The sequence below is a fragment of the Paraburkholderia phenoliruptrix genome (assembly GCF_019511605.1).
GTDB lineage: Bacteria > Pseudomonadota > Gammaproteobacteria > Burkholderiales > Burkholderiaceae > Paraburkholderia > Paraburkholderia phenoliruptrix_A.
The window spans coordinates 1-57,671 of the sequence record NZ_JAEUAV010000030.1 but is presented as its reverse complement, the minus strand read 5'-3'; the positions used below and the strand labels follow the sequence as shown (position 1 = coordinate 57,671).

Annotated in this window: 46 protein-coding genes (1 of these 46 running past the window's edge); 14 read left to right on the top strand and 32 right to left on the bottom strand. The window is 60.3% G+C overall.

The window, feature by feature from the left end; translation table 11 throughout:
- The 9 genes from JNB89_RS27160 to JNB89_RS27120 all read right to left on the bottom strand — a co-directional run.
- Window positions 1-602: the 5' portion of an SDR family oxidoreductase gene (locus tag JNB89_RS27160; protein WP_220364278.1), read on the bottom strand. 307 nt of this gene lie to the left of the window's left edge; the window shows 602 of its 909 coding nt (coding positions 1-602); the start codon lies at window positions 600-602; its stop codon lies off the left edge, out of view.
- 404 nt (window positions 603-1,006) lie between these two features.
- Entirely contained in the window at window positions 1,007-1,501 is a 495-nt protein-coding gene (locus JNB89_RS27155) for a flavin reductase family protein (protein ID WP_220364252.1), read from the bottom strand.
- A gap of 1 nt (window position 1,502) precedes the next feature.
- Window positions 1,503-2,744: a styrene monooxygenase/indole monooxygenase family protein gene (locus JNB89_RS27150; protein WP_220364251.1), complete on the bottom strand. Its 1,242-nt coding sequence runs from the start codon at window positions 2,742-2,744 to the stop codon at window positions 1,503-1,505.
- A gap of 48 nt (window positions 2,745-2,792) precedes the next feature.
- Window positions 2,793-3,569 carry an SDR family oxidoreductase gene (locus JNB89_RS27145; protein WP_220364250.1) on the bottom strand — a complete coding sequence of 259 codons (777 nt, stop codon included), beginning with the start codon at window positions 3,567-3,569 and terminating at the stop codon, window positions 2,793-2,795.
- A gap of 63 nt (window positions 3,570-3,632) precedes the next feature.
- Window positions 3,633-4,862 (bottom strand): dienelactone hydrolase family protein, encoded by a 1,230-nt coding sequence (locus JNB89_RS27140; RefSeq protein WP_220364249.1) that lies wholly within the window; start codon window positions 4,860-4,862, stop codon window positions 3,633-3,635.
- 344 nt (window positions 4,863-5,206) lie between these two features.
- Window positions 5,207-6,169 carry a PDR/VanB family oxidoreductase gene (locus tag JNB89_RS27135; RefSeq protein WP_220364248.1) on the bottom strand — a complete coding sequence of 321 codons (963 nt, stop codon included), beginning with the start codon at window positions 6,167-6,169 and terminating at the stop codon, window positions 5,207-5,209.
- Window positions 6,170-6,189: 20 nt separating this feature from the next.
- Window positions 6,190-7,302 carry an alcohol dehydrogenase catalytic domain-containing protein gene (locus tag JNB89_RS27130; protein ID WP_220364247.1) on the bottom strand — a complete coding sequence of 371 codons (1,113 nt, stop codon included), beginning with the start codon at window positions 7,300-7,302 and terminating at the stop codon, window positions 6,190-6,192.
- Window positions 7,299-8,720: an aldehyde dehydrogenase family protein gene (locus JNB89_RS27125; RefSeq protein WP_220364246.1), complete on the bottom strand. Its 1,422-nt coding sequence runs from the start codon at window positions 8,718-8,720 to the stop codon at window positions 7,299-7,301. The genes JNB89_RS27130 and JNB89_RS27125 overlap by 4 nt, the downstream gene beginning before the upstream one ends.
- Window positions 8,721-8,722: 2 nt before the next feature.
- The gene (locus JNB89_RS27120; protein WP_220364245.1) at window positions 8,723-9,991 is read right to left on the bottom strand and encodes a cytochrome P450 family protein; all 1,269 of its coding nucleotides are present in this window, start codon (window positions 9,989-9,991) and stop codon (window positions 8,723-8,725) included.
- A 773-nt stretch (window positions 9,992-10,764) separates the two neighbouring features.
- On the opposite strand from JNB89_RS27120, the gene JNB89_RS27115 reads away from it, so the two are divergent.
- The gene (locus JNB89_RS27115) at window positions 10,765-11,424 is read left to right on the top strand and encodes a TetR/AcrR family transcriptional regulator (RefSeq protein WP_220364244.1); all 660 of its coding nucleotides are present in this window, start codon (window positions 10,765-10,767) and stop codon (window positions 11,422-11,424) included.
- 544 nt (window positions 11,425-11,968) lie between these two features.
- Here JNB89_RS27115 and JNB89_RS27110 read toward each other — a convergent pair.
- Both JNB89_RS27110 and JNB89_RS27105 read right to left on the bottom strand, forming a co-directional pair.
- The gene (locus JNB89_RS27110) at window positions 11,969-13,273 is read right to left on the bottom strand and encodes a tyrosine-type recombinase/integrase (RefSeq protein ID WP_220364243.1); all 1,305 of its coding nucleotides are present in this window, start codon (window positions 13,271-13,273) and stop codon (window positions 11,969-11,971) included.
- A gap of 780 nt (window positions 13,274-14,053) precedes the next feature.
- Complete coding sequence (locus tag JNB89_RS27105) at window positions 14,054-14,488, bottom strand: YybH family protein (protein ID WP_220364242.1); 435 nt, start codon at window positions 14,486-14,488, stop codon at window positions 14,054-14,056.
- A gap of 244 nt (window positions 14,489-14,732) precedes the next feature.
- Between JNB89_RS27105 and JNB89_RS27100 the strand changes: the two genes are divergently transcribed.
- On the top strand, window positions 14,733-15,095 hold the full coding sequence (locus tag JNB89_RS27100; RefSeq protein ID WP_220364241.1) for a hypothetical protein: 363 nt from the start codon (window positions 14,733-14,735) through the stop codon (window positions 15,093-15,095).
- A gap of 684 nt (window positions 15,096-15,779) precedes the next feature.
- Here the strand turns inward: JNB89_RS27100 and JNB89_RS27095 are convergent.
- The 6 genes from JNB89_RS27095 to JNB89_RS27070 form a co-directional block, all read right to left on the bottom strand.
- The gene (locus JNB89_RS27095; protein WP_220364240.1) at window positions 15,780-16,859 is read right to left on the bottom strand and encodes a porin; all 1,080 of its coding nucleotides are present in this window, start codon (window positions 16,857-16,859) and stop codon (window positions 15,780-15,782) included.
- A gap of 71 nt (window positions 16,860-16,930) precedes the next feature.
- Window positions 16,931-18,304: an MFS transporter gene (locus tag JNB89_RS27090; protein WP_220364239.1), complete on the bottom strand. Its 1,374-nt coding sequence runs from the start codon at window positions 18,302-18,304 to the stop codon at window positions 16,931-16,933.
- A 64-nt stretch (window positions 18,305-18,368) separates the two neighbouring features.
- A complete protein-coding gene (locus JNB89_RS27085; RefSeq protein ID WP_220364238.1) occupies window positions 18,369-19,169 on the bottom strand; it encodes a polysaccharide deacetylase family protein in 801 nt (266 codons plus the stop codon).
- Window positions 19,170-19,234: 65 nt separating this feature from the next.
- On the bottom strand, window positions 19,235-20,158 hold the full coding sequence (locus JNB89_RS27080; protein WP_220364237.1) for a fumarylacetoacetate hydrolase family protein: 924 nt from the start codon (window positions 20,156-20,158) through the stop codon (window positions 19,235-19,237).
- Between the two features lie 7 nt (window positions 20,159-20,165).
- The gene (locus JNB89_RS27075) at window positions 20,166-21,167 is read right to left on the bottom strand and encodes a fumarylacetoacetate hydrolase family protein (protein ID WP_220364236.1); all 1,002 of its coding nucleotides are present in this window, start codon (window positions 21,165-21,167) and stop codon (window positions 20,166-20,168) included.
- Between the two features lie 30 nt (window positions 21,168-21,197).
- Window positions 21,198-22,112 (bottom strand): VOC family protein, encoded by a 915-nt coding sequence (locus JNB89_RS27070; protein WP_220364235.1) that lies wholly within the window; start codon window positions 22,110-22,112, stop codon window positions 21,198-21,200.
- Window positions 22,113-22,428: 316 nt separating this feature from the next.
- Here JNB89_RS27070 and JNB89_RS27065 point away from each other — a divergent pair, with 316 nt between their 5' ends.
- From JNB89_RS27065 to JNB89_RS27055, 3 genes are all read left to right on the top strand, one after another.
- Window positions 22,429-23,169 (top strand): TetR/AcrR family transcriptional regulator, encoded by a 741-nt coding sequence (locus JNB89_RS27065; RefSeq protein WP_220364234.1) that lies wholly within the window; start codon window positions 22,429-22,431, stop codon window positions 23,167-23,169.
- A gap of 113 nt (window positions 23,170-23,282) precedes the next feature.
- A complete protein-coding gene (locus JNB89_RS27060; RefSeq protein WP_220364233.1) occupies window positions 23,283-24,449 on the top strand; it encodes an FAD-dependent monooxygenase in 1,167 nt (388 codons plus the stop codon).
- A 15-nt stretch (window positions 24,450-24,464) separates the two neighbouring features.
- Window positions 24,465-25,382, top strand: a complete 918-nt coding sequence (locus tag JNB89_RS27055) for an ABC transporter substrate-binding protein (RefSeq protein WP_220364232.1) — start codon at window positions 24,465-24,467, stop codon at window positions 25,380-25,382.
- A 9-nt stretch (window positions 25,383-25,391) separates the two neighbouring features.
- On the opposite strand, the gene JNB89_RS27050 is transcribed toward JNB89_RS27055, so the two are convergent.
- Both JNB89_RS27050 and JNB89_RS27045 read right to left on the bottom strand, forming a co-directional pair.
- Complete coding sequence (locus JNB89_RS27050) at window positions 25,392-25,595, bottom strand: hypothetical protein (protein ID WP_223216866.1); 204 nt, start codon at window positions 25,593-25,595, stop codon at window positions 25,392-25,394.
- Between the two features lie 732 nt (window positions 25,596-26,327).
- A complete protein-coding gene (locus JNB89_RS27045; protein WP_220364231.1) occupies window positions 26,328-26,954 on the bottom strand; it encodes a TetR/AcrR family transcriptional regulator C-terminal domain-containing protein in 627 nt (208 codons plus the stop codon).
- 94 nt (window positions 26,955-27,048) lie between these two features.
- Between JNB89_RS27045 and JNB89_RS27040 the strand changes: the two genes are divergently transcribed.
- Complete coding sequence (locus JNB89_RS27040; protein ID WP_218741882.1) at window positions 27,049-27,189, top strand: hypothetical protein; 141 nt, start codon at window positions 27,049-27,051, stop codon at window positions 27,187-27,189.
- A gap of 477 nt (window positions 27,190-27,666) precedes the next feature.
- Here the strand turns inward: JNB89_RS27040 and JNB89_RS27035 are convergent, their stop codons facing one another.
- From JNB89_RS27035 to JNB89_RS27025, 3 genes are all read right to left on the bottom strand, one after another.
- A complete protein-coding gene (locus JNB89_RS27035) occupies window positions 27,667-28,893 on the bottom strand; it encodes a porin (RefSeq protein ID WP_220364230.1) in 1,227 nt (408 codons plus the stop codon).
- Window positions 28,894-28,985: 92 nt separating this feature from the next.
- A complete protein-coding gene (locus JNB89_RS27030; RefSeq protein WP_220364229.1) occupies window positions 28,986-30,320 on the bottom strand; it encodes an MFS transporter in 1,335 nt (444 codons plus the stop codon).
- 55 nt (window positions 30,321-30,375) lie between these two features.
- Entirely contained in the window at window positions 30,376-31,437 is a 1,062-nt protein-coding gene (locus tag JNB89_RS27025) for a lactonase family protein (protein ID WP_218741879.1), read from the bottom strand.
- A gap of 259 nt (window positions 31,438-31,696) precedes the next feature.
- On the opposite strand from JNB89_RS27025, the gene acnA reads away from it, so the two are divergent.
- From acnA to JNB89_RS27005, 4 genes are all read left to right on the top strand, one after another.
- Window positions 31,697-34,321, top strand: a complete 2,625-nt coding sequence (gene acnA, locus JNB89_RS27020; protein WP_220364228.1) for an aconitate hydratase AcnA — start codon at window positions 31,697-31,699, stop codon at window positions 34,319-34,321.
- A gap of 54 nt (window positions 34,322-34,375) precedes the next feature.
- Complete coding sequence (locus tag JNB89_RS27015; protein ID WP_218741877.1) at window positions 34,376-35,269, top strand: GntR family transcriptional regulator; 894 nt, start codon at window positions 34,376-34,378, stop codon at window positions 35,267-35,269.
- A gap of 37 nt (window positions 35,270-35,306) precedes the next feature.
- On the top strand, window positions 35,307-36,041 hold the full coding sequence (locus JNB89_RS27010; protein ID WP_218741876.1) for an ABC transporter substrate-binding protein: 735 nt from the start codon (window positions 35,307-35,309) through the stop codon (window positions 36,039-36,041).
- Window positions 36,042-36,625: 584 nt separating this feature from the next.
- The gene (locus JNB89_RS27005) at window positions 36,626-40,747 is read left to right on the top strand and encodes a chemotaxis protein CheB (RefSeq protein WP_220364227.1); all 4,122 of its coding nucleotides are present in this window, start codon (window positions 36,626-36,628) and stop codon (window positions 40,745-40,747) included.
- Window positions 40,748-40,960: 213 nt separating this feature from the next.
- Here JNB89_RS27005 and JNB89_RS27000 read toward each other — a convergent pair whose 3' ends face one another.
- Window positions 40,961-42,403 (bottom strand): PLP-dependent aminotransferase family protein, encoded by a 1,443-nt coding sequence (locus JNB89_RS27000; protein ID WP_045552386.1) that lies wholly within the window; start codon window positions 42,401-42,403, stop codon window positions 40,961-40,963.
- A 161-nt stretch (window positions 42,404-42,564) separates the two neighbouring features.
- Between JNB89_RS27000 and JNB89_RS26995 the strand changes: the two genes are divergently transcribed.
- Window positions 42,565-43,011, top strand: a complete 447-nt coding sequence (locus JNB89_RS26995; protein ID WP_035976122.1) for a carboxymuconolactone decarboxylase family protein — start codon at window positions 42,565-42,567, stop codon at window positions 43,009-43,011.
- A 627-nt stretch (window positions 43,012-43,638) separates the two neighbouring features.
- Here the strand turns inward: JNB89_RS26995 and JNB89_RS26990 are convergent.
- The 4 genes from JNB89_RS26990 to guaB form a co-directional block, all read right to left on the bottom strand.
- On the bottom strand, window positions 43,639-44,943 hold the full coding sequence (locus JNB89_RS26990; RefSeq protein WP_220364226.1) for a tyrosine-type recombinase/integrase: 1,305 nt from the start codon (window positions 44,941-44,943) through the stop codon (window positions 43,639-43,641).
- Between the two features lie 222 nt (window positions 44,944-45,165).
- The gene (gene guaA / locus JNB89_RS26985) at window positions 45,166-46,749 is read right to left on the bottom strand and encodes a glutamine-hydrolyzing GMP synthase (protein WP_013338906.1); all 1,584 of its coding nucleotides are present in this window, start codon (window positions 46,747-46,749) and stop codon (window positions 45,166-45,168) included.
- 246 nt (window positions 46,750-46,995) lie between these two features.
- The gene (locus tag JNB89_RS26980) at window positions 46,996-47,850 is read right to left on the bottom strand and encodes a hypothetical protein (RefSeq protein ID WP_220364225.1); all 855 of its coding nucleotides are present in this window, start codon (window positions 47,848-47,850) and stop codon (window positions 46,996-46,998) included.
- A gap of 6 nt (window positions 47,851-47,856) precedes the next feature.
- Window positions 47,857-49,317, bottom strand: a complete 1,461-nt coding sequence (gene guaB / locus JNB89_RS26975; RefSeq protein WP_013338904.1) for an IMP dehydrogenase — start codon at window positions 49,315-49,317, stop codon at window positions 47,857-47,859.
- Between the two features lie 248 nt (window positions 49,318-49,565).
- Between guaB and JNB89_RS26970 the strand changes: the two genes are divergently transcribed.
- A complete protein-coding gene (locus JNB89_RS26970; RefSeq protein ID WP_220364224.1) occupies window positions 49,566-50,543 on the top strand; it encodes a DMT family transporter in 978 nt (325 codons plus the stop codon).
- Between the two features lie 78 nt (window positions 50,544-50,621).
- On the opposite strand, the gene JNB89_RS26965 is transcribed toward JNB89_RS26970, so the two are convergent.
- Both JNB89_RS26965 and JNB89_RS26960 read right to left on the bottom strand, forming a co-directional pair.
- The gene (locus JNB89_RS26965) at window positions 50,622-50,954 is read right to left on the bottom strand and encodes an RnfH family protein (protein WP_220364223.1); all 333 of its coding nucleotides are present in this window, start codon (window positions 50,952-50,954) and stop codon (window positions 50,622-50,624) included.
- Window positions 50,951-51,388 (bottom strand): type II toxin-antitoxin system RatA family toxin, encoded by a 438-nt coding sequence (locus JNB89_RS26960; protein ID WP_013338901.1) that lies wholly within the window; start codon window positions 51,386-51,388, stop codon window positions 50,951-50,953. The genes JNB89_RS26965 and JNB89_RS26960 overlap by 4 nt, the downstream gene beginning before the upstream one ends.
- A 100-nt stretch (window positions 51,389-51,488) precedes the next feature.
- Here JNB89_RS26960 and smpB point away from each other — a divergent pair, with 100 nt between their 5' ends.
- On the top strand, window positions 51,489-51,935 hold the full coding sequence (gene smpB, locus JNB89_RS26955; RefSeq protein ID WP_013338900.1) for an SsrA-binding protein SmpB: 447 nt from the start codon (window positions 51,489-51,491) through the stop codon (window positions 51,933-51,935).
- Window positions 51,936-52,273: 338 nt separating this feature from the next.
- Here smpB and JNB89_RS26950 read toward each other — a convergent pair whose 3' ends face one another.
- The 3 genes from JNB89_RS26950 to ppsA form a co-directional block, all read right to left on the bottom strand.
- On the bottom strand, window positions 52,274-53,206 hold the full coding sequence (locus JNB89_RS26950) for an SPFH domain-containing protein (protein ID WP_220364222.1): 933 nt from the start codon (window positions 53,204-53,206) through the stop codon (window positions 52,274-52,276).
- A gap of 52 nt (window positions 53,207-53,258) precedes the next feature.
- Window positions 53,259-53,714, bottom strand: a complete 456-nt coding sequence (locus JNB89_RS26945; RefSeq protein ID WP_220364221.1) for an NfeD family protein — start codon at window positions 53,712-53,714, stop codon at window positions 53,259-53,261.
- 165 nt (window positions 53,715-53,879) lie between these two features.
- Window positions 53,880-56,285, bottom strand: a complete 2,406-nt coding sequence (gene ppsA, locus JNB89_RS26940; protein WP_013338897.1) for a phosphoenolpyruvate synthase — start codon at window positions 56,283-56,285, stop codon at window positions 53,880-53,882.
- Between the two features lie 551 nt (window positions 56,286-56,836).
- On the opposite strand from ppsA, the gene ppsR reads away from it, so the two are divergent.
- Window positions 56,837-57,652 (top strand): posphoenolpyruvate synthetase regulatory kinase/phosphorylase PpsR, encoded by an 816-nt coding sequence (gene ppsR / locus JNB89_RS26935; RefSeq protein WP_013338896.1) that lies wholly within the window; start codon window positions 56,837-56,839, stop codon window positions 57,650-57,652.
- The last annotated feature ends 19 nt before the right edge of the window (window positions 57,653-57,671 follow it).

Below are 57,671 nucleotides of genomic sequence, written 5' to 3'. Positions count from 1 at the left end.
CTCTCGAGCAACTGGCTCCAGGCCCATGGAGCGATGACATTCGACCTCACATTGAAGCGAGCCATGTCCAAAGCAATGCTTGTAGACAAGCCGACGACCCCCATCTTCGCCGCGGCGTAGTTCGCTTGGCCGATGTTGCCGATAATGGCGGACGATGAACTGAAGTGAATGAAGCTGCCAGAGCTCTGTTCCTTAAAATGCGGGGCAGCCGCGCGCGATACGTTGTAGTACCCGTATAAATGGACCTTGACGACCGCATCCCACTCCGCGTCATCCATGTTGTAAAACATCCGGTCCCGCAGAATCCCGGCGTTGTTGACGACGCAATCGATCCGCCCATAGGTATCGATCGCTCTCGTGATGATTTGCGCAGCCGCGGGGGCATCGGAAATGTCCTCGGAGGCGGCAATGGCCTTTCCGCCGAGCGCGGCGATTTCGTCGACGACGCTGTCGGCGATCGGCCGAGTGCTGCCGTCTCCGAGCTTGGCGACCGCGATGTCCGCGACGACGACACTGGCACCCGCGGCTGCGGCCTGCATCGCGATCGCACGACCGATGCCTTGGCCCGCGCCTGTGACCACGACAACTTTGCCATCCAGAATTTTGTTCATAGCGTTACGTCACTTGGAGTTGAATGCTGGGATAGATTGATGATCAAGAGTACGTCGGACGTTTCCCCACCCGGGGAAAAGCGCATGAAGTGTTCAACGTGCGGACAAATCAGATCTCCGTTTCACGTAGACGTATTAATCAGCAATACGAATTACATGTCAGTCGTAATGGAACGCTATCTTTCATCAAGACAGCGTGCCGTCCATCGCCACTGGAAATGCAGCGCGATTGTTTGGAAGAAATTTGGCCTGAACCGTTGGTTGGCGGCACGAACACGCTCTGCGCGAAACGATGCACCGATGTGCAGATGGACCATCATTCAGGCAACGCCGTGCGCCTCAAAATAGAACGCAAGGACTCAGCTCATTGCCTGACGTCGTGAGACGATCTGCGCTCAGGCAGACGTACGAATGAAATCACCGCCATAGAACACCAATGGTTCGCCCTCGCTGGCGGCCAGCCCCTCCACCTCTCCGACAATCAGCAAATGGTCGCCAACTGGATCGGCACGCTCGACCCGGCAGGCTAGGGTCGCTAACGCCTCTTCGATGTAGGGGACACCACGCTCGCATCGGCGGTGCGGCACGCTCGCGAATTTGTCGGGCAGTGGCCGGGCAAAATGGCGCGCCAGCTCGCCATGTGCGGCGCGAAGAATGCTCACGCCAAAGCGCTGCCCCGGCGCGAATAACGCCGCATTGGGTGACTTTAGCGCGAGGCTCCAAAGGATCAGCGGAGGGCTCAAGGACAGCGAAGCAAACGAATTGACTGTCAGGCCGACTGCTCTGCCCTCCGGCCCGCAAGCGCCGATCACTGCCACGCCTGTGGCGTAGCGTCCGCACACCCGGCGCAGCGCCTGCGGATCGGGGGCGGTTTGCGGTTCAAAGCTCATGTCAAGCTGCCTTAACAGTATATTGCTCGATGAGTTGTTGGCAGGCTTGCGCGTCCGACCACCACGGGAAGAGATCGGGAGGATTATCGAAGCCACTGACGATGCGAGAAGCCAGCGAGGACGAGCGGCTTGCAGCATCAAGCAACTGCATAATGTGAGGCTGAGGCGGCTGCAGCATCGAGTTGGTCCAGTTGACGACGTACTGAGCGTAGTCCCAATAGCGGGCAAAGGTGGCTTCCATCCATGCCGTATCGAAAGGCCGGTCGCCCCGCTCGAGGATAGCGTCCAGATAGATCTTTGCGCACTTAGCAGCACTATTTGAGCCCTGGCCGGTAAGTGGGTCGTTGACTACTACCGCGTCCGCCATGCCGAACACTTGGCGCCCCGAAGGCAACGTCATCACAGGCTTGCGCACGGTTGGAGCAAAGCGGCCCGAAAGAACGCCATTGTCATCGGTCAATTCAACGTGTTCGCAACGCTCCGCCTCCCAGGGCAGGTACGTTCGTACGATGCGCAGACTCTCAGCCAAGTGTTGCTCCGGCGTGCGAGCCTCTGCCCAGCGATCCATCGGACCGCCCGGTAGGCCTTCGAAGATCATGATCTCGCATGGACCGGACAAGGTCAGAGCTGGAAAACTAAAGTACTCCCCAACTCCAGGAATTACGTTGAAGATGGTTGCCGCGAAGGGCTTGCGCGGGGTCATGCCCGTGACATAGGTGAGCGCCAGTGAGCGCTGCGGAACAGTAAAGGGGCTGCGCGCGGCGTCGCGTTCAAAGCGGCTGACGATCTCCCCTTTGCCTGCAGCCAGCAACACCAGGTCGTGACTTTGCGTGAGCTCTTCCAGCTCAGCAACGCCTACGTCCACAATGCGAAGATCGCCGCCACGCTGGGTGAACGTCTCCATCCAGACGGGCATCTTAAGGCGTTGATCCACCGCCTGCCCCGGGTATTCCGGGCGAGTTATCCACTCGATCACCTTCGTGCCGGGCTGTTCAGGATGAAGCACGTTCAAACCGATACCTTCGACCGGCGGACAGGTGTCATCCCACATGTTCAGGCCGAGGTCGCGCTCGATCTGCAACGCGCTGTTGAACATACCCTGGCTGGATAGGACCTTGCCGGCGCGGATCTGTTCGCCTGTGCGATTGGTCAGCAGGGTCACTTGATAGCCCTTCGCCTGCAGGGCAAGGGCCATTTGCAGGCCGGACTGACCGGCTCCGACGATTGCAATGCGTTGGCTCATGATTTGTTTTCCAAGAAAATAGGCAGCGGCCGCTCGTCACGGTGCCGATTAGCCCTTAAGGGAAAGGCTCTGCTCGGGACCCATCGCCGAGTAGCCACCATCGACGGCATAGTCCGCGCCGGTGACGAAGCTTGCGTGGTCGGAACACAGGAATAGCACCACTTGTGCGACTTCGTCGGGGTCTGCGACTCGGCCCATCAGGTGAAATGGCGCGGCCAAGTTGTCGATTTGAGATCGATTTCCGCCGCTGACTTCATTCATCAACCTGCTCCAGGTCCAGCCAGGGGAGACAGAGTTCACGCGGATGCGGTCGGGGGCGAGATCCATCGCCATATTGCGCGTGAGTTGCGCAATTGCTGCCTTGGAAACCGGATAGAGCCAGCGCCCTTTTTGCGCGACCCCCGCAGAGATACTGGTGAAATTGACGATTGCACCGCCACCGCGAGCCTTCATGTGCGGATGCACTGCCTGCGCCAGCGCGACGCCCGATACGACATTGACGTCGAGCGCTGTCAGCCAGTCGGCGCGGGATGACTTGAAGCCATCATCCAGATATGTGCAAGCCAGGTTCACCAGGAAGTCCACCCCGCCGAAGCGGCTCGCGACCTGAGCCACAGCAGCGCTAACCTGATCATCCTTTGTGATGTCCGTGGCGATGTAGAGCGCCTTCTCGCCCAGTTCGGTAGCCATTCGCTCGCCGCCGGTCGCGTCGATGTCGAGGATCGCCACGCTGCCGCCGGCCGCCACGAATGCGCGGGCCACGTCGGCCCCCATCAGGGTTGCGCCGCCGGTGACGATGGCAACCTTGTCCTGCAGTCCTTTCATGATGCCTCCTATTTCTTGGTGCTTACTACGTCAATCACCACGCGAGCGTGAATGACACGCCGCCTACTTGCCTTCGCTTTCCTGCCAGCGTGCAATCAACGTGTTGGATGGCAACGTCTCGTCCAGAAGCTTGCGTGCTGTCTCCACCCCCGCCACCGGCAGGCCTTTCGGATCGAGAAGGCCGATCTGCACCAGCACGCTGGCCTGGTCCCAGTAGATGTGCTCGTGGTAAAGCTTGTCGCCGCGGAAGTTGACGATGGCCACCAGCGGAATTTCCACGCGCTTGCCGGTGGGTTTGACACCCGGCAGCATCCAGTCAATCTCCGTGGTGTGAGTGAAGCAGAGCAGACTCTCATCGATCACCTGGGTCGCACCGACAGTGCGCGAGATTGGGATACTGCTCATGTCGGGCGGGTTACCATGCACGAAGTGGTGCTGATAGAAGCGCTTCAGGTGCCGGTAGCCCACGCCGCCGGTCATCGTCGGGATATGGTTGACATAAGGCTCGGCGACCATGGTGGCCATGGTGGCGTCCACATCGCGAGTAATAAATTCGTGCTCGCAGTGCTTGTCCCACAGCGCAGAGAGGTTGTAATGTGGGCCGATCTCTCGACGCAGCGCGGCAATCGAGCGCTGCAGAGCGATCAAGGCCGCGGACTTGTCGAAGTGGGCACCACCGATACGGGCGAAAGCGTGGTCGACCCCTTGGTAGACGTACAACTCAACGTTCTCCCTGCCACCGAGTCCCTCGCGGATTGCGGCCTGCGCCTCGGGCGGACAGAAGCCATCTTTCTCGGCGATATGCAGCACCAGTCGCCCGTTAAGATTGGCGGCCTCGCCAAGCGCTTGCTCTATACCCACCCCGTAGTAGCCAACCGCACAGGCCACCCCGTCAAGCCTGCAGGCTGCCAAGTAAGCCAGCTTGCCACCCAAGCAGAAGCCCAGCACGCCGACCTGACCAACAAATTCGGGACGCTCGCGCAATGCGGCGATCGCTGCTCCGATGTCCTCCACACCTTTGGCCTGGTCAAACTGCTGACAAAGGCCGAACGCGCGCTGCATATCCTCTCCATGGTCTTCCAGCTCGATACCAGGAGCCAGGCGCCAGTAAAGGTCGGGCACCAGCACCGTATAGCCTTCCTCCGCGTAGTAGTCCGCGACGCGGCGCATGTTCGCGTTGACGCCAAAAATCTCCTGACACACGACCAGCCCCGGTCCCTTGCCGGAGGCCGGTGTAGCAAGGTACCCGCTGAAGCTGCCATCTGCACATTTGATTTGAATGGTCTGGCCCATGGCCTGTCTCTCCTTCGTGTTGTTGGGAACGATGGAATTCGCGGTCTCGCAACGTCCCGTCGTTGATGTCAACATGGGTCCGCCCCCGCTGGTTCCACCGCCCTAGGTAATGAGCCGGTACCACCGCAGCGTCAACGGTATTGCCCACTGAGGCGGCGATGAACTTTGAGTGCGACGTGACGGTCTCTTTGATGTCGCTTTCGGCGACGGGTCGATTGCACTCGCTCAAGAGTCTGCGACGGCGCGGTAATTAAGAATACGTCGGCTGTCTAGCTTCTTCCGTAGCGCACCCATACATGTTCGAGGTGCGGACAGATTGGTATCCGACACCGGGCATGGATGCCCTAGAGGTCCAAGACAAGGAGGGATCCACGCGCGCGGGAGCAACATGCCGTGAACCGATCATTGGCTGCTTGCTCAGCCTCCGTAAGGCAAAGGTCCCGATGGTCGGGTTCACCTTCAAGTATTCCTGTAACGCAGGTGCCGCATACACCTTGCTCGCAGGAGACCGGCACATCGATCCCATTCTTTGCCAGAACCTGTGCCACAGACTCTTCTCTTGGAACGACTAAGACCTGCCCTGTGCTTGCAATGCGCACCTCGAAGGCATGATCCCCTTCCTTCTGCGTCGTCGCCGGTGCAGCAAAATGCTCAAGGTGAACGTTGTCGCTGGACCATCCCTGGCACTTCGCGGTCTCGACTACTGCGTCAATAAAGCCGCTGGGCCCGCACACATAGAGGTGAACATCGCCGCTGGGGCGCGCGAGGAGCGTATCCAGATCGAGAGGACCTTGAGATCCGGATACGTCGTCAAAATGAACGTGAACATTCCCAGCAAACGGGGGCGAGCCGAGGCGATCGAGAAAAGCTGCCCGATCGGCGGTACGAACGCAGTAATGCAGTTCGTATGCTCGACCCTCGAGAGTCAATTCCTCGGCCATACACATCAAGGGGGTAATGCCAATGCCACCTGCAATTAGGATGGTCCTCTCCGAAGGAACAAGCGGAAAGAGGTTGCGGGGCTGCGAAATGGTCAGGACATCGCCCTCGTTGACGTTTTCGTGAACCGTTCGAGATCCCCCACGCGAATTGGCTTCGAGCAACACCGCGACCCGGTAGCGCCGCTGGTCGGATGGGGATCCGAATAGCGAGTACTGACGGATCAGGCCGCCCGGCAAGTAGAGATCGACATGAGCTCCAGCGCGAAAGGGTGGCAATGCCTCGCCGTCACTCGCCTCGAGTTCAAGGCTGCAGATCCCCTCTGCTTCTCGCGCCTTGCTAGTCACCCGCACTTTCAGTTGAGTCATCAGTTTTCTCCCCTTCCGCATCAGATGGTCAGCACCGTCCGAATGCCAACGCCGTCGCGCAGGTCCTGAAGCGCTTCGTTGACTTCTTCCAACGGCCTTATTTTTGTGACCAGGCTGCTCAGATTCAGCGCCTGCTGGCAGCAAAGATCAAAGTAGCGCGGAAGGTCTCGCTGCGCGTGGCAATTGCCGAGGTAGGATCCCTTGATCTGCAGTTGCCGCAACACTACATCCAGCGCACCGATCGCCACTGGCTCCGTTGGTTTGGCAACACCGATCATGACGATCGCCCCGCCCTTGCGTACAAGAGCAGCGCTCAGCTTCAAAGTATCTGGGCTGCAGACGCCGTCAAACACGAAATCAAAGCCCATGCCGCCAGTCAACGCCCGACATGGCTCTTGAAACCCCTCCGCTGAACTGTCAAACGTCGCGTGCGCCCCCAGCTTTTGAGCATGACCGCGCCGGTCGGCATTGAAGTCCAGGCCCACCACGAGTGCTGCCTTTGCAATCCGCAGTGCCTGAATCGTCGACAATCCCACTGCACCGAGCCCGACGACGGCGGCAGTGGCACCCTCCGGCACCGCGGCTACGTTCGCGACGGAACCCATGCCTGTCTGCACTGCGCAGCCCATCGTCGCGGCATGGGCTGACGAAATCGAGTCAGGAATCAGAACGACGCCGCTGCGTTCCACCAATACGTATTCGGCGAACGCGCCCAAACGAAGCCCCCGGGCCACAGGGACTCCGCGATAGCGGACGCGAACATCGTCGCCAGTAGGTCCCGCGGTGCGCGAAGGACTCTCAGCTGCTATGCACAGAACAGGCTGGTTGCGCACGCAGAAGTAGCAGGTTCCACATGCCGGCCGCATCGAAACCACGACCCGCTGACCCTCGACCAGATCAGTCACGCCCGCGCCAAGGGCCGCGACCGTGCCGGCTGCCTCGTGACCCAGCACCGCCGGCACTGGGTATCCAACCTTCCCGTCTGCGAGGGCGAGATCTGTATTACAAACACCGCAGTGGGTGATTCTTACCAACACTTCTCCAGCACGCGGGTCGTCGATTTCTGCGTCATGAACAATGCGCAGAGGCTGACCTGCGCCTTCGAGAATGGCCGCCCTCATCACTCTGCTCATGCCATCCCTCCCACGGGGCTATGCAACACTTTGCGCACCACGAACTCGTCGAGCCCCCAATCGCCAAACTCATACCCGAATCCGCTCGACTTCATGCCCCCAAAAGGGATTGCGGGCTCTGGCGGCGTCGCATGCTGGTTCACAAAAAGATTGACAGCTTCGAGGCGGCTGACCAGTGCCGTAGCGCGCTCGATGTCGCGGGACCATACGGATCCACCAAGACCAAACTCCGACGCATTCGCCCGGGCGATCGCCTCGTCTTCATCGTCGAAGGGCAGGATCGGCAACGCCGGCCCGAACTGTTCTTCCCTCACAAGCCGCCTGCTGTCCGTGATATCTACAACGATGGCCGGTCTAATAAAGTGTCCTGGCCAATCCGGTGGGGTATCCCCTCCCGCGACGATTCGCCCCCCTCCTGCCACTGCGTCGTCTAGCAGCCCCTTGACGTGCTCAAACTGCTGACGGTTGTTTAGTGGCCCCATCTGAACACCCTCGTTCAGACCTGGACCGACGCGCCAGTGCTTCGCGATCGCGACCATCTTTTCCACGAGAGGCTCATAAAGCGAGCGGTGTACGAACAGGCGCTTGACTGCGCAGCACACTTGGCCGGCGTTCATAAACGCGCGTTCAAACAGCAACGGCGCGGATGTTTCGAGATCCGCATCCTGAAGGACGACTGCCGCATCATTCCCCCCCAGTTCAAGCGTCAACCGCTTTAGCGTTTGCGCCGCGCTCTCCATGATCTTCTTTCCGGTCGGCGTCGAGCCGGTGAACGAGATCTTCGCCACACCTTCGTGGCTCACTAGCGATGCTCCTACATCGGCACCACCGGTCACGGTGTTCAGTACACCCGGTGGCAAGCACGCGGCGAACAGACTCGCGACGGCCAACGTTGTCAGCGGCGTCGTCGGCGCAGGCTTGACCACCACTGTGTTCCCCGCCCACAGCGCCGGCGCGAGCTTCATCATCAGGAGCACCAAAGGGAAATTCCAAGGCACAATGAGCCCAACGACGCCGACCGGCGAACTCAGCGCAACCACCGTCCGGTTCGTATCGCGCAGAATGACCTCTTGGTGTACGGTCTTATCAGCGAAGTACTCCAGATAGCTCTTGGCTGAAAGAATCTCGCGCTTGGCCGCCGGCAGCGGCTTTCCCTGCTCCCGACTGAGCAAGACGGCAAGGTCCTCCAAATTGGAGGCCAGAAGCGCGGCACATCCTTTCAGGGCATTGCGACGCCCCATGGGATCCTTAGCCCAAGAACCAAGAGCGGCTGACGCTGAGGCGACGGCATCATCGAGCGCTTGAGGCGCGGTGAGCGGCGCTTCAGCGATGGGCGTGAGAAATGCAGGATTCTCGACCGCGTACCAGTCTCCACCGGCAGCGCGGTGTCCCCCGCTGATATTGAATTGACGATCCATACTCAACTTTCCTTGGATGCCTTGCCGTTGAGCCGCACCGGAAGGGACCGTGCGCCGCGAATTACCGTGCCGAGCCAGGGAATGTCCTCGGGGTTGCAGTTGAGTTCGACATTGGGAAAGACCTGCATGAACCGTCCCACCGCGGTCTGCGCCTCCAGACGGGCGAGGTGGGACCCAAGACAAAAGTGCGTCCCATGCCCAAAGGCCATGTGCTGCTTGATCTTGCGGCGGATGTCGAAAACATTCGGATCTTCGAATTTCGCCGGATCGCGGTTCAACGCGGGCAGTACGACCTGCACAAAACTCCCATCGGGAATGATGGTGTCACCGATCTTCACGTCCGCTGTCGTTGCTCGGAATGTTGTGTACGGCACCGAGCCGTCGTAGCGCAGCGTCTCCTCGATTGCGTTCTTGATCAACGTCGGATCCTGCGCAAGAAGCTCCTGTTGTCCCGGATTCAGCATGAGGTGCAAGAGCGCATTTCCGATCAATCCCACCGTAGTTTCGTGGCCGGCGATGAGCAGCAGATACGACATGCTTTGCAACTCCTCCATCGTCAGTGCGTTTGATGCGTTGCGCGCCGCGATCATGGCACTCAGCAGATCGGGCTGCGCATCTGGATTTGCGCCTTCCTCCAACGCACTGCGCTTGGATTCGATCAGAGTGGCAAGGTAATTCCGCAGTAGCTCCATGCAGCGCTCCTGCTCCTTATGGCCGGGGGTCATAGCCCACTCGGCCCACTGGCGAAAGTCCGACCTGTCGCCCTCGGGTACACCGAGCATCGCGCAGATGGTCGTGATACCAATCGGGTAGGCAAAGTCAGCGATCAGATCCGCCTCGGAGCCGCCGCGCATCTGGTCGATCAGACGATCGACCAACAGTTCCACCGTAGCCCGAAGCTGCTCCAGGCGCCGGGGCGTGAACGCGAGCATGACCAGCGAACGCAGGCGCGTGTGATCAGGTGGATCGGTATTGAGCAGGTTCCCGGCCAGAGAGCCCGCGATCGGCGTGCCTGCGCTCGGCCCGCTGAGTCGTTGGGCAGCGAGTGCTTTCTGAAGGTGCTCAGAACCTTTCGCGACTAGAGGATTGTTAAGGGCCTCGATCGCCTCTGCCCAACGCGTGATCAGGTAGATCTCCGTTCCGACGGGATTTCTGACTCGGACCACAGCGCCCCGCTGCGCCAGCTTGGCGTACTCGGGAAACGGATCAAGCATCGTGGGAAGCGGAGGGAGATCGATGATCTCGCCTCGGGAGTCGTTCGATATTTTCATGATTGCTCTGCTCGGCTGCGTTGCAAAGGAAAGCCGGCCTCCGCACAAGACGGCGAGAATACGGCGGGTCTTCTTCTATGATAGGCAGCGGCCGTAGCGGCCGCCCTCCGTCGGATGCGATGTCCGCATTGCGGACATCGCAGAGTCACTTGTTGCGGCACGTGCGCCTCCCTTACGCAAGCTCGTTCATAGCATCCCCCTCAGTGCAGTGCGAAGGTCAGCCGCTTTATCGCGGGGGGTGGAACGACACTCCACGTGCCGTCCTCATAGCGGAAGAAGAAGATCTTCAACACACCGCTGGCGCGCATGGCCTCGACGCAAACACATCGGCCGGGAGTTGCCTGTTCCCGCCGCGATCGCACCAGCCGTAGGTCATCTCGGCACGCATCGGCAAACCATTTATCGACGAGCCAACGTAACGAATGTCGATTCGCACTCATTTCAGCCTCCTGCCGCGGCCCGCTTGGGATATCCCCCACTGGACCCGGAGGTTCCGCGCCTCCACACCAAGCGTCACTCACACTGACACATTTATTGGTCCTATGACCAAATATTAGTAGTCTCATGACCAACATGCAAACTCGCCTAAGTAGGTGTAAACACTGATTATGGACGGGAAATGAACACGAAACTGGCCGTTTTCATCTGCAGTGGCGACGACACAGGGGTGACCCCAGCGAACCGCAGTAGGTCAACATACCTACCCACCATTGGGTTCAACTGACCTATAATTGATCCACCGACGGTCGTCGCCCCAAGGTGGAACGCATGCAATGAAAGATCTAAAAATCACATCGGAAGAGATTCGCGGGGTTAGTCCGTCACACGAGCCCAAACGTCGAGGAAATCGCAGGACACGCATTCCCGAAATCCTGGAGGCCGCGATTCGCGTGTTTGCCGACGAAGGCTACGTAGGATTCACGCAGCGCCGCATCGCAAGCGACGCAGGCATTCGGCTAAGCACGCTCCAGCACTACTTCGGCACGCGCGAGGAGTTGCTCAAATCCGCCATCGCGGAAATGGCTCGACGCCATATCGGCTCATACCGGGAAATGGCGAAAGACAACACCCGATCACCTGACGAGCGATTCGAGCGGATCATCGATCACATATTCGACTTGCTAACAGGCCCCGAGCGATATGCGGGCGCGTTCATCCTTCACTGCTGGAGTCTCGCCGAGCACGAGCCTTTCGTCCAAAAAGTGATGGCTGACGACCAGGCCGAACTCATTGATATATTCGCGGGGTTGATCGCGAAGCTGAACCCCTTGCTTGTTTCTGGCGAATGCGTGTTGCGTGCGGGCTTAATCGTTTCGCACCTGTTTGGGCTGCTCGTTTTCATACGTCGGTGTGGAGACGACACACTCGATTGGCGCTCGTTTCAGGTCGCGTCGAAGGCTGTCTGGAAAGCGTTGAGTAAAGCCCCTCAGTAGTGTCGGTCAGAGTGATCGGCGGCGCTAGCAGCGCACTCCCCCGGGAAGCTACGTCGCAAGATTGGAGTTCCTAACCGTAACACCCCGCTAACGATCTCCCCAAATGTCCTCCTGCTGCCACGCCACGGGTTCGTGGTTCTAGCACGCAGTAGTGTCGCGTGGGTACGACAGGTGACAGGCTTTTTTCTAGGCAAGCACAGATGCGCACATAAGTGAGTGCATTGGAAACAAATGCGCAAGGCAAATCCCATAAAGCCATTAAATTCGAGCCTTCTCCTAGGCTTCGAACCATTACTCAATAAAAATTTGCTGATCCTAATTAAAATACCCGCCAATAGAACTGGCAGTGATCTTGGTCGTTGCCGCTCAACTTAAAACAAAAAGCGATCCCCGTGCCAGCGGGCATGCTTATTAGCGTGTCTGAATGATCAAATGTGTAGAAAAACCTGCTCCGGCGATGCTCCTGCGCCCCCCTCTGCGACGGTATGTCCGTGCCCTGCTGGGCAGAATAACGCGTGGCTCCGCCGGAGACGCACGCAGGCTTCTAGTCGATCAGCGCCGAGTCATGTCCAGCAGGACGCAGGTGAACAGCACCATTGACCGCAGGGTCCTTCGCTACCCATCCGTCGAGCATGTCCGCCCATGCCTGAAGCATCGTCCTCCTCTGCTCCGCATACTCGGCCTTGTTATACACGGCCCGTACACCGCGCTGTTCATGCGCCAGACATTTTTCTATCCAATCGCTATTGAAACCCGCTTCGTGCAGCTGTGTGCTGGCCGTTCTCCGTAGATCATGTACCGTGAAAGACTCGAAGTCTTCTGCTTCGCTGCTGCGAATAAGCTTGACCGTGCTGTCGATCACGCGATTGAGGGTCGCTGCACTTATAGGCAGCTCCGTCTCGTAACGACCGGGATGAAGATATGAACTTGCTCCGAAGCACGTCTTGAAGGCAACCAGGATATCCAGTGCCTGCTGGCTCAGGTAGACGTTGTGCGGGCGGCCAGCCTTCATTCTGTCTTTGGGGATCGTCCACGTCGCCGCATTGAAGTCTACTTCCTCCCATCTAGCGTGGATAAACTCAGACTTGCGCACCATTGTGAGCAGCATGAACTTAATCGCCAGACGCAGTGTGGGCAGGGTGGGCGTCCGCTCCAGCGCCTTGAAGAACACGTGAATCTCTGCGGGAGTCAGTGCGCGGTCGCGCGACTTGAACTTGGCAATCGCAGATGGCCGGATGTCTGCTGCCGGATTAGCCACCTTTAGCCCTCTCGCCTGCACGAAACGGTATACCTGCAGCACAATGTCGCGCGCCTGGACGGCGGGAGCGGCCGCGCCTCTTTCCTTGATCTTCTCGCATCTCGCTATGAGTCGAGAGGGGGTGATTTCTTCGAGCTTCAGTCGCCCGAATTCCGCCGCGAGATTCCGGTCGTAGACGGACTTCCTCATTGCACGGGTCGACTCTGCCAGCGGGGCTTCCGAGAAATACTTCTCGGCCCACTTGCCGAACGTGAGCGCCTCAGCTGCTTCCAGCCGTTTGTCGACTTTGGCCCTCGAAGGACTAATGCCTTGCTCGACTTCCCGACGGGCCCGCTCGAGCAAAAGCCTCGCTTCCGCAAGACTCAGTGACATACCGAAGTTCAGTTCCTCGGCATCACGCGTTCCGCGGGCAGGCAGCCGCGGATCGTAGCGACCTATGACCAACGTCTCGCGACGCCCATTCAGGCGATAGTCAAAACGGAAGCTAACTACGCCAGACGACGTAACCGCCACATACAGGCCACGTTGGTCGGCCACTTTATAGATACTGCCGGTCGGCTTGAGCGCCCGCAACTCGAGGTCCGTAAGCATGCAATACTCCGTGAACTGATACCGTCGCTTGATACCGTCACGCCCGGTGACGGTATCAAGTTGGATCGTCTGCAGAGAAAGATGCTATACCGTCGCCGGTACCGTTGATCACGCGCCGCTGTCGTCGGACGCTGGCGGACCAAAAAAGACAATAAACCTTTGATTCCGTGGGGGAAATCGAGGAGCTTATAGACCTCTGCAGACCACTGCAGAGGATCCTAATTTACTCCCACTCCAGCATATTCCAGTAGCGTCCATTAGATGCCCGCGCTCGGAGTATCAACGGCGTTAGCGAGACGACGCGCTGCATTCACGATTCGCCAGAAACTCGATAACCGCCTCCGAGCGCGCAGGTGAGGTTCGTGCACATAAGGTCGAGCGCGGCTGACTTTGCCGCCTGTCGATATGCGTGTAGCTTCACAAGCCTCGCGTCCGTTTTCGTGCTTGTGCGTCGACGCTCCGCTGCCGCCCGTGAGTACGAAACCGTCTGAGACGTCATTCTCGCGAACGATAGAAGTTTCGCGACAGGCGCCCGATCGGCCGTCCGTAATCGGCCGAGGCCGTGTGAAAACGCGGAAGTACTCGGTTTTCGGGTGTCGCTTTACCCTTCCCAAGCCACAACCAAGCCAATACAGCGCGATCTGCGGGTCGATTTTTCAGGAGACCACATTCAGCGCGCGTTTTCACACGGCCTCGACCCATATCGGACATACGATCCGCCCGCAAGCGGACAACCGCCGACTATGATCGTGTCGGTCGCGGAAGGGTTTTGCGGCTCGATCAGGAATCCAGGCTGTTTCTCAGGACAGCTTCTCCCGCGCGAGGATTGGTCAGCGTGACGTTCTCGAGCGCCTTGATTCGCCAGGCCTCAACCCGCCGCGTCAGAACGGCTTGGATCAGCGTGTCGACAGCGTGCGGCCCCGCAGGGTGTGCCGCACCGACCGCGAGGCGGCTCCAGAAGTGCATGACCACTGCATCGTCGCAGATAGCAACACTATCGATCAGCTCGTTCTCGAGCGTGGAATCGCTATAGATGGTTGCATGGATAGGTGCATGCAGCTTGATAATTGCCTCGACGCCACGTACGTAGTGCCCGAACCGGTTCACGAATGTCGCGTCTTCATGGAACAATACTCTGAGGCCATCCATGTCATGGCTGTTCCAAGCAGCCTGAAACGCGTAAGGCGCGTCTTCGGGTTGTCTCATTTGAATCATGTGGTTTCTCACAAGTGTCTATATTGTGCCCATCGTCCGCATCGCGCGGTTGCTGTCTCGGGGGCCAAAAACAAATTCAGCCCTACCAACGAATGTCGGCTCATGGCTGATCACTGCCTGATGGGGTACGCACGACAAGCCCACTCGCGTGTTCAGACGATGCCGACGAGCGCAGCTTGCGGCAAGTTCTCTGCGTCGGTTCGTGGGTGTCGATAGCTAAACTCCGCCCGATAGAGCCGACCCGATGAGCGCTCTATTCGTGATCAAGCCGTGGCAGGTCCGCGAGCGTTCGGCCCGCATCGGAATCAGCGACCACCATTTCGATGCCTTCGAGTCCGGCCTCGTCGACGACGCGTCGGACCTCTGGACCAGCGACACGCTGTCCATCCAGCGGAAAGACTGTTACGACGGTGTCGCCCTTAGCCAGTGCATCCACCACTTCGATTACAGGCGATGCGTGCGGAGCGACCTCAAATTGCTCTCCGCTGACGGACACCTGCCCCCAAAGCACGTGTGTGACCCTTTGCGAATCCCCGTCCATCCGAACCGCCGTTATAGCGTGCACTGCCATCGCTTTTCCCCCTTTGTTGGGGAAATCCTAGCATGAGCGCAACGATCAACCATTTCGGCACCTACCGATATCGCGAGCCGGCGACGCACCCTTCGTTGACCGTGAGCGGACGATGTTCTTCATGCTAAACCCTGGCGCGGTCAACACCAGTTGCGACGACCGATCATCAGGCGCTGCAGCTCGCGAACCTCGCAAGGCCGCAAGCGGCTGCATGCAACCTGAGGCGCTTCCCCATCCCGGCAGTCTCACCAATCCGGGAAAAAACCCGGCCAGTCTCACGAATCCAATCTGGTGCGCGCCGATCAGTCGCGAGAATTGGTGGTTATGTGATTGATTTTATGAGAAAGCGAGTCTCACTAATTCCCGTCTCCCTGCAGAAGTGCAGGGAGTCGGAGTGAGACTGGGACGCATTTCGTAAGACCCGAAAAACGGAAATCGTGAGACTGGGTGGGCAGCCGAGGGTTAAATTGCCTTAGTGGGCGCCGGGGTTTAAGTGCGAGCGTCACCCGTCAATGCCCGCAGCCGACCCATGGCTGCCGGTCGACCGCGTGCGAGGCTAGTGGCAGGTCGCAGACCGGAACGGTCATTCGTACGGCAGTCGGATCATGCGACGTAAAAAGCCGACGATGGTCGTCGTCGGCTGAAAGGCCCTCGCGAGGCCTAAGAAAAGATCGCCGTTGGTGTGATGCGCAACGAATTGTGCAGCGTGCGGTTCCCCGGCTAGAACTTTTGCTGAAGGCCGAGCATCGCGCCGAACTGGTTCGCCCCGGTCCGAACGGTTCCGAGTGCCGCGACAGGCGCGTTGCCCTTATCGCTGTTCATGATGTAGCCCAATGACATATAGGCCGATGTGCGTTTAGAAAGCAGATATGTCGTGCGTGATACAAACAAGTTGGCGTTTGCCACGCCTCGGTTGATGTACCGTAGCGCTTGTACGTCCTCGATCAGATCGGGCCTAATGAAATATTCAAAACCGAGGAAGAAGATATCGGACTGTGCGTGAACCGCGGCGGCGGTATTTCTACGCAACCAACCGCCCGCGACCTTTACTGGCCCCACCATCGCAAAGGCATCGACAAGATTTCGCGTGTCTGTAAAGGCGCTCGAACTCAATGGTGCCGATGCATTGGGACCGCCTCTCATCACATCGTATGACGTCGCCACCCCGAACTCCGTGGTCTGGTAAGACAGCATCGCAGTGTATTGACGGCAGGCGACGAAGTCTCCTGCTAACTGGCCTGCGCAGTTGGTTGCGGCCGGGCCTGCGGGACCAGCGGCGTCGCGCCCGAAGCTGTAGGTCGCCCCAACGTTGAAACCACCGAAACGTCCTTGATAGCCGACCGCGTTGTCACTACGTGCGTTAGGAATGTACGGATCGAAGCTAGCAATCGAATGGATCGCAGGACCGATTACGTCGGCCGATATGATCGTGTAGTAGGTCATGTTGAGCTGCCTACCGAGCGTAACCGTGTTGCGCTCCGTGGCGAGCCCTACGTTGGCCAGACGCCCGAACAGGCGTCCGCCGTTGTTCAATTGCCCTGTGCTTACCGCGAACCCTGATTCGAGATTGAAGAAAGCCTTATAGCCGCCTCCTAGATCTTCAACCCCGCGAAATCCGAAGCGGGACGGAACTGCGCCCGTCAGCGATGGCATCCCTACTACAGAACCACCGGCTGCAGCGTTGTTATAGTACTGCACGCCCGTGTCAACAATGCCGTACAGCGTAACTGTGCTTTGAGCGGTCGCTGTTTGACTAAGCACGAGCGCCGACGCTGCAACTGCCGTAAGTGTTAAACGCATATTTTGTCTCCAAACGTAGGATATCTAATTATGATTATCAAGGCCGCTTTTACGCGGCCTCGTTCATGCGGTTATTGAGAAATTTCCTCGAGTGTTCTGTTCCGGGTTTCGACTACCAGGAAAGACAGGATTGCTCCGATCACGCTTACTGCCCCAAACAACAAAAAGACAGCAGAAACACCATAAACATTCAATGCAAATCCGACGGCTACCGGACCGATCGCTGCTGATACCCTCAGCATCGAACTAGCCACCCCCGTCGCCGCTGCGCGAATCCGCGTTGGATAGATCTCCGGAGTGTAGAGGTAGACCATCATCGAATTTGTCGTCACAAAGGCAAAGCTAAGGGTCGTGAGTATCAGCACCATGGCCGCCGGCGGCGTATGCGAGGTGGCAAGCACCAGCAAAGGCGTCGCCGCGCACGAAAAAGCGAGCAGGAACCACACCTTTCTGCCTAGCCGGTCAACGAACGTCGCGCATAGAATGACTGCAAATACCGAGAAAATGTTAGTCACAAGACCCGCACGAAGGGCGTCCTCGAGTGAGAAGCCGTAGACCGTGCGATACACCGTGGGCAGCCAAGTATTCAGTCCATAGTTCACGAAATACACGCAGACCCATAGCCCCCACACTACGAAGGTGCGACGACGGTACTGCTTCGAGAACAGTTCCTTCCACGACGATCGGGGGCGGTCGCTGCTAGCCGGTGTCGCGTCGCTGTACTGGACATCGGACCGCACGTCCGCAGCGTTCGGCGCGCCGGCTTTCTCGAATGCTCGAATCACGCCGTCCGCTTTTGCCAGCTTGCCCTTCTCAATAAGCCAGCGGGGCGACTCATGGAGCGTGCGCAGGCCTATGAGGATCAGGAGTGCCGGGATTGCGCCTATGAGAAACATCGCACGCCAGCCGAGCGTGGGTACCACTAAAGTGCCCATTGCAGCAGCCCCGACAAGACCGATCACGAACAGCGCCTCATAAAAGAGGAAGAAGCGGCCACGCTTGTGAGCGCTGCATAACTCGTTGATGTACGTCGCAGCAACGGGCACTTCGCCACCCATCCCGATTCCCTGGAGCACTCGGAACGCGAAGAGTGTCTGGAAGCTTCCGGCAAATGCGCAGCCGATACCCATTACACCCATGATCGCGATACAGATCCCGGCGCTCGGAACGCGACCGATGCGCTCGGCAAGAAAGCCAAAGAAAATTGCGCCGAAGATTTGACCGACGAAGCTTGCCGAAATGAGTAAGCCAATATCCTTCGGACCGAGATGCCACAACGGAATGAGAACCGGAATTACATAAGCAATTGCGAGCACATCAAAGGCATCGAAGAACGTCGCAGTTCCCATCACCACGCGCGCTCGGCGGTGCAGCTTCGTGAATTTCAGCGCCTCGATGCGTCGTTGTAGGGCCAGTGACGGATGCTCCGCCAGCATTGATTTCATGTCTCCTCCACACAACAAGTCCAGCTTGCATCCGCTTACGCGGTAGTAGTAAAACAGCGATTGCCTATCGTTCACGGGACGCTTCGAGGTCCGCCAACTCAGAGTGAGACGTGTAGGATGCGATCTCAGGGCAAGAAGCGATGAACTCCAACGCTTCGTCCAGGGCAATCGCGCCAGCCGGCCGGCCGTACACGTGCGCGTGCACCGTCACATCGACGCACGTTTCGGGGCTGCCGATACGATGCCAGTTTGTCAACGTGTGCTTGACGGATGCCGCGAAGGCTGACGGTTCGTTCCCGTATCGCACGCTCATGGGCAGATCATTGATCTCCATCGTAAAAGGCAGGGCGACGATTCTGTGGTCGCCGAACTGCATCGAGTACGGCAAGTCAGCGTCGAAGATGTCCGCATGCCATTGATATCCGCTTTTGGCAAGCAGTTCCGAGGTCACCGCGCTCGGCGTGCATCTCGGGCTGATCCAGCCGAGGGGAGCCTTGCCGGACGCCGCTTCGATGACCTGCGTGCATCGTTGAATGTCTGCGAGTTCGGCCTCCCCGTCGAGGTAGGCAGGAAGCGTGTTTTGCGTCCAGCTGTGGCCGCACACGTCGTGCCCCGCATTCGCGATTTCGCGCAGAAGGTCAGGATATCGCTCTGCAACGATCCCGCTCGTATAGAACGACGCCTTGACGTTTCTCGCGGCGAGAAGGTCCAGCAACCTCCACGCGCCTTCTTTCGGGCCGTAGGCGGCCCACGACCGCGCCTGCAGGTCGAGAACGCCAGCGCGTAACGGATTGCCCATCGGCCCGAGGCCCGGCGCTTCGTTATCGCCCCAGCCTTCAAGCATGACGTTCACCGAGATGTTCACCGGGGGATGGCCTTCGCGAAACGCTTGTGAGTTCTTACGCATGGTTTGTGTCTCCTCAGATCTCGTCAGGCAGCAACGACGGTATTGCGGATGGTGCCGACGCCGCTGACCGAGACTTCAACAACATCACCCACGTTAAGAAGACGCGGCGGCTCCATCGCATAGCCCACCCCGGACGGCGTTCCGGTGGCGATGATGTCGCCCGCTTCTAACGTCAGGCCGCGCGAAAGCTCGGCGATGATGGTTTGAAGCTTGAAGATCATCATCGCGGTGTTGGAACTCTGGCGGACCTCGCCGTTGACAGTGCAGCGAATGTCAAGATTCTGAGCATCGCCGACTTCGTCCTTGGTCACAATCCACGGGCCCATTGGGCACGACGTATCCAGACCCTTGCCTTTGAACCATTGATCGTGCGCGCGCTGCAGGTCACGGGCAGTCACGTCATTGATGACGGTGTAGCCGAAGATATGCTCGAGCGCGTTCTCGGGACGAATGTCGCGTCCTGACTTGCCGATCACCAAACCGAGTTCCGCTTCATAGTCGAGCTTTTGCGTCAGCTGCTCGTCATACCGAATGTCGGCGCCGGTCCCGATTACAGTCGTCGGCGGCTTGCTGAACAACTGAATGAATTCCGGGACCTTCAATTCAGTGCCTCGGGCCTTATAGCCCTCTTTGACGTGATCGAGATAGTTGCGTCCCACGCAGAAGATGTTCTTCGCCGGCCGGGGAATGGGTGCCAAGAGCTTAAGTGAGTCGAGTGGCAGGAGCTGGTCGGAGTGGCCACCCGACTTGACCTCATGGTCGAGTTCGGTGAGTCGGTCAATCACGGACTGAGCGGAGCACACAACGTTCAGCACGCTCGCCGAATGCAAGTCGAGATCGGAAGAGTCAATGATCGCCGCGGCCGCATCGAAGGGCAGCACGCCGTTTTCAAACCACAGTCCGCCCTTGACCGCGCCGTCTTCAACAGAGAAGCTAACCAGTTTCATAATTTCCTCAGAGTGTGCTTGTTTCTACAGGCTGCGGAACGCACCGATTCTTCTGCGCGCCGAGGCCTTCAATTTCAGTTTCAACGATGTCGCCGGGAGAAAGGTATCTTCCGAGCCCTTGACCGGTGCCTGCCGGGGTGCCAGTCGCCAACACATCACCGGGGAACCACGTCATTGACTTGGAGAAGAAGGAGATCTGCTCCTCGGGCGAAAAGATCAGGCCGGCCGTGCTGCCGTCCTGCATCACTTCGCCGTTCACCTTCAAGGTGATGCGAAGGTCCATATAGTTCTTCACGAACGCGATCGGCACGAGGTACGGCCCGGTCGGTGCGAAGCTGTCGAAGCTCTTCGCGGCGAACCAGTCCGAACGCAAGGTCACCCGATCAGGACGCCATTGATTGTCCCGGCATGACACGTCATTGAAAGTGACGAGGCCGGCCACGTGGGCCATCGCGCTTCCCTCGGTAATTCGCTTTCCGCGTCTGCCGATGACGACGGCCATCTCCGCTTCCCAATCGATCTGCGGATGACCATCGGGGAGTTCGATATCATCGTAAGGTCCTACGATGGCGCTCGGTGCCTTCAGAAACGCGTATGGCCACGTCTTCGACTTCTCGCCCATGAAATCTTTCGACAGATCGACATTGGTGACGCCGAACTGTGAGCGCCGCATTTCCATAACATGGTCGGCATAGTTCTGTGCGTGGCACACGAGCTTGCCGGGGCGGGAGACGGGCGCCGCGATTGAGAGATCGTTGCTATCAACGCTTGCCTTTTCCAGCTTGCCGTCGGAGTACAGCGTCGCCAGTTCGACGAGCGCCTCGAACGACTCATCCCATTCGAGCAAGAGGTCATCGATACACGCACACGCCGCGAGTTTTTCGAACAGGCGGGAACGAGCGCTTTCACGTGACGCGATCTCGGGAATATTGAGTATCTCGCCTGTTTCCAGAACCATGCCCGGAAAGCGGCGCGCGCCAGGCTGGCTGTAGTTCGCTAACTTAAACATATCTGATCGGTATCCAGTGTTGCGAAGGGGTCAGTGGGATGACGTTTTCCCAACCTGCGCGGTCCAGGCGGCGATGATATCCGGGGAGTATTCCCAAGAACGCGCTTCCCAGTTGTCGTCGAGGTAGTCCATGTCCGAGTAGTACTCGGATGCGCCGCCGAACGGCGTGTGGAAGTACCAGAAGTAATTCGAGCCGAGCGTGTGCCGACCGGGGCCGAACTGGGTCTTCCAGCCGTTCTTTTCCATCAAGCGCCCACCGTTCATTACCTGGTGGAAGTCGCTGACCTCGAACGACATGTGGTGGAAGCCGATCATGTCCCCGCGAGAAACGAGGAACAGGTTGTGGTGATCGTGGGAGCCCGCCGCGCGAAGAAACACTCCTCGCCCGGGGTAAATGTCGGAAACGCGGAAGCCGAGGCGCGTCGTATAAAAAGCCAAAGCTTCCTCGAAATTCGGCGCGAAAACCGCCACATGGCCGAGGTGCCGAACTGTGGGGGGAGCCGTGAAGTCAACCGCCCGGTTGACTCGGACCGGCGCTCCAGGAAAATTGACGTCCGCCTTGGCTGTCGGCAACTGGCGCAGCTGCGAGACGGTGAATCCCAGGGTGTAGCCGTTCTCCTCTATGACGCGAACTACCCCGTCCTCGACCGACACGCCTCGGTCCTTCTCCAGCTCGGACCGGATCTTGGCAAGCTCTTCCTCCGACTCGACAGCCCACAAAAGCTCGCGAAGGGTCGATTTGCCGCCCGCCGCGCTGGGCAGCGCAGGGTCATCAAAGCGGCGAATCGTGATGCGCGCGCCTTCCTCAGTCTCATAGCTGGCGCTGTCCGATCCGACCGTCAGTGCTCGGAGGTTCCAGTCCTGCAGGAAGCGCAAAGCGGCGTCGAAGTCGTCCACGCCGAACGTCAGTCCTTGCAAGCCGACAATTTTGAAGTCGGGGCTCATCAGCATTGCTCCATCGTGTTGTGTTGGACAGCACGTTATTCCCGTATGTAGGAATTGTCAACGCGACAGACGCTGCCTTTGCGAGCGTCTTGTGCCGACGCGATCCGGCCCAAAAAGCGGACCACCATAACTTCCTTATCTGGTGCGGGTGTCAAGGCGGACCCCGGTGCGCCATGACTGAAAAAAAGCGCTCTCTAGGGACTTTCCCGAGGCCACTCTCCCGTGCCGGAATGCTTTGCGCACATCCGTGCGCGCATCCGTATAATTCCGCTGGGTAGGATAGAAAGTCCCACGATTGACTTTTACGTTAGACGAAATGACAAACAGTGATAAGGCGACGACCAAATCAGAACAGGCGTCCGCTCCCCGTCGCGGGCGCAACAAGGGCCGCCCCGCACCCGAGTCCGGGATCGGTGCGGAGGGAATCGTGGATGCGGCGATAGAACTGCTTCGCACTCGCGCACCTGAGTCCTTGACCGTTATCCAGATCGCCGAGCATGCGGGCGTCGATCCGGCCCTAGTGCGCTACTACTTCGGCGGAAAGGATGGTCTCTACACGGCGGTGGTGTCGCGCCTAATGGCGGAGCGACAGCAGACCCACAGGACGCTGATGAACCTGCACGGCACCACGCAAGAGCGGCTGAAGCGGCGAATTAACACGGCCATCGAGCAACAAGAGAGGCACCCGAGCTTCCACCGGCTCGTAGTCGAACGCATGTTCGAAGCGGACACACCCCAAGCCCGGGAGGCGCTGGAGATGACTGCGGCGCGCGGGCTCGCGCTAACAGTTGATTTACTTCACGGCAGCGGCGACAACAGTCTCAGAAACGTTGACCCACGCTTCCTCAACGTCGCCATGATCGGAATGTGTGAGTTCTTCGTTTCCGCTCGACCGCTCGTGGAGGCCTTGTGCGGTCGGCCGGTCGATAAAGAGCTTGTCGAAAGCTACGTCACTTTCGTTGTCGATCTGCTGATGAACGGGCTCTCGCGCGAGAAAACGCCAGAGTCCGAAATGGGCGGCTCCCTCGCCGCATCTGACGCCCCTCCGCCCACCTGATCTCCCGGACGCGGAGTAAACCCTGATGTGCGCCACTAAAAGTTCGCGGCACAATTCCTTTAATTAGGAATTATCTGAGCGCGGCAGCGATCATTGGGACGGGAGAGACATTCGTGACATCAGTTCGAAAGGTACTTATCATCGGCGGCGGCATCGGCGGGCTCACTTGTGCCACCGCAATGGGGCAGCGCGGCTTGCAAGTTGACGTTATCGAGCAGAAGTCGGCGCATAACGCACTTGGGGTTGGCATCATCCAGCCCGGGAACGCGCTTCGCGCGCTTGATTCTTTGGGGCTGATGGATGCGTGCATGTCTGCAGGCTTTCAGACCGACGACTACGTGTACTACGACGCGCACGAAAATGAGTTGGCTCGGTTGAAAATGCGCCGTATCGCGGACGAGCATCGCCCAGCAGTCAACTTTCTGCCGCGGCCCGCGCTCCATCGGATCTTGGCCGACGCGGCAGACAGCGCGGGCGCGAACGCGAGAATGGGGTTAACGGTAACTGACCTCTTGAACCATGACAGCGGTGTCGACGTACGGTTCTCTGACGGAAGCACCGGCACCTACGACTTCGTTGTGAGCGCAGACGGCATCCGCTCACGAACGAGGGCGATGTTGTTCGGCGACGAAATCCAGCCGGTATACACAGGGCATGGTGTCTGGCGCGTAACCGTGCGGCGTCCTGTTGATCACACTTTTCAGAGCATTCACTACGGTGTGGGAGCGAAGGCCGGGCTCGTGCCGCTTACCGACGACTCGATGTATCTGCTGTTAGTGACGAACGAGCCTGCGGGTCATTGGTTTGAGGCATCGGAGCTTCTTCCGGCATTGAAAGACCGCTTGGATCAGTTCGACGGCCGTCGGATACAAAGCGTCAACGATGGGCTGAACGCGGCTTCGACGATCGTCTATACGGCGATTGAGGAAGTGATTCTTCCCGCTCCTTGGTACAAGGGCCGAACGCTTCTCATTGGCGACGCGGCTCATGCCTCCGGCCCGCATATCGCTCAGGGCGCGACTATGGCGATCGAGGACGCCTGCGTCATCGCAGACGAGATAACGAAGGATCAGCCACTCGCGGCTGCCTTGGACGGGTTCATGCGGCGCAGGTTGCCGCGCTGCAAGTTCGTTCAGGAATTCTCTCGGAAGGTGGGAGGGGAAGGGCAACTGAGCGACCCCGAGCAGTGCGCCGCCAGAAACGAGAGATTCCGTACCGCTTTCTCGTCGACGACGCCTCAGGCTCGTCCGCATGAAGGCTTTCTGGCCGAACCGATCTAAGGGCGCTGACAGGACATGCATTCCCAACACCTCCGCGTCAAAGTCTTCCCCGGTGCGCAGAACCTTCCGATCTCAATCGCCCTCGCGGAGGGATTCTTCGCGCAGGAAGGCTTGCAAGTCGAGCTTCTTTTTACCAAGACATCAGAGGAACTCAGGTCTGGCCTCGCAGATGGCGATTTCGATCTCGCGCATACCGCTGTCGACAACGCCGTCGCGATGTATGAAAAGGCAGGCCACGACGTATTGGTCTTGGCCGGCGGCGACAGCGGTTTCAACGAACTTTTCGTCCAACCGTCTATTCGGTGCGCTGCGGATTTGCGCGGCAAAACTGTCATTGTCGATGCTCCCGACACCGCGTATGCGCTGCAAATGAAGGCCGCATTGGCTCGCGAAGGGCTTGCGCCCGACACGGATTACGGCGTGCATCCCATCGGTGCGACGTTTAAACGACTGGACGCATTGCGGCAGAACCCCGACTTTTCGGCATCCATTCTTAACCCCCCGTTCTCCATCATCGCCCGTCAAGATGGTTACAGAAGTCTTGGCAGCCTCGTCGAAATCCTCGGCAGTTATCAGGCGACAGCCCTGTTCGGCATGCGCTCGTGGGTGAACCATAACCAAGAGATCGTCAAGCGGTACCTCGTCGCTTATTTGAAGGGACTGCGTCGCGTATTTGATCCGGCATCCGCGGAGCGAAACCTGTTGCTATTGCAGAGCCAACTGCAGTTAGATATCGACGTGGCGCGCGCGACGCTCTCTGCACTTGCAGATGGAAGATCCGGGCTGACACGCGATGCTCGACTCGATCCCGCAGGTGTAGCAACTGTCCTCGAGCTGCGACGAACGTTCGAGCCTTCGGACGCCCGAACGTTCAGCCAAGCGCAGATCGACGAGACGTTGCTGTTGGTAGCCATCGCGTCGCTAGTGGTTTGAAAAGCCGGGTCAGACCGACAATAGCCGGTTGTCACGGCGCATCACCGCCTCGGCTCGCTCGACCGCAAACCACTCTTCCTTCATTCGCCTGCCCCGTTCGGCGATGCGTTCACCCTCTTCCGTCAGTACATAGGCGCGTGGGTAGCGGTCAACGAGCGTGAGTTCGAGGGACCGGTTCGACAGAAGCGATTCTGCGCGCGACGGTCGCATCATCGATCTTCAGATGCCGGGCGCTCTCGCGAGTGATTGTTCCGGACTGAATTGCGACGAAGTGTCGTAGATCCTAGCAGTCGAACATGAACTATCTTGTTGCCGCTTTGACGGTGGAAAATCACACAGGGACGACTGAACGAACATATCAGCCGCCAGCACACAGAACTGACAGAAACTACGATGTGGAGGCTATGTACATTCATGCATATGGGCTGCGCATGATTGCGGAGAACGTTGCCCTCAACTGCTAGCGCGTCATCTAAAGGAGACAACAAAGCGCCCCCGCCACAGAGAACGTCCAACTGCCTATTTTCCGGCCCCTCCACTCGTGGTGACTTGTCTCAGCGGAGGCTCAGCGTCCGCTATCTGTCTGGAGTTGTCTTTCGAATGTCCGTGTCGCCGATGACATGAATGACCGGATGTGGCCGATCGGGTGAGGTCGCCAACGGCCGCTTATCGGCACTCCACTCCGCAAAACCTGGATTTGGCTGGCTGACCGGTTCGGAGAAACTTATCTGACCGGAGTGGGTCGGGAGTACGCACCGCCGACTGGCCGCTTCCGGGAGCTCAATTCCACTGGCCGCTTTCCAGCTATCAGTTCGAAGAGCGGACTGACGCAGCCCGACCCTGAACAGTCAGCGGTGGTACCGCGCGGAACGGCGTTTGATAGTCGAACTTCGGACAGTGACGCCACATTTGGGGTCAAGCTTTGCGCGGCAATACAGGCTCGGATCACTTGTGGGGGTGGTCGCAATCGCTCGGGCGGTAAGCAGCCAGGAAGGCTGTAATACCTCGATTCGCAACGGCGTCCAGCTCGTCCGGACTTGGATCACCCAAGGCGTGAAGCAGAAAACGGAGCAGGAGTTCCGACTCCAGCAGGCCGCAGAGATGACAGGCTGCAACGGCTGCATCGTCGCGGCGCAGATGGCCAGCCTCCATTGCCAGTGCGAGAAGCCGGGCTGTCTGATCCAAGTATGGCCTGACTGCCCGGTCGTAGATTGTCTGGCCAAGTTCGCCTGTAGATGGCGCCAGAAAGACCAGACGTCGGACGGCCTGAAATCTTGGCGAATAGACCTCCCTTACAAGTTCCAGCCCGAACGTTCGCAGCTGGACCTCGAATTCCTCTGCGCTTGCAGCCCAACCCTCAAGAACGCTCTCGGCGCCAGGCGATGTGGCGGCGATGACAACAGCGTAGAAAAGCTCTTCTTTCGACTCGAAGTAGCTATACAGGGTCCCCTTTGAGCACTTGGCCTCCTCACTCACCTCCGACATGAGGGTCGCCTCAAAACCCTTCTTCAAAAACACAGCGGTGGCCGCTTCCAATATTTCCGATCGCTTTTTATCCGTCTTCGTCCGCACGAACTCCTCACAGTCGAACCACTGGTCCGCGTTGCTCCCTCAATGTTACAATCCAAAATCGAACCCGTCAGTTCGATTATAACCAGGAGGTGTCATGAAACGGATTAAAAAAGCCCGCAAGCCCCAGCCCCTTCGGTGGTGGGACACTTATCTTGGCTTTCCGATTGCGTACTTTTCGTCGATGGCCATTGCAATAGTTGTGCTGTACTTCCTCGTCACGTGGCTTAGACACTGAAAGCGGTCCAAAAGGCGGCATGCGACTGCGTTGCTTCGGTGCGGGGAGAGAAAGTCACATGATCGGGGAAAGCCTGTGTGTACAGTGAGCCCCTGCATTGCTAGTTCGGTATACAGTCGCCCCCTGAAAACTGAAAATTAGATTCGACGTTCGATGGATGGACCGACGAGCAGGGCTTAACAAACGGATCGCCCAAAAATCGTCCTACAGACGATGCATAGCTAACGTTTGACGTTCACAGCATTCGGGAGATTCTGAGAGGAGACGCGTGCGACGCAGAGATGCGCCGCACCTGATGAGTTCCGCAATGCTCGGTCCGCTCGGCGCTTCTAAGCGACAGTCGAGTTATCCCTGGCCCAAGAATTTGCCCGGGTGTCAGTGATCGTCGCGGGCCCAATCTCGCAATGACAACAGCTCTTCGAGCGCGATCAGCATCCCGCCTTACGATCAATCACGGTAGGCCTTGAAAGCAGACGATCAGAATTTGTGGCGAATCCCGACCCGCAGCGAGACCTGTTTATCGGTTGTCGAAGGCGTCAAACCCGTGATCTGCGCAACGGCGCTCTGCCCGAGAGAGTCCGTCCCGCTCGCCTTCTCATAGACCGCGATGGTGTAGACATCTGTGCGCTTCGACAGGAAATAATCGACGCCCGCGCTGAACAGGTTGTAGTTCGCACCACCTTTGCCACCCGCGCCGCCGTTGCGCGTGTAGTCGTACGCAACGCCCGCGAGAAGCGATGGGGTGAACTGACACTTCGCATTGATTTCGGCGTTGTTGAAAGCGGCCGTGCCTCGATAGCGCAGTGGATTTGGGCCGGATGACGAGCCCATATCCTCGAAACGCGTATTGGAATAGGCGAGGTTCACATTGAGCGAGCCTAGCGTCACGCCTGCACCCAAGCCGGCGATCTCGAGCCGGTTCGCCGACGCGTAACCGGCAAACACTGGGTTGCTTTCTGGGCTCGTCGCACTGCCGAAGCTGCCGAGGTTGTTCGTGGTGGCCGGTCCCGCATTGGGATTCGCACCGAAGAACGACGTGTTTGGGTTGCGGATATTCAGGTAGCCGGCGCCGATCGAAAACGGGCCGTTCGCATAGGCGGCGCCCGCGCCCCAGATCCAGTTGCTCGAAAACGAACCTGGCGTGCCGCCGAGGTTCATCATCGCTTCGACAGTAAGCCCGCGGTAGTTTGCGCTGCGGAACTTGATCGAGTTGTTGATGCGTCGCGAGTTCAGCGCGTTGTCGAGGTCACTGGGATGCGAACTCATGTAGCCGCCCCATTGCGGCGCGGCGAGAAACGGTCCGTACAGATCCACGACGGGATCGTACTGGCGGCCTAGCGTAACCGTTCCAACGGGATTGCTGAGCCCGACATAAGCCTGACGCCCGAACAGCGCGCCACCCTGGTTCATCACGCCGTTGTTGCTATAGAAGCCGCTTTCCAGCACGAAGATCGTTTTGAGTCCACCGCCAAGGTCCTCGCTGCCTCTCAAACCCCATCGACTGCCCTGCAGGCCTGCCGAGCCACCTTCGATCATCGCAATCTGATGTCCGCCTGCGAGTCCCGTCGCCGTCCTCGCCGTCTGCACGTTGTTCGTGTAGTTCAGGCCGCTGTCGATAATGCCGTACAGCGTGACATTGCTTTGGGCGTAAGCCGACCCCGTCATAGTGGTAAGTATGACTAATTGTACTGCTGACTTCTTCATTGAATAAATCTCCTCTGGAAAGCTTTCTTGTTATGCCAGGATTGAGGGACGTCTGGCGCGTGGACCCGACTCCCCTAAATCACAGCTGGCGTTTAGTGACTTTGATTGGCAACGGCGCCATGTGCATCGGTTGCGCGCTGCTCGTTGATGCGGATGAAGAACGTCATCAGAAAAGAGGCGACCAGCAGTGCCGCAAGAAACAGCAGGCCCGGCGTGGCGCTCTGTCCTGAACCCTTGATGTAACCAATCGCAAACGGTCCAACAAAGCCGCCTAAATTGCCGACCGAGTTAATCACGGCGATCGATACCGCCGCCGTCGAACGCGTGAGAAACAGCGTCGGCAGCGCCCAGAACGGCGACTTGAACGCGTACAGCCCAGCGAGACTCAGGCTGATCATCGTGATCGAGACATAAGGGTTAGTCGCGAGTCCGGCTCCGAGCAGCGCAAGCGCAGCGACGGCAAGCGGAATCGCCGAATGCAGTCGCCGTTCGCTATGACGATCCGAACTGCGCGACCACGCCACCATCACGATCGTCGCGAATACGTAGGGAATCATCGCGATGAGACCGACCTGCGTATGGCTCAACGTCTTCGAAAAGCCCTTGATGATCTGCGGCATCCAGTAGCCGACGCCCAGGCTTCCGCACTGATACACGAAGTAGATGAACGACAGGTACAAGACTTTCGGATTCGCCATCACCTTGAATGCACTCAGATGTTTGGCATTCGGGTGGGCTTTACGGTCGTTGGCCAGTTCGTTCAGCAGCCACTCGCGCTCTTCTGGCCTGAGCCACTTGGCGTCGGCAGGCTTGTCGGTCAGATAGACGAAGCACAAAATGCCGCCGATCAGCGCCGGCGCGCCTTCCAGCACCAGCATCCAGCGCCAGCCGCTCCAGTCAAACCAATGGACGCTGTCCATGATCCACGTGCTCAACGGCGCGCCGATGATGTACGACACGGGGATCGCCGCGGTGAAAAGCGCGACCGTCGTTGCAAGTTCCTTCGCGCGAAACCAGTACGTCAGATAGACGATGATGCCGGGGAAGAAGCCCGCTTCCGCGACGCCGAGCAGAAAGCGCAGTACATAAAGTTGAGTCGCGTTCTGCGCAAACGCCGAGATGACGGAGACGATGCCCCACGTCACGAGAATGCGCGCAATCCACACGCGCGCGCCGTACTTGTTGAGCATCACGTTGCTGGGCACTTCAAACAGGAAATACCCGATGAAGAAGATGCCTGACGCGAAACCGAACGCTTCGCTGCTCAACGCGAGGTCGCGGTTCATCTGCAACGCGGCATATCCGATATTCGCGCGGTCCAGATACGAAATGATGTACAGAATGAAAACGAACGGAATGATCCGCCAGGCGATCTTGCGGACGAGCGCGCGCTCGTCGATGGCCTGCGTGACTGGCTTGGCTTGCATGTATGTCTCCACCGGCGGGCGCGCCCGCCAGGTTCCTTGAAATCAGACTTGCGGGTTACGCGTGATGTTGCGAGAACACCATGCAGACGGGGCTACCCGACTGGGTGGAAAAACCCGTCGGCTTGAGTTGTCCCGTGGTCGGGTTCACTGAAAACGCGACGATCGTGTCGCTGTCTTCGTTCAGCGCGTACATGAAGCGCCCATCGGGCGTAGCCGTCATGAAACGCGGCGTACGGCCTAGCGTCGGCTCGGCGTCGACGAAAGCGAGGTGGCCCGTCGCCTGATCGATGCGGAACACCGCGATGCTGTCGAAGCCACGATTCGATGCATAAACGAAGCGTCCCGTGCGGTCCACTTCGATCTCCGATGCGCGGCTGTTGCCCGTGAACGTATCGGGCAACGACGACACGATCTGCACGGGCACCAGTTCGCCGTTGCTCGCCGTATAGCGATACGTCGTCACGGTCGAATCGAGTTCGTTGACGACATACGCGTGCGTCCCCTTCGGATGGAACGCGACGTGACGCGGCCCCGACGTCTCGCGCGATACGACGAACGCAGGCGCGGCGGGCGTCAGTTGCCCGTCCTTGAAACGGAACGTGAAAACGCGGTCGAGTCCCTTGTCCGGCACGATGACAAATTCGCCCGTCGGATCGAACGGATTGAAGTGCGGCTTGGCCTGCTTCTGCTCGACGCGATGCGGGCCGATCGGCCCTTCGAGGTGAACCAGTTGGGTCAATTCCTGCAGCGAACCATCCTCGGCGATGGGCAGCACGGCGAGACTCGCGCCAATATGGTTCGACACGACGACATGGCGGCCCGTCGGATCGATCGCGAGATGCACGGGGTTCTTGCCCTGCGTGCTTTGCCGGTTCAGAAACGTCAGCTTGCCCGTTGCCCTGTCGACCTTGAAGGCGCTGATGTCGCTCATGTCGCCATGCACGGTGTAAAGGCGCCCGCCGTTGCGGCTCAGCGCGAGGAACGAGGGATTGACGAGGTCTTTGACGAGCTGGACGAGTTCGAGCGAACCCGTTTCCGTATCGACCTGATAGACGCTGATGCCCTCGCCGTGGGCATTCCGTTCGCGGGTCGTCCGCGATCCGACATAAGCAAACATGGGTTTCCTTCCTTTGAGATCTGTCTGGCGCAACGCCGGTTCCTCCGCGAAAACCGACGGTGCGACGGGCCCGACGGCAGCCAGCACACCGAGCGCCGTTGCGCCCTGAACGATGCGCCGCCGGGCTCTGTCGGGGGCCGCTTCGTCTGGCGAAACACGCCTGTCATGGCCGGTTTTCTTCACGTGATGTCTCCGCATTGTTATATCTGGGGTTTGCACTAGATTGCATTTTTACCTGGAAAAGTGCAACAATACAGTCATGGAAAACACTTACTGCCCCAATGAAGCCCGCCTGGACGTAGACGGCGTGTCGTATCGCTACGTTGATCTGCCTGGGCTGTTCGGCGACAGGCTGCGCGAATTGCCTGTCGTCATGCGGTTGCTGCTCGAGAACGTCGTGCGCAACATGGAAGGCAACGAACGGCGGCAAGCGGTCGATGGCATCCTCGCGTGGACCGCGCGCGCGACGAGCGAAGCCGAGATCGCGTTCCAGCCCAACCGCGTGCTGATGCACGACACGACGAGCACGCCTGCGCTGGTCGACATTGCCGGGATGCGCGACGCACTCGCGGAAGCGGGTGCGGACCCGGCGCTGCTCCATCCCGTGTTGCCCGTCGATTCGTCCGTCGATCATTCGCTCGCCGTCGAGTACTTCGCGCAAAAGGACGCGGCGCCTGAGAATCTCGCGCTCGAATTGCGGCGCAATGCGGAGCGCTACCGTTTCCTGCGCTGGGCGTCGAAGGCGTTGAAGGGCGTGCGCATCCATCCACCAGGCGCGGGGATCATGCATACGATCAACCTGGAGCAGCTGGCGACCCTCGTCACGACAGTCGAACGCGATGGCGAGCAGTGGGCCGTGCCCGATACGCTGATCGGCACCGACAGCCATACGCCGATGATCAACGGAATCGGCGTGCTGGGCTGGGGCGTGGGCGGACTCGAAGCGCAGACGGTGATGTTCGGCATGCCGGTGATGCAGCGCATTCCCGACGTGATCGGCGTACGGCTGACGGGCGCGATGCGGCCGGGCGTGCTCGCCACCGATCTCGCGCTGACCGTGACGCAGCGGCTGCGCGCGATTGGCGTCTCTGGTGAGTTCGTCGAGTTCTTCGGTCCCGGTGTCGCGACGCTGAGCGCGGGCGATCGCGCCGTCGTGGCGAACATGGCGCCGGAATATGGCGCATCGACGGGCTTTTTCCCCATCGATCAACACACGCTCGACTATTTGCGCGCGACGAACCGTTCCGAGACGTCCATCAAGCTCGTCGAAGCGTTCACACAGCGCGCAGGTCTCTGGTTCGATCCGCAAGCGGAGCCGCGCTTCACGCGCATGATCGAGATCGATCTCGGCCGTATCGGTATGCATATCGCCGGGCCGCGCCGTCCGCAGGATCTGCTCGATTACTCGCAGACGGCGGCAACGCTCGCAAAACTTGCGTTCGAGCCGGCGCAGCATCATCCGTCGATGCCGAAACATCCCGTCGCAATTGCCGCGATCACCAGTTGCACGAATACGTCCGATCCCGCATTGCTCATCGCCGCCGGTCTGCTTGCGCGCAAGGCTCGCGCCTTGGGCCTGAAGGTGCCGTCGTGGGTCAAGACATCGCTTGGGCCGGGCTCGCCTGCGGCCGCCGCGTATCTCGATCGCGCGAAGCTGATCGACGATTTGTCGGCCGTCGGCTTCGATATCGTCGGATATGGCTGCACGACCTGCATCGGCAACTCGGGGCCGTTGACGGCGCCGATTCGCGAAGCGCTCGCGCAAAAGAGCATCTATCCCGTCGCGATACTGTCAGGTAACCGCAATTTCCCGGGCCGCATTCATCCCGACCTCGATCTCGGCTTCATCATGTCGCCGCCGCTCGTAATTGCCTTCGCGCTTGCGGGCGACGCCGAACGCGACCTGAGCGCCGAGCCGATCCAGCAGACAGCCGATGGCAAGTCCGTCTATCTGCGCGATCTCTGGCCGACGCGTGACGAAGTCTCCGAAGTCGTCAAAGCAGCCGCCAATCCGCACGACTATCCGCGCGCCTTCACGCTCGCGAGCCGCAACCCCGCCTGGCACGATCTCGACGCGCCGGACGGTGCGCGCTTTCCGTGGAATCCGGCATCGACGGCGCTGCGCCGCCCGCCGTTCGCGTCGGTCGCAGAGGGCAGCCAGTTGGGGCATTACACCGCTTATCCGCTGCTCGTGCTCGGCGACGACGTGACGACCGATCACATCTCCCCCGCCAGTGCGATTCCTAAAGACAGCTACGTCGCCGATTTCCTGGCAGCGCGCGGCGACGACCGCGACGATCTCAACGTGTTCGCGTCGCGGCGCGGCAACTGGGAGGTGATGGTGCGCGCCGCCTTCTATAACCGGACACTCGTTAACCGCCTTCGCCCCGGCATGCCCGTCGCGCATACGCTGCATGTGCCAAGCGGCGACGTGCTGCCGATCTTCGAAGCGGCGCAGCGCTATCAGCAGGACGGCGATGCTGTCGTGCTCGTCGCGGGCGAGCGCTACGGCACGGGTTCGTCGCGCGACTGGGCGGCCAAGGGTCAGCGGCTGCTCGGCATCCGCGCGGTGCTGGCCGTGAGTTTCGAGCGCATCCATCGATCGAATCTGATCGGCATGGGCATCCTGCCGCTGCGCTTTGCGTCCGGCACCAACCCCGATACACTCGATCTTCAGCCGGGTGATAAGCTCGACGTCGACGCCGCGGGTGATACGCTGTCGCCTCGTTGCAAGATTGCCGTGCGCGTGGTTCGCGCGAACGGCAGCGTACAACTCATCGAGGCGACGGCGGCCGTCGAAACACAACTCGAATGCACGCTGCTGCGTTCGGGCGGCGTGATCCCGCTGATATTGCAGAAAAGTTTGCTGACGCAGGAGGCTTGAGACCGGCCGCCGCTGCGTTCACGCGATAAGCAGAAAGCAGAAGGCACGACTCACATGATCGACCGATCCATTGCGACCCAGATTGTTGAACTGATCAAGACGGAAGGACTCGACGCCGGCGCGCATCTGCCCGCGCAAATGCTGGCCGACCGTCTGCGCGTGTCGCGCTCGCCCGTCAACGAGGCGCTGGCCTTGCTGCATGAGAAAGGCATCCTGACGCGCGAGAAGAATCGCGGTTTTTTTGTCGCCAAGCCTGTCGTCGAGCCGCTCGCGGATGTCGTGGACGAGCTGGGCCTCGCCGAAACGGATATCGTGACCAGCGTGTATTTTCAGATCGCGGACGACCGTCTGAAAGGCCAGTTGCCCGATGAATTCTCCGAGCAATTGATCCGTAATCGCTATGGTTTGACGAGCGCGCAATTGACGGCCGTAATGGGACGCATCGCGCAGGAAGGCTGGGCGGAGCGCAAGCCGGGCTATGGCTGGCAGTTTTCTCCGATGCTGACCACGCCTGACAGCCTGCTGAAGTCGTACCGGCTGCGGCTTGCGCTCGAACCGGCGGCGTTGCTGGAACCCGGCTACCGGCTCGAACGCAAGGTGCTGGAGCGCTGCCGCGAGGTCGAGAAGCATCTGCTCGCGGGCGGCATCGAAACGGATACGGCCGACCAGTTGCATGATCGCGGTGTGCGGTTTCACGAGTCGCTGGTCGAGGCGTCGGGAAACGGCTTCTTTATCGACACGATCAAGCGCGTCAACCGCGTGCGTCGTCTGCTGTCGTACCGTTCGATGCAGCATCGCGAACGCTACGTCGAACATGCGAAGCAGCATTTGCATCTGCTCGAACTGCTCGAACACGAGCGCAATGAAGAAGCGTCTGAAGCCATGCGCGAACATCTGCTGCATACGCTCGACGCCCTCTCGCGCATCAGCGAGATTCTTGAATCCTAGACCGCAGCCTGAAAACGCGGTCGCAACGAAAGCATCCATGACCATCGATTCATCCGTTGTCACCGCGTTCACGCCGACGGGCAAGCTGCGCGCATCGATCAATCTCGGCAATCCGATTCTCGCGAGCAAGAGCGCGGAAACTGGCGAGCCGTTCGGCGTATCCGTCGATCTCGCACGCGCGTTTGCCGCGCAGCTTGGTGTCGAACTTGAACTGATCGTCTTCGATGCCGCAGGCAAATCGGTTCAGGCCGTCAGCGAAGAGCGCGCGGACTTCGGCTTCTTCGCCATCGATCCATTGCGCGGCGAGACGATCGCATTCACCGCGCCGTATGTGTTGATCGAAGGCTTCTACCTTGTTCGCGACGGTTCGCCTGTGAAGACTAACGCAGATGTCGATCAGCCGCATAATCGCGTCACTGTAGGCAAAGGCAGCGCGTACGACCTGTTTCTGACGCGGGAACTGAAGGCCGCACAGATCGTGCGCGCGCCAACTTCGCCCGCAGTCGTGCACACGTTCCTCGAACAGAATCTCGAAGTCGCAGCGGGAGTGAAGCAACAGCTCGAAGCAGACGCGAAGAAGGCGAGCGGACTCCGGTTGCTCGATCAACGATTCATGGTCATCCAGCAGGCGATGGGCACACCGAAAAGCCGGGGCCCGGCGGCCGCAGCGGCGTTAGGTGCGTACGTCGAAGAGATGAAGGCTTCAGGGTTTGTCGCGGACGCACTGGAACGGCATGGAATCGTCGGGGCGTCGGTTGCGCCAACAGCATAGTCCCGGATTGGATCCCTCGAGACGCGGCATAATGCGAGAGTACGGCCGCTTCACTTTTGAAAGCGGTCATCAGCCTCGCGCAGTCGGATGACTGGTGATGGCCGAACCCGGTCCGATAGCGCGTGGCCGGCGTGTCGTGGGCCGTTGATCGTCCGCCTCGGGCAGCAGTCGACCCACTCCGGTCAGATAAGTTTCTCCGAACCGGTCAGCCAGCCAAATCCAGGTTTTGCGGAGTGGAGTGCCGATAAGCGGCCGTTGGCGACCTCACCCGATCGGCCATGAAGAGACGCTAGCCTTCCGCCCTCGACCGACCGCTGTGCATCACGTAGGTGACATACGAGCCGCCCGCGCGTATCTGAACGTCAAATGTCGGTCGGCCTGACGTCGATTAGCCAGCCTGGCCCGAGTGTGCCGTCGCAGACGCCGCTGAAGATGCGCCCTGTGGCGGAGGTGCCGGTATTGCACCGCGCATTGCTATCATATCCTAGGCGTCTGCCGTACATTAACTTGCACGATCCGGCCAGGGTGACCGGCTTCGGCGCGGGTATACTCGGTTCAAGGGCTGCCCCACCGTGGAGAAGAGCATGACTCGCGCATTAACCGAGCAGGCCGGCGTACGGCACGCCGGTCCCGCTTTTGCCGTCGTCGGCATCGGCGCATCAGCCGGCGGCGTGCAGGCGCTGCTACGTTTCTTTGAAGCGGTGCCGCCGTCGCCGGGCGTCGCGTTCGTTGTCGTCCTGCACCTCTCTCCCGACCACATCAGCCACGCGCACGATGTAATCCAGCACGTTACGGGGCTTCCGGTCCGGCAGGTAACCGCGCCCGTTCCGCTCGAACGGGACCATGTGTACGTTATCCCGCCCGGCAAACAGCTCTCGATGGTGGACGGCTACCTGCGCCTGCGCGAGCCTGAGGCTCCGCGCTTTCCGCCAACCAGTATCGACGTTTTCTTCCGCAGCCTCGCCGAGGCGCACGGCGCGCGTGCGGTCTCCATCATTCTGTCCGGTTCGGGTTCCGACGGGGCAATCGGCATTGCGCGCGTGCGGGAACAGGGCGGCATTACCATCGCGCAACAGCCTGAGGAAGCGCAATACCAGGACATGCCTCGAAGCGCCATTGCGACCGGTAACGTGGATTTCATCCTGCCGGTGGCCGAAATCGCTCCGCGGCTGCTCGCGCTGGTCCAGAATGCGCAAAGGATCGAACTGCCGGCCCCGTCAGACGATGGCGAGGAGGTATCGGACTCTGACATGCCCGCTAAGCGCGGAGACCCTGTCGACGATGTGCTCGATGTCCTGCGACAGCGTACCCGCCACGATTTCAGCAACTACAAGCGCGGCACGATACTGCGCCGGATCGAGCGGCGCCTGCAGGTCAACCGCCTCACGACCGTAGACGCGTATCGCGGATTTCTGAACGATAACGTGGAAGAAACTCCGAAGCTGCTTGCGGACCTGCTGATCGGCGTGACCAACTTTTTCCGCGACCCCGAGGCGTTCGAGGCGCTGGAGAACGCTATTAATGCCGAGCTTATCAGGCTGCTTCAGGGACGGGACGAAGTGCGGGCCTGGGTGCCTGCCTGCGCGACCGGCGAAGAGGCCTTCTCGATTGCGATCCTGTTAAGTGAGGCAGCGCGAAAGTTGCCTCACCGTCCTCAGGTCACAGTGTTCGCGACCGATATCGACGAGCATGCGATCGCGGTCGCCCGCACTGGCAGCTATCCGCGCGCTATCAGTAACGACGTCACGCCCGCCCGGCTTGCGCAGTTCTTCAATCCGGATGGCGACCGTTACAGGCTCGTCAAATCCGTGCGCGATACGGTGATTTTCGCGCCGCACAATATTCTGCGCGATCCGCCATTCTCGCGTATGGATCTCGTCTCGTGCCGCAACATGCTGATCTATCTGGATCGGCGCGCACAGAGCCGTGTACTGGAGACCCTCCATTTTTCCCTGCGCCCGGGCGGTTACCTTTTCCTGGGCAGTGCGGAATCGGCCGATTTCGCAACCGAGCTTTTCGCGCCGGTAGACAAGCACAAAAAGATCTATAAAGCGCTGCCGCATACAGCAAAAAGCAGCGTTCTTGCCTTCCCGGTCCTTCCTGCGCGCGAGCTGACGGCAGAGCCGGTATTCTTCAACATTGCGGACCGCACGCCGGTCATTGAATCCGTTTTGTCCACCCTGACAAGGGCTCCCGAACCGTTTGGGCCACCCGTCGTCGTCGTACGTGCCGATGGCCTGATTGTCCAGCGCTCTGCCAACGCGATCCATCTGATTCATGATCATCGCGGCGCGCGAATCACCAACCTGTTCGATATCGTGCGCGAGGATGCCCGGCCCGCGTTGCGCCAACGTATCGAAGAAATCGTGCGCACGGGCAAACGCGGTGAACAGGCTGCCGTTCCGTTTGAGACGTCAGCCGGCACGGTTTCGGTTGACCTCCTGATACGGCCCTTGCGTGCTCCCTCGGATGAGCACCCCCTGCTACGCCTGATATGCGATGTCGTCACCTTACCGCCTGTTAGCGGGAATGAGCTATCCGATGCAAACCACGAGACTACCGTCGATTCGCTCAGACGAGCCCTGGCGGGGAGCGAGGAGCGGCTGCGTGACTCGATGGACGAGACTCAGAGTTCGGCCGAGGAGCTGAGGGCCTCCAACGAAGAGCTGCAGGCGATGAATGAGGAGCTGCGTTCAGCGAGCGAAGAACTGGAGGCGAGCCGCGAGGAACTGCAGTCGCTTAACGAGGAACTTGTTACGGTCAACGCCGAACTGATGGCGAAGGTCGACGAATCCGCCAGGACCAGTAACGACCTCCAGAACCTGATCTCCCTGGTCGGTGTCGCCACCATCTTTCTGGACCGGCAGCTCAACATCAAACGCTACACTGCGCCGGCTGACACGCTGTTCAGTGTCCGCCCCACCGATCTGGGCCGACCGCTGCAGCATCTGACGCACAAGCTCGACTATCCCGCAATGATCGAAGATCTGCGTGCGGCATTCGGCCAGCTGAAAAAGACCGAACGGGAAGTATCGAGCCGGGACGGGCGCCGCTTCCTTGCGCGGGTCCTCCCCTACCGAACCGACGACGACCGGATCGACGGCGCGGTGCTGGCGCTTATCGACATCACCGAACAGAAGAATGCCGAGGACCGGGCGCGTGAGAGCACGGAGAAACTGAAACTGGCGGCACAGGCGACTCACGAGTTCGCCATCATCGTACTGGACCAGGACGGGATGATCGTCAGCTGGAATCTCGGCGCAGCCCGCATGTTTGGCTTTTCCCCGGAGGAGATGCTGGGCCAGCGGCTCGATTGCATCTTCACGCCCGAGGACCGCGCGGCCGGCGTGCCTGACGGTGAACGGCAAAGGGCCTCGCAGACCGGGCGGGCGGAAGACGAACGCTGGCATGTCGGAAAAGACAATAAACGGCTGTTCTGCAGTGGCTTTCTCAGTCGCGTTGACGTGCCCGGCTTTTCCGGATTTATCAAGATCGCCCATGATGCAACCCGTCGCAAGCTGGCCGAAAACAGGCAACAGGCGGTGCTGGAAAAAGAGCGCACGCAGCACACAGAGGTGCAGCGACTCAATCGCATGAAAGACGAGTTCATCGCAATCCTCTCACACGAGCTGAAGAACCCGCTGAACCTGATCCACATGAAGGCGGAAATGCTGGTGCGCCTGCCCGAAGTGCGGCATATCGGCCCGGTGCAGGAAGTCGCGGATGCAATCCAGAAGTCCGTCAATACCCAGGCGCAGCTCATCGATGATCTGCTCGATTTCTCGCGCGTCAATACCGGCAAACTGTCACTGCATTTCGCACCAACGGATATCACCGGAATCGTCCGCTCGATCGCCGACGCCGTCGGGCTGGATGCGCAGCAGGCCGGTATCAGGCTGACGCTCGACCTGCCCGACACGCCGGTTCTTATCCGGGGTGACGCGGTGCGCCTCGAGCAGATCGTCTGGAACCTGGTGAGCAATGCATTGAAGTTCACTCCCAACGGCGGACACATTGACGTGCGGCTCGTGCCGGAGTCGTCACGGGTCCGCCTTGAGGTGAGTGATACCGGCATCGGTATCGCGCCCGAGGCAATCGGGTCGATCTTCGAGATGTTCCGCCAGGAGCCGTCGGCGCTGCATCGTGCCCGCAAGGGCGGGCTCGGTATTGGCCTGTCACTCGTGCAGCAACTGGTCCAGCTGCACGGCGGCAGCGTGGAAGCGCAGTCCGCAGGCCCAGGCCGCGGTTCGCGCTTTGTGGTCTGGCTGCCTGCTGACTCATCGTCCAGCCACCGGCACGCGGGGGACAGGCCAGGGGATCTGTCGGTCTTCAGAGGCATCCGTGTCCTGCTCGTGGAGGACGCGCCGGACTCGCTTGCCGCGATGTCGGATCTGTTCTCATTATACGAAGCGCGCGTCACGACTTCGGCCGATGCGACGACTGCCCTGGAGGTAGCGGGAGGGCAAGAGCTCGATCTGGTCATCACTGACGTGACACTGCCCGATCTTGACGGTTATGCGCTTGTGCAGCGGCTGCGCTCACTGCCGTCCTGCAAGGCCATTCCGATCATTGCGGTGACGGGACGCCCGATCCCCCTGGAGGAAAAGCACGCGCTAGAGGCCGGGTGCGATGCGTGTCTGCCCAAGCCGTTTAACCTACAGACGGTTGCGGATATCTTTTCGCGATTGAGGAACGGCCGCTCCTAGCTGATACAGGGACATTCGTACATGGCAGCCGAGAGGCGGCTAAGGGTCGGGCTGCGTCAGCCCGCTCTTCAAATTCATCGCCGGAAAGCGGCCAGTGGAATTCCGCTTCCCGGAAGCGGCCAGTCGGCAGTGCGTACTCACGACCCGAAGTGGAGCGCAGATATGCTGAGACGGATGACCGCTAAGCTCTCAATACCGGTCCCTCCAAGCCGATCAAAAGAAACGATGGCTTGCACCGACGCCTCGATGTTGCGATATGCGTGCTGAAACAACAGCTTCGAGCGCATCACACGCCGCACGGATGTTGTCGGGCCGAAGATTCGTTACGCTCAAAAGTAGGCCGTTCCTCGCGAGCTCTGTCCGCAGGTACCACGCAGACAGCGCTGACGGTGCAAGATTTTGCTTGCGCGCGGAATGAACGATTTCCAGGTCATCGACGCCATTAGGCAACTTGACAATCAACCCCAATCCCGATTCCACGACCTCCGTGAATCGCTTTCTGAGCAGTTCAACAGCGAGATGGCGGCGCTCAGCGTAGACCTTCTTCATGTGTCGGAGGTGGCGCATGAAGTGCCCATCTGCGAGAAACTCCGTTAGTGCCAGCTGTGTCGTCCTATTCGGAGCGGGTGCCATTACTGAAACTGTTTCGACAATGCGTTCGGCCAGTGCGCGCGGCGCGACGACGAAGCCGAGGCCCAGCGCGGGGCTGATTGTCTTACTGAATGCGCCGATGTGGATCACGCGTTGCGCGCCATCACCCGCAGCCAGGGCAGGCGCCGCCCGTCCGACCAACTGTAGTTCGCCCAGGTAGTCATCTTCGATGATCCAGGCATCCTTTGCTTCAGCCCATTCGAGCAGGGCACGTCTTCTCATCGGCGAGAGGGCGACGCCCAGCGGCGCATGTTGGCCGGGCGTGACCAGCGCTAACGCGGCATGCGCAGCACGAGCGATGCCTTCCTCGACACGTAATCCCTCGACATCTACGGAGATGGGGGCAACCGTAAGGCCCGCCAGCTCCAGAGCTTTCCTTCCGATCGGATAGCCCGGTTCTTCGATCCACGCGGTGCGACCGTGAACTCTGAGCGCGATCAGTGTAAGCATCAGTCCGTGACGGTATCCACTGGTCACAATAACTTGATCGGGATGGCATTGAATCTGTCGGCTGATGGCCAGGTGACTGGCAATCTGTGCGCGCAAGTCGCGCTCGCCGCGAGGGTCGGCGTAGGTCGTGTATCCGGTTGCGTCCGCACGGACAGCCCGCGCTCGCATTCGAGCCCAGACCTTGGCGGGGAATGCATCGTGAGCCGGTACGCCCATCTGGAACGGTAGTGGCGCGCTCGAATACGGTCGTGTAAAGGCATCCAGTGGCCCATCGAGCGGAATCTCGGTCGCGGTTGGCGCCGGAGGAAGTTGCGCGCAGACGCGTGTGCCGGCGGAGCCTGCGCCGACCACTAGCTTCTCGGAAGCCAGCCGCTCGTAGGCCACCAGAATCGTTCCGCGCGCGACGCCGAGCTGCGCAGCGAGATCCCTTCCAGAGGGTAACCGTCTTCCGGGTTGAAGACGGCCGTCGACAATCGCTTGCCTGAGGCTCGCGTAGATCTGCTCGCCAACGGGCGCCGCCGCAGTACGGTCTATCTCGATCGCAAGCGTGGGCATAGTCTTTGGCTCAGTCATTTCGCCAATTCTTGGGCCTGTTGTCCGTAATCTCGGGCTAGTAACGTCGCGTTATGTCATGAGTCACGCGCGAAGGGGAAGTAACCAACCCGCGACCGTGACCCAAGAGACGTTATTTTATGGCCAAACGGCAAAGGACAAAGATGACACGCTTGAACTGGAGCGAGATCGCACCGGACGGCGCAAAAGCGCTTTTCGGTGTCCATCACTATGTGACCAAAAGCACCAACCTGCCCGAGGAACTCATTCATCTCGTGTTCCTCCGTGTTTCACAGATTAACGGATGTGCCCATTGCATCGATATGCACAGTCGCGATCTTAGAAAGACCATGTCCATCGACAAGGTGACGCTGGTGCCGGTGTGGGACGAAGTCCCGCACCTGTTCTCCGATCAGGAGCGCGCCGCCTTGGCTTGGGCCGAAGAGGTGACTCTCGTCAGTGAAACGCATGCTTCAGATGAAGCCTATGCGGCGGCCTCGGCGGCGTTCTCGCCGAAGGAACTTGTCGACCTCACGATAACGATTGCCGCGATGAACGCCTTCAACCGTCTCGGCGCCCCATTCCGACTCCCGGTCGCCGCCAGGACGTGAGTTCACAGAGGCATCGGACGCCGACGCTATCCAACTAAATCCGCGCTGTGTCGTCAGGCCGCTTCTGGGCCGCGTGGAGGCAATGCCACCTGCGATCTGCTCACCGAAGACCGGCCATTGAGCGAGGGCGGACGAGGCCTCGGTCAGCCAAACTGGACGACGACCTCGACCGGCCGCTCATGGCCGGATCGAGGCAGTGTCACCCGTTATTTGCTCGCCGCGAAGCGGTCGTTGAGTAAGGGTCTGGGAGACCTCGGCTATAGAAACTGGACGACGACATCGAAGGGCAGTTTATGGCGGACGCTTGCCCGTCGTCCTGTATGCGTGCGCTACAGGATCGTATGTCGCGCATCAGGCTGTAGCCGACCATGCCCCAAAAATAAAACCGGCAAAATGATAGTTCCATCTTTCACGCGGCACAAGGTTCGATCGGTCGGCATGATGGTTCTCACGCGTCGACAACCCCGCGAACCTCGAGCGGACCGTCAGGCCAAGCCATGTCCCCGCGCATCGATCGCGGTTTTGTGGGTAAATTGCGGGTAAAAATCAACAAATTCGCTGTGCAAAGAGCCTTTACGCCCGATACCGTATAGCTTTTCACGATCCCGAGTTGGTTCTGAACAACGCCTACGCGGTCGACGTCAAAGGACTTCTGGTCGGTCGTACCCCTGCGCCATTCTCTTTTGCAGGGTCCTTCACGATCCACCCGTCAAGCATCTCAGCCCATGTCTGTAGCATTCCCCTTCGCTGCTCGGCATATTCGGCCTTGTTGTACACAGCGCGCACCCCACGCTGTTCGTGTGCGAGACATTTTTCTATCCAGTCGCTGTTGAACCCGGCTTCATGCAACTGAGTGCTCGCCGTTCTTCGCAAGTCATGAACCGAGAAGGACTCGAAATCCGGTGTCCCACTCTCACGGATCAGTCTGACCGCGCTATCAATGACACGGTTCAGCGTGGCCGCGCTGATAGGCAGCTCTAGTTCGTATCTTCCAGGGTGCAGGTACGAGCTCGCGCCAAAACACGTCTTGAAAGTAACTAGAATGTCCAGGGCCTGCTCGCTTAGATAAACGTTGTGCGGACGCCCACCTTTCATACGGTCTTTCGGAATTGTCCAGGTCGCTGCATTGAAGTCCACTTCATCCCACGTTGCCAGAATGAATTCCGACTTGCGCACCATTGTTAGAAGCATGAACTTGACGGCCAGACGCAGCGTGGGAAGCGTGGGCGTGCGCTCCAAAGCCTTGAAAAACACGTGGATTTCCGCAGGTGTCAGTGCCCGGTCCCGCGGCTTGAAGGTGGCGATAGCGGAGGGACGTATGTCTTCTGCCGGATTGGCTACCTTCAGCCCTCTCGCCTGCACAAAACGATAGACCTGAAGGACGATGTCGCGCGCCTGAACGGCAGGTGCAGCCGCGCCCCGCTCCTTAATCTTCTCACACCTCATCAGGAGTCTTGAAGATGTGATCTCTTCGAGCTTTAGACGCCCGAACTCCGCTGCGAGATTCCGGTCGTAGACCGACTTCCTCATCGCGCGGGTTGACTCCGCGAGCTTGGCTTCCAAGAAGTATTTTTCGGCCCATTTCCCGAACGTCATTGCGTCGGCCGCTTCTACGCGCTTTTCAACCTTGCTTCTGGACGGACTGGCGCCCTGCTCCACTTCCCGACGAGCACGCTCAAGTAGCAATCTTGCTTCCGCAAGACGCATCGACATGCCAAAGGAAAGTTCGTCGGCAGCGCGTGCGCCGCGTGCTGGCAGCCCGGGATCGTAGCGACCAATGACCAAGGTCTCCCGGCGACCATTCAGACGATAGTCGAAGCGAAAACTCACCGCTCCGGCCGAGGTGACCGCCACGTACAGGCCACGCTGATCCGTGACCTTGTATATCCTGCCGGTCGGTCTGAGCGCCCGCAATTCGAGGTCCGTCAGCATGCAATCCTCCATGAACTGATACCGTGTTTGATACCGTCACGCGCCGTGACGGTATCAAAATGGATCGTCTGCAGAGAAAGATGCTATACCGTCGCTCATACCGTCGGCGACGGAATGCTGCCGACGGACGGCAGCGGACCAAAATAGTCGATAAACCCTTGTTTTTGTGTGGGAAATCAGGGAATCGACGGACCTCTGCAGACCACTGCAGAGGATCCTAAATTACTCCCACTCAATCGTCGCCGGCGGCTTGCCCGAAATGTCGTACACCACCCGATTGATCCCTCGCACTTCATTGATGATCCGGTTCGACACATGCCCCAGCAGCTCGTGCGGCAGATGCGCCCAGTGCGCGGTCATGAAGTCGAGCGTCTGCACCGCGCGCAACGCGACCACGTACTCGTAAGTACGCCCGTCGCCCATCACACCGACGCTCTTCACCGGCAGAAACACCGCGAACGCCTGGCTCGTCAGGTCGTACCAGGACTTGCCGGTTTCCTTGTCGATGAACGTGCGCAGCGTTTCGATGAAAATGGCGTCCGCGCGACGCAGCAGGTCCGCAAAGTCGCGCTTCACTTCGCCGAGAATCCGCACGCCCAGACCCGGACCCGGGAACGGATGGCGATACACCATGGCCGGCGGCAAGCCGAGTTTCACGCCCAGTTCGCGCACTTCGTCCTTGAACAGTTCGCGCAGCGGCTCGAGCAGCTTGAGATTCAGCGTCTCCGGCAGGCCGCCCACGTTGTGGTGGCTCTTGATGGTCTGCGTCGCCTTCTTGCCCTTGCCCGCCGACTCGATCACGTCCGGATAGATCGTGCCTTGCGCGAGCCATTTTGCGTCGGTCAGCTTGCCGGCTTCTGTCTGGAACACTTCGACGAATTCTGCGCCGATAATCTTGCGCTTGGCTTCCGGATCGGTCACGCCTTCCAGCTTGCGCAGGAACACGTCGCTTGCGTCGACGTGAATGACCTTCACGCCCAGGTGATCCGCAAAGGTAGCCATGACCTGCTCAGCTTCGTTCAGACGCAGCAGACCATGATCGACGAATACGCACGTAAGCTGATCGCCAATCGCGCGATGCAGCAGCGCCGCCGCGACCGAAGAGTCCACGCCGCCCGACAAGCCGAGAATCACATGCTCGTTGCCGACCTGCTCGCGAATCTTCGCAACCGCCTCGTCGATGTAATGGCCCATTTCCCAGTCGGCCTTCGCGCCGCAAATCTGCAGGACGAAACGCTCGAGCATCGCGCGGCCTTGCAGCGTGTGCGTGACTTCCGGGTGCCATTGCAGGCCGTAGAAACGGCGCGCCTCGTCGGCCATCGCGGCGATCGGGCACGATTCCGTGGATGCCATCAGCGCGAAGCCCGGCGGCATTTCCAGCACCTTGTCGCCGTGGCTCATCCACACCTTCAGCATGCCGTGGCCTTCCGGCGTCGTGAAGTCGCTGATGCCTTCGAGCAGACTCGTGTGGTTGCGCGCGCGCACTTCGGCGTAACCGAACTCGCGCAAATGGCCGATGTCGACCTTGCCGCCGAGCTGCTCGGCCATTGCCTGCATGCCGTAACAGATGCCGAGCACCGGCACGCCAAGCTCGAAGACCACCTGCGGGACGCGCGGCGTGTCGGTTTCGGTGACCGAGCTCGGGCCACCGGACAGGATCACGCCCTTCGGCGCGAAGTCGCGGATAAACGAGGCATCGACGTCATACGGATGGATTTCCGAATACACGTTGGCTTCGCGAACGCGACGTGCAATCAGTTGGGTGACTTGCGAACCGAAGTCGAGAATCAGGATCTTGTCGTGCATGGCAGCGGACGATGTCAAAAGTGAGCGGATACGGAATGCCGCGCATACAGCGCGGCGTTGAATTCAAAGCGGTCCATGCGGCAACGAATGGCCGGGACTTGCAGCGGTGAAACGCGGCGGCGACTCACGAAGCCGGACGCTGCCGGCCCTACGTTCACGCCGCCTCGCACCACCACCGCGGCGGCCTGTCTGCGCCGGGCGCATGCGGACTGCGGTTGCTTCAGCAGACGAGTGGCGCGCCGCGGCTCAACCATGAAACGGGGGCCGGGGCGCATGCGGCGAGTCGGCGGCGGCATCGCGAGCGTCGTCGCGCGCCGCGGCGGCTTCTGCCCGTGCCGCCCGCTCCGACGGGCTCAGCGCTTCGCCCGTGCTTGCATGCAATGGCGCCGAGGTCGCGGGATTGACCGGCCGCGCTTGCGACGCCGTGGGCACCGCATGCGTGGCCGGAGCAGCCGTGGCAGCCGTGACGGGCGGCACGACCGGCCTGCCGGCTGAATCGACCACTGGAGCGGCAGCGGAAGCAACCGGCGGCACAATGGCCGGTTCCGTTACCGGCTCGGCGTGATACACCGGAAACCCCGCCGTAGCCGGCACGACCGGCTCCCGACGGTTCGCCTCGCGGTTTGCCGCGTTCTTCTCTGCGTCTTTGGCAGCTTGCCGGTCGGCGCGCTCGGCCGCGGCGGCTTCAGCCACACGCAGCTTTTCGCGCCGGCGCACCGCGGCCGACAAACGCACGCCGCCCAGCCCCAGCACCAGCAGCACGACACCGGTGAGCACCGCGACGATCTGCCCAAAGCCGGTCAGCGCCGGCGTGTGCAGCCCGAGCAGCCACACCAGCATCAGCACGCCGGTCAGCCAGTTCACGTGGCCGACCGTCCTTGCCACCGGCGAGGTCAGCGCGCCGTCGATTGCAGCATGCAGCGCAAGCCACGCCAGCCCGAGCAGCGCAACGCCGAACGCCTGGCCGGCCAGAGCCGGCTGCGTTTGCACCAGTTGCAGCGCGTCGTACAACGAAGTCCATGGAGTGAGCAGGAACAGCACGCCGAAGGCGAGCAGCAACAACGCATCGACGACGAGTACAGCGCGCAGCAATGGCTTCATTGGCGTTTAGTCCACGTGGTAGTTGGGCGCTTCCTTGGTGATCTGAACGTCGTGCACGTGCGACTCGCGCAAGCCCGCGCCGGTGATCTGCACGAATTCCGCCTTTTCGTTCATTTCGGCGATCGTGCGGCAGCCGCAGTAGCCCATGCTCGCGCGCACACCGCCGATCAGCTGGAACAGGATCGCGTTGACCGAGCCCTTGTAGGCCACGCGCCCTTCGATACCTTCCGGCACCAGCTTGTCGATGTTCGCCGAGTTGTCCTGGAAGTAGCGGTCCGCCGCGCCGTCCTTCATCGCGCCGACCGAGCCCATGCCGCGGTACGACTTGTACTGGCGACCCTGATACAGGAACACGTCGCCCGGCGCTTCTTCGGTGCCGGCGAACATGCTGCCCATCATCACGGCATTCGCGCCTGCGGCGAGCGCCTTGCTGACGTCACCCGAGAAACGCACGCCGCCGTCGGCGATAACCGGCACGCCGGTGCCGCGCAACGCCTCGGACACGTTCGCGATGGCCGTGACCTGCGGCACGCCGACGCCGGCAACGATACGCGTCGTGCAGATAGAGCCGGGGCCGATGCCGACCTTCACGCCGTCTGCGCCGTATTCGACGAGTGCCCTTGCCGCCGCCGCGGTGGCGATGTTGCCGCCGATCACCTCGACATGCGGGAAGTTCTGCTTGACCCAGCGCACGCGCTCGAGCACGCCCTTGCTGTGGCCGTGCGCGGTGTCGACCACGATCACGTCCACGCCCGCCTGCACCAGCTGTTCCACGCGCTCTTCGTTGTCCGCGCCGACGCCCACTGCCGCGCCCGCGCGCAGCTTGCCGTGCTCGTCTTTACAGGCGTCCGGGTGCTCGGTCTGCTTGGTGATGTCTTTCACCGTCATCAGGCCGCGCAGCTCGAATGCGTCGTTGATGACGAGCACGCGCTCGAGGCGGTGGCTGTGCATGAGCGCCTTCGCCTCGGCGAGCGACGTGCCTTCCTTTACCGTCACGAGACGCTCGCGCGGCGTCATGATGTTGCGCACCGGCTCGTCCAGACGCTCTTCGAAGCGCAGGTCGCGGTTGGTCACGATACCGATCAGTTGCGTGCCTTCCACCACCGGGAAGCCGGAAATGCCATGCTGGTGCGACAGCGCGATCACGTCGCGCACCTTCATTTGCGGCGGCACCGTGATCGGGTCGCGCACCACGCCGGACTCGAAACGCTTGACCTTGGCAACTTCACGCGCCTGCTCGGCAACCGTCAGGTTCTTGTGGATGATGCCGACGCCGCCCATTTGCGCCATTGCAATGGCGAGGCGGGCTTCGGTGACGGTGTCCATGGCGGCGGACACGAGCGGCATATTCAGGGAGATGTTGCGGGTCAGCCGGGTCTTGAGGCTGGTGTCGCGCGGCAAAACATCGGAGAAGGCCGGGACGAGAAGCACGTCATCGAACGTGAGTGCTGTTTGGATCAGACGCATGGCAAATCCTATAGGCGCAAAAGCGAATTATACGCGATACCTCCCCGCTTTTCACTGCGCGAACAGCAGCTTAGCGAATTTCGGGCGCTTTTTTTCGTGGCTTGCCACCCGTCGATTTCGCTTCGCGGTTCGCCTTGCGTTCGATCGCGTTTCGTTTGCTCGGGCCCGAATGCAGGATCAAACAAGACGCCCGCGCCCCCGACCGGCTACGCTGCGCACCATTCCCGTTTTTCTCGCAGGAGCAGTCGATGCAGCGCGGTGTGGCATATGGCGTCATCGCCGGAGCCCTTTGGGGTATGGTTTTTCTGGTTCCGCGGGTGTTGCCGGACTTTTCGCCGCTGTTGCTGTCCGCCGGCCGCTACACCATGTACGGCGTGGTTTCTTTGGCGGCCGCCCTGCCTGTGGCGCGCTCGCTCGTCAAGCGGCTCACGCGCGAAGACCTCGTCGCGCTCGTCAAGCTCGCGCTGGCCGGCAATCTTCTGTATTACCTGCTGCTGACCGCGGCGGTCCATCTGGTCGGCATCGCGCCGGCCTCGCTGATTGTCGGCGTGCTGCCCGTCACCGTCACGCTCATGGGCCGCGGCGATCGCGGCGCGGTGCCGCTCGCCCGCCTCGCGTGGCCGCTAGCCATGGTGATGGCGGGCATTGGCTGTATCAATATCGACGTGTTTACTGCCGCAGAGGCCGTTTCCGCGAGCGTCGCCACCCGCCTCGTCGGCCTTGCCTGCGCCGTCGGCGCACTCGGCTGCTGGACCTGGTTTGCGGTTGAAAACACACGCTATCTGCAACGGCAGACCCATTTCAGCGCCAACGAGTGGTCGGTGCTGTGGGGCGTCGTGACGGGCATGCTCGGCGCGGCGCTCTGGCTGGTCACTGCCGCGCTGCCGCCCGGCAGCCCGCAGGGCGAACTTGCAGCAAGCCGCTGGCACAGTTTCTGGCTGCTGAATCTGGGGCTTGCAATTGGCGCGTCATGGCTTGGCAACAGCCTGTGGAATGCTGCCTCCAAGCGGCTGCCGCTTACGCTTTCGGGGCAGCTGATCGTGTTCGAAACGCTGTTCGCGCTGCTCTACGCGTTCATCTACGACGCGCGTCTGCCGCGGCCGCTGGAAATTGCGGCAATTCTGTTGCTGGTGGGCGGTGTCTGCTGGTCGGTGCGCCAGCATGCGGACGACGATGCCGGCGGCACGGCACGCGTCAGAGAAAAGGCGCAGGGATCGGCGCCGTAAGGCGAGCCACGCCGCCGTAACGAGGCCACTCGCGGCCAGCAGCGAGCGCCCCGGCCGAACACCGGCGCCGGCGAACCGCTAGCGCGAGTCCTTGTTCAGCCAGCGGCGCCCTTCGATCGAGCCCGCCTTGCGGCTTTTCTCGACACGACGCTGCCGCGACACCTTCGGGTCCACCAGCAGCGGCCGGTAAATCTCGACGCGGTCGTGGTCGGCGAGCACGGTGTCGAGCGGCTTCAGCTTGCCGAAAACGCCCACTTTTTGCGTACCCAAGTCGATTTGAGGGTAACGCGCCAGAATGCCGCTCGCCTCGATGGCCTGCGCGAGCGTGGCGCCCGCCGGCAATTCGACGGTGATGAGAGCCTGCTCGCTCGCGAGCGCATAGCAGACCTGGACCGACAGACGCGCGCTCATGCCTTGCCGTAGCGCTGATCCGCGCGCTTGACGAAAGATTCGACGAAAGTATTGGCAATGTGATTGAACACCGGCCCAATGATCTTCTCGAGCAGGATGTTGGTGAACTCGTAGTGCAGCGCGAACTCTATCTTGCAGGCGTCGGCGCGCAACGGCGTGAAGCGCCAGAAACCGGTGAACTTGCGAAACGGCCCGTCTGCGAATTCCATGTCGATGCGCGTGGGCCGCTCCATGCTGTTGCGCGTCGCAAAGTGCTGCTTGATGCCCTTGAAGTTGATGTCGATCTTCGCCTCCATGCTGGTTTCGTCCCGATGACGAATCTCCACTCCGCCGCACCAGGGCAGGAAGTTCGGGTAATCGGCGACATCGGTGACGAGGTCGAACATCTGTTCCGCCGAATGGCGAATCAACACGGTTTTCTGGACATCTGCCATAAATTGAACAGCGCGTGGCAAGGGTGGACGGGCGCCGCGGGCTTTCCTTGCCCCGCTTTGCTAAAATCGTGATTTTAAACGAGTTGGGCACTTTCCATTCATGAGCATCATCGACAACAGAAAAGCGTTCTTCGATTACTCGATCGAAGAACGCTATGAGGCAGGACTCGTGCTCGAAGGATGGGAGGTCAAGGCGCTGCGCGCCGGGCGCGGCCAGATCAAGGAAGGCTACGTCGTGATCAAGAACGGCGAGCTGTTTCTGATCGGCACGCACATCAGCCCGCTGCCCGAAGCCTCGACCCACATCAAGCCCGACCCGGTCCGCACGCGCAAGCTCCTTTTGCATAGCGAAGAAATCAGCAAGCTGATCGGCAAGGTCGAGCAGCGCGGCTACACGCTCGTGCCGCTGAACTTTCACTACAAAGGCGGCCGCGTCAAATGCGAGATCGGGCTCGCCAAGGGCAAGAAGCTGCATGACAAACGCGAAACCGAGAAAAAGCGCGACTGGGAGCGCGAAAAGGCGCGCTTGATGCGCTCGCCTACCTGATAATCGAACCTGGCTGTGGGGGTGCAAGGCAGGCGGCGCGTGCTGTTTCGTGGGCCTTCTTGTGTGGCTGTTTGTGTGCCTGTTTATGCGGCTGTTTGTGTGCCTGTTTGTGCGCGTATTTGCGTGCTTATGCCGCACCTGGTCCGAGCGCCTGAGCGCTGCTTGTGCTGCTTGCGCTGCTTCACAACCCGCATCGAAAAAGGCCCGCACTTCAACCATGCGGGCCATTCTTTTTGTTAGGGCCGGGCAAGCTGCGTCGCGGCGCAAACGCTTAGAGGCTGCCGGGCAGGCGCGGGGAACCACTACGCAAACGGCGCAGACGCCGCACGCACAAGCGCTCAGCGCGCGTCAGGCACGCCCTTGCCCTTGTTCACGATGGCCAGCGCCGATGCGATCATCGAACTCATATCCGCGAGATTGCCTGGCACGATCAGCGTCGTGCCCTGCTTGGCCAGATTGCCGAACGCATTCACATATTGCTCGGCCACCTTCAGATTGACCGCCTCCATGCCGCCGTTCGACTGGATCGCAGCGGCAATCTTCTGAATGGCCTGCGAATTCGCGTCGGCAACCGCAAGAATCGCAGCGGCCTGACCTTGCGCCTGATTGATCGCCGCCTGCCGCTCGCCTTCGGACTTCTGGATTGCCGCCTCCCGCCCGCCGGACGCAATGTTGATCTGCTCCTGCTTGCGCCCTTCCGAAGCGGCGATCAACGCACGCTTCTCACGCTCGGCGGTAATTTGCGCCTGCATCGCGTGAAGGATTTCCTTGGGCGGCGTCAGATCTTTTATCTCGTAACGCAGGACTTTGACGCCCCAGTTGGCGGCCGCTTCGTCGAGCGCGGACACGATGCTGTGGTTGATGAAGTCGCGCTCCTCGAAGGTCTTGTCGAGCTCGAGCTTGCCGATCACCGAGCGCAGCGTGGTCTGCGACAACTGCGTGATTGCGAACACGAAGTTGCTCGATCCATACGACGCCTTCATCGGATCCGTGACCTGGAAATACAGTACGCCGTCCACCTGCAACTGCGTGTTGTCGCGCGTGATGCAAACCTGGCTCGGCACTTCGAGCGGAATTTCCTTGAGGATGTGCTTGTACGCGATACGGTCGACGAACGGGAACACGAAGCTCAGGCCCGGCGTGAGCGTGCGGTGATAGCGGCCCAGCCGCTCCAGCACCCACGCATGCTGCTGCGGCACGATCTTGATGGTCTGCGCCGCCAGCAGGATGACGATGACAAGCAGCATCGCCCCGACAATGGTCGAATCCATTTACGCCCTCCAACCTTTAGTTCGTTTAATTAAATTGGCGAATTTGCGACGCTCAGAGCGGTCTGGCGTGGTGTCTCGCTGTCTGCTTTGCCGCGACGACAAGACAACTGCCGCGCAACTCCGTGATCTCGTAGACCTGCGCGTCTTCGGGCTCGCCAGGCGCGAGTTCCACGTCCCATTGCGCGCCGCGATAGTTGACGCGCGCGCGGCGCTGGTCCCATGCCGGCACCGTCAGCGTCTGCCCGATGTCCAGATTGACGTCGGGATTCTTCGACGCCTCCTTGCGCGGCCTGCGGCCAAAGCGCGAACGCCTCAACAGGAGCACGGCCGCCAGCGCGACCACCGCGGCGACGGCGAACTGCACGTCGGCCGTAGCGCCCGCGATGTGCGCAATGGCCGCCGCCACGCAACCCAGCGCGATCATCAGCAGATAGAACGTGCCGCTGAGCAATTCCAGCACGACCAGCACGCCCGCTGCTACCCACCAGAACAATCCACCTGGCGCCACGTCGACCTCCACAAAGCAAAACACCCCGGATCTACCGGGGTGTTTATAGCACGAAGCGCAGCCGAAAAACCGGCAGTGGAAGGCGCCGGTCCGCACGCCTTCATATGCCTTTGATCTGCCGCACTTTGGTTATGCGTGCCGCTTGGGACGCGGCACGCACTGCGCTTACTTCGTCGACGATTTCGCCAGTTGCTGCCACGTCTCGATGATCGTGTCAGGGTTCAGCGAGATCGACTTGATGCCTTCGTCGGTCAGCCATTGCGCGAAATCCGGATGGTCCGACGGACCCTGACCGCAAATACCGACATACTTGTTCAGGCGCAGGCACGTTTCGATTGCGCGCTTGAGCATGAACTTGACCGCCGGATCGCGCTCGTCGAAATCGACTGCGAGCAGTTCCATGCCCGAGTCGCGGTCGAGGCCGAGCGTGAGCTGCGTCAGGTCGTTCGAACCGATCGAAAAGCCGTCGAAGTATTGCAGGAACTCTTCGGCGAGAATCGCGTTCGACGGCACTTCGCACATCATGATGAGACGCAGGCCGTGCTCGCCGCGCTTCAGGCCGAACTTCTCCAGCAGCCCGACCACGCGCTCCGCCTGCTTGAGCGTGCGCACGAACGGCACCATGATCTCGACGTTGTCGAGGCCCATCTCTTCGCGCACTTTCTTCAGCGCGACGCATTCCATCTGGAACGCCTCGGCGAAGTCTTCGGCGATGTAGCGCGACGCGCCGCGGAAGCCGAGCATCGGGTTTTCTTCGTCCGGCTCGTAGCGCGAACCGCCGATCAGCTTCTTGTACTCGTTCGACTTGAAGTCCGACAGACGCACGATCACGGGCTTCGGATAGAACGCCGCGGCAATCGTGGCAATGCCTTCGGTCAGCTTGTCGACGTAGAACGCGCGCGGCGAGGCATGACCGCGAGCGACGCTTTCCACGGCTTTCTTCAGGTCCTGGTCGACGTTCGGATACTCGAGAATCGCCTTCGGGTGAACGCCGATGTTGTTGTTGATGATGAACTCGAGACGCGCGAGACCCACGCCTGCGTTCGGCAGTTGCGAGAAGTCGAAAGCCAGTTGCGGGTTGCCGACGTTCATCATGATCTTCACCGGAATCGGCGGCAGTTCGCCGCGCTGCACTTCGGTGATTTCCGTTTCGAGCAGACCGTCGTAGATCTTGCCCTCGTCGCCTTCCGCGCACGACACCGTGACGAGCGCGCCGTCCTTCAGCACGTCCGTCGCGTCGCCGCAGCCGACCACGGCCGGCACGCCCAGTTCACGCGCGATGATCGCGGCGTGGCAGGTACGGCCGCCACGATTCGTGACGATTGCGGACGCGCGCTTCATCACCGGTTCCCAGTTCGGGTCGGTCATGTCGGCGACCAGCACGTCACCCGGCTGCACGCGGTCCATTTCCGACGGATCGTGAATCACGCGCACGGGGCCGGCGCCGATCTTCTGGCCGATCGCGCGACCGGTGGCGAGCACGTTCGACTGGCCCTTGAGCTTGAAGCGCTGCTCGGCTTTGCCGGTAGCCTGGCTCTTCACCGTTTCCGGACGCGCCTGGAGGATGAAGATCTTGCCGTCGCGGCCGTCCTTGCCCCACTCGATGTCCATCGGACGCTCGTAGTGCTTTTCGATGATGACCGCGTATTTGGCGAGCTCGATCACGTCTGCGTCCGTAATCGAGAAACGGTTGCGCTGTTCGTGCGGCACGTCGACGGTCTTCACGCGGCCTTCTTCGCCGGCCTTCGTGAACTCCATCTTGATGAGCTTGGAGCCGATCGAGCGGCGGATGATCGGGTACTTGCCCTGCGCGAGCGTGGTCTTGTAGACGTAGAACTCGTCCGGATTCACCGCGCCCTGCACGACGGTTTCGCCCAGACCATAGCTCGACGTGATGAAGACGGCGTCCTTGAAGCCCGATTCGGTGTCCAGCGTGAACATGACGCCGGCTGCGCCCACGTCCGAGCGCACCATGCGCTGCACGCCCGCCGACAACGCGACTTCAGCATGCGTGAAGCCTTTGTGGACGCGATAGGAAATGGCGCGGTCGTTGTAGAGCGACGCGAACACGTGCTTCATGCGGTCGAGCACGTCTTCGATGCCGACCACGTTGAGGTAGCTTTCCTGCTGGCCCGCGAACGATGCGTCCGGCAGGTCTTCCGCCGTGGCCGACGAACGCACGGCGAACGACAGCTCTTCAGGCGAGCTGTTCTGCAACGCGTCGAAGGCCGCGCGAATGTCCGCCTCGAGCTTGGGCTGCAGCGGCGCCTCGACGATCCACCGACGGATCTCCTTGCCCGCTTCGGCAAGCGCCTTCACGTCGTCGACGTCGAGCGTCTCGAGACGTTGGGCGATGCGTTCGGTCAGGTTGTTGTGATGCAGGAAGTCGCGGAAAGCCAGTGCCGTCGTGGCGAAACCGGTCGGCACGCGCACGCCCGCTTCGGCGAGCTGACTGATCATCTCGCCAAGCGACGCGTTCTTGCCGCCGACAATTTCCACATCGGTCATCCGCAACTGCTCGAACGGTACTACATACGCCTTATCCTTTGCGACGGTAACTGCGTTAGTCATACAAGCCCCTAAGTGTGAAAGAAATTCACGGCTGTGCAAGTGGGCTCGAACGCGCGGCGCTCATTGGAAGCGTGATCGCGCGTCTTGCACAACCTGTTGGAGAAGCAATCGCCTGCTTGCGACGCGTGCGCGACCGGGCGACACGCGAGGCCGTACCCAAAGTGCGACGAAGCAGACGAATGAACGGATTTAGCGGCGATTGCACCGCTTTCTGCTCAGTTTGACGCCGGATAACATCGCGATGAACGACCGTTCGCGGTAAGTTAGACGCCAATCGCCTGCAATTGCTTATCCAACAGGTTGCCGCTATTCTACCGTGCTGACTCTCCAAATGTGACTGTCGGACGAGAAATGCGCCTCGAATCGCGCCCGAACGTGCCTTGGCGCTCTTTCAATGCCGTCAGAGAGTCCCCGGCCCGTGCTGGTGCAGTAGCGGTGCCCAAGGCGCGCTGCATTGACGCCGCCCGCGGCAACCCATCGCCGCGCAGCGAGGTCGAAGCAGCCATGTTCCATTCGAGCGCTTTTTGCCGCTCACGTTCCCTGCCCCACTGATGCCGCCCACCGTATTCATCGTCTCCGACGGTACCGGGATCACTGCCGAAACCTTCGCGCATTCGATCCTCTCCCAGTTCGACCAGAAATTCCGCCTGGTTCGCGTGCCTTTTGTCGACTCGACCGAAAAGGCTTACGCCACGCTAGAAAAGATCAATGAAGCGATCCAGCAGGACGGGCGCCGTCCAATCGTCTTCACGACGCTTGTCGACAGTGCGTCGAATCAGATCGTCAAGGGCTCGAATGCGCTCGTGCTCGACATGTTTCAGACCTTCGTCGAGCCGCTCGAACAGGAACTGGAACTGAAGTCGAGCCACGCGATGGGACGCGGCCACCAGAATGCGGATACCGAGGAGTACAAGAACCGGATTGAAGCGATCAACTTCTCGCTCGCGCACGACGACGGCCAGTCAAATCGCAATCTCGCGGATGCCGACGTGATCCTCGTGGGGGTGTCGCGCAGCGGCAAGACGCCGACCAGTCTCTACCTCGCGATGCAATACGGCGTGAAAGCGGCGAACTATCCGCTGATTCCGGAAGACTTCGAGCGCGGCAAGCTGCCCACGCCGCTATTGGCGCACAGGCAAAAAATGTTCGGCCTTTCGATCGATCCGCAGCGGCTTTCGGAAATCCGCAACGAGCGCCGGCCCGGCAGCAAGTATGCGGCGCCGGAAAACTGCCGCTACGAGATCAATGAAGCCGAAGCGATGATGCGTCGCGAAGGGATCAAGTGGCTGTCGTCCACGCACAAGTCGATCGAGGAGATCGCGACCACGATCCTGCAGGAAATCAAGCTGGATCGGCCGTCTTATTGAGCGGCGTGGGGGCCGGGGG

Coding starts and splice junctions, on each gene's coding strand:
- JNB89_RS27055 (WP_220364232.1), top strand. CDS start 24,465: ATGCATTCCCAACACCTCCGCGTCAAAGTCTTCCCCGGTGCGCAGAAC.
- JNB89_RS27010 (WP_218741876.1), top strand. CDS start 35,307: ATGACCATCGATTCATCCGTTGTCACCGCGTTCACGCCGACGGGCAAG.
- JNB89_RS27140 (WP_220364249.1), bottom strand. CDS start 4,862: ATGGGCCAGACCATTCAAATCAAATGTGCAGATGGCAGCTTCAGCGGG.
- JNB89_RS27070 (WP_220364235.1), bottom strand. CDS start 22,112: ATGAGCCCCGACTTCAAAATTGTCGGCTTGCAAGGACTGACGTTCGGC.
- JNB89_RS27050 (WP_223216866.1), bottom strand. CDS start 25,595: ATGATGCGACCGTCGCGCGCAGAATCGCTTCTGTCGAACCGGTCCCTC.
- JNB89_RS27100 (WP_220364241.1), top strand. CDS start 14,733: ATGAGCGCTCTATTCGTGATCAAGCCGTGGCAGGTCCGCGAGCGTTCG.
- JNB89_RS27125 (WP_220364246.1), bottom strand. CDS start 8,720: ATGGATCGTCAATTCAATATCAGCGGGGGACACCGCGCTGCCGGTGGA.
- JNB89_RS27000 (WP_045552386.1), bottom strand. CDS start 42,403: ATGCCCACGCTTGCGATCGAGATAGACCGTACTGCGGCGGCGCCCGTT.
- JNB89_RS27150 (WP_220364251.1), bottom strand. CDS start 2,744: ATGAGCCAACGCATTGCAATCGTCGGAGCCGGTCAGTCCGGCCTGCAA.
- JNB89_RS27040 (WP_218741882.1), top strand. CDS start 27,049: ATGAAACGGATTAAAAAAGCCCGCAAGCCCCAGCCCCTTCGGTGGTGG.
- acnA (WP_220364228.1), top strand. CDS start 31,697: ATGGAAAACACTTACTGCCCCAATGAAGCCCGCCTGGACGTAGACGGC.
- JNB89_RS26960 (WP_013338901.1), bottom strand. CDS start 51,388: ATGGCAGATGTCCAGAAAACCGTGTTGATTCGCCATTCGGCGGAACAG.
- JNB89_RS27115 (WP_220364244.1), top strand. CDS start 10,765: ATGAAAGATCTAAAAATCACATCGGAAGAGATTCGCGGGGTTAGTCCG.
- JNB89_RS26965 (WP_220364223.1), bottom strand. CDS start 50,954: ATGAGCGCGCGTCTGTCGGTCCAGGTCTGCTATGCGCTCGCGAGCGAG.
- JNB89_RS27155 (WP_220364252.1), bottom strand. CDS start 1,501: ATGAGCTTTGAACCGCAAACCGCCCCCGATCCGCAGGCGCTGCGCCGG.
- JNB89_RS26980 (WP_220364225.1), bottom strand. CDS start 47,850: ATGAAGCCATTGCTGCGCGCTGTACTCGTCGTCGATGCGTTGTTGCTG.
- guaA (WP_013338906.1), bottom strand. CDS start 46,749: ATGCACGACAAGATCCTGATTCTCGACTTCGGTTCGCAAGTCACCCAA.
- JNB89_RS26995 (WP_035976122.1), top strand. CDS start 42,565: ATGACACGCTTGAACTGGAGCGAGATCGCACCGGACGGCGCAAAAGCG.
- JNB89_RS27090 (WP_220364239.1), bottom strand. CDS start 18,304: ATGAAATCAATGCTGGCGGAGCATCCGTCACTGGCCCTACAACGACGC.
- JNB89_RS27135 (WP_220364248.1), bottom strand. CDS start 6,169: ATGACTCAACTGAAAGTGCGGGTGACTAGCAAGGCGCGAGAAGCAGAG.
- JNB89_RS27110 (WP_220364243.1), bottom strand. CDS start 13,273: ATGCTTACGGACCTCGAGTTGCGGGCGCTCAAGCCGACCGGCAGTATC.
- JNB89_RS27005 (WP_220364227.1), top strand. CDS start 36,626: ATGACTCGCGCATTAACCGAGCAGGCCGGCGTACGGCACGCCGGTCCC.
- JNB89_RS27120 (WP_220364245.1), bottom strand. CDS start 9,991: ATGAAAATATCGAACGACTCCCGAGGCGAGATCATCGATCTCCCTCCG.
- JNB89_RS27095 (WP_220364240.1), bottom strand. CDS start 16,859: ATGCGTTTAACACTTACGGCAGTTGCAGCGTCGGCGCTCGTGCTTAGT.
- JNB89_RS27075 (WP_220364236.1), bottom strand. CDS start 21,167: ATGTTTAAGTTAGCGAACTACAGCCAGCCTGGCGCGCGCCGCTTTCCG.
- smpB (WP_013338900.1), top strand. CDS start 51,489: ATGAGCATCATCGACAACAGAAAAGCGTTCTTCGATTACTCGATCGAA.
- ppsR (WP_013338896.1), top strand. CDS start 56,837: ATGCCGCCCACCGTATTCATCGTCTCCGACGGTACCGGGATCACTGCC.
- JNB89_RS27145 (WP_220364250.1), bottom strand. CDS start 3,569: ATGAAAGGACTGCAGGACAAGGTTGCCATCGTCACCGGCGGCGCAACC.
- JNB89_RS27035 (WP_220364230.1), bottom strand. CDS start 28,893: ATGAAGAAGTCAGCAGTACAATTAGTCATACTTACCACTATGACGGGG.
- JNB89_RS27015 (WP_218741877.1), top strand. CDS start 34,376: ATGATCGACCGATCCATTGCGACCCAGATTGTTGAACTGATCAAGACG.
- JNB89_RS26970 (WP_220364224.1), top strand. CDS start 49,566: ATGCAGCGCGGTGTGGCATATGGCGTCATCGCCGGAGCCCTTTGGGGT.
- JNB89_RS27065 (WP_220364234.1), top strand. CDS start 22,429: ATGACAAACAGTGATAAGGCGACGACCAAATCAGAACAGGCGTCCGCT.
- JNB89_RS26990 (WP_220364226.1), bottom strand. CDS start 44,943: ATGCTGACGGACCTCGAATTGCGGGCGCTCAGACCGACCGGCAGGATA.
- guaB (WP_013338904.1), bottom strand. CDS start 49,317: ATGCGTCTGATCCAAACAGCACTCACGTTCGATGACGTGCTTCTCGTC.
- JNB89_RS27025 (WP_218741879.1), bottom strand. CDS start 31,437: ATGTTTGCTTATGTCGGATCGCGGACGACCCGCGAACGGAATGCCCAC.
- JNB89_RS27130 (WP_220364247.1), bottom strand. CDS start 7,302: ATGAGCAGAGTGATGAGGGCGGCCATTCTCGAAGGCGCAGGTCAGCCT.
- ppsA (WP_013338897.1), bottom strand. CDS start 56,285: ATGACTAACGCAGTTACCGTCGCAAAGGATAAGGCGTATGTAGTACCG.
- JNB89_RS27105 (WP_220364242.1), bottom strand. CDS start 14,488: ATGATTCAAATGAGACAACCCGAAGACGCGCCTTACGCGTTTCAGGCT.
- JNB89_RS27030 (WP_220364229.1), bottom strand. CDS start 30,320: ATGCAAGCCAAGCCAGTCACGCAGGCCATCGACGAGCGCGCGCTCGTC.
- JNB89_RS27080 (WP_220364237.1), bottom strand. CDS start 20,158: ATGAAACTGGTTAGCTTCTCTGTTGAAGACGGCGCGGTCAAGGGCGGA.
- JNB89_RS26950 (WP_220364222.1), bottom strand. CDS start 53,206: ATGGATTCGACCATTGTCGGGGCGATGCTGCTTGTCATCGTCATCCTG.